Here is a 56501-nt window from a genome sequence, read left to right on the forward strand (position 1 = left end):
GAGGAGGTCGTCTTCCAGGGCGCGAACCTCGAGCGCCACCGCGCCGACGCCGAGCGCCTGCTCGCCGACGGGAAGGCGTACCGCTGCTTCTGCACCGCCGACGAGCTCGCCACGCGCCGCGCGGCGGCCGAGGCGGCGGGGGGCGCCTTCGCCTACGACCGCCGCTGCGACGCCCTCCCCAAGGCCGAGATCGAGCGGCGCCTCGCCGCGGGCGCGCCGTTCGTCGTCCGCTTCCGCGTCCCCGCCGGCGACACCTCGTGGGACGACCTCGTCCACGAGCGCATCAGCTTCCCGAACAAGGACATCGACGACTTCGTCATCCTGCGCTCGGACGGCACGCCGATCTATAACCTCGCGGTGGTCTCGGACGACATCGCGATGCGCGTCACGCTCGTGATGCGCGGCGACGACCACATCTCCAACACGCCGAAGCAGATCATGCTGTACGAGGCGCTGGGCGCCGCGCTCCCGCGCTTCGCCCACCTCCCGATGATCCACGGCACCGACGGGAAGAAGCTCTCCAAGCGGCACGGCGCCACCGCCGTGGGCGACTACCAGCACCTCGGCATCCTCGCCCCCGCGATGGTCAACTTCCTCGCGCTCCTCGGCTGGTCGCCGGGCGGCGACTTCGAGGAGGTGATGACGCTCGACCAGCTCATCCATGCGTTCAAGGAGGAGGGGCTGCTCCGCAAGGCGAGCGTCTTCGACACGAAGAAGCTCGAGTGGATGAACGGGCAGCACCTCGCGAAGATGCCGATCGCCGAGGTGGAGTCGCTCGTCGCGCCGCTGTTCGAGAAGGCGGGGCTCGCGACGGTCGCCGACCTCGCCGCGCGGCGCGACTGGTTCCATCACCTGCTGGAGCTCCTGCGCGTGCGCGCGCGCCTCATCGACGAGATCGTCGCGCAGGCCGGTCCGTACTTCGCCGAGACGGTCACGTACGACGCCGAGGCGGTCGCGAAGCAGTGGAAGGATCCGGTGGCCACGCTCGCGCTCATGACGGCGATGCGCGAGACCCTCGAGGCGCACGCGGGCTGGGACCCGGTCGCGCTCGAGGAGGCGATGCGGACGCTCGCCGAGGCGAAGGGCGTGGGCGCGGGGAAGCTGCTGCAGCCGCTGCGCATCGCGCTCGTGGGCGTCGCGGCCTCGCCGGGCATCTTCGACGTGATGCTCGTGCTGGGCCGCGAGCGGACCATCGCGCGCATCGCCCGCGCCGAGGCGACGCTGCGGGAGATGGCGCCGAGCGCGTGACGTGACCGCGCCGCGCGAAGCCCTCACGCCGGTCGAGCGGAAGGTCTACCACTTCCTCATCGACTACCTGGCGGAACACACGTTCCAGCCGAGCGTGCGCGAGGTGGCGCGGCAGTTCCGGATCCCGTCGACGAAGACGGTGACCGACCTCTTCGCGTCGCTGGAGCGGAAGGGCTACGTGCGCCGCGCCCCCGGCCGTTCGCGCGGGCTCGTCATCGAGGGCTTCGCGGGCGGCTCGCTCACGCAGCCGGTGCCGGTGGTGCGGCTCGACGTGGGCACCGCGCTCGTCACCGAGATGCATGTGACCATCGACCGCGCCCTGCTCCCGGCCGACGACTGCTTCCTCGTGCGGGCGGTGATCGAGGACGCGCCGGTGCATGCGGTGAAGCAGGGCGACCTGCTCCTGGTGCACCCGGGAGCGCGGGCGGCCGAGCAGGCGGCGGTGGTCGCGCGCGTGGGGGGCGCAGTGCTCGCCCGGACGCTCGAGCGGCGCGGGGCGCAGCTGGTGCTGCGCGCGCCACGTCCCGGCGCCGATGACATCGAGCTCGGCGCGACGGACGACTTCGAGATATTGGGGCCGCTCGTCGGCGTGCTGCGCCTGCCGACGGTCCAGCGCGACTAGTTCGCGGGCGGCGGTGTGGTGGACTTCTGCTGCGCCTGCTGCGCCTCGCGACGTTCCTTCTCCTTGCGCTCGCGCAGGGCGCGCACCGCGGCGTAGAAATCATCGTCGCGCGCGCGGCGCTCGGCCTGCTCGAGGATCTCGTTGCGCATGGAGCTCAGCCGCCGCGCGCGGTCCATCGCGGTCGGGTTCCCCTGCACGTTGTTCATCGGCAGGAGGGCGAGCACGGCGGTGGGGATGGAGAAGTCGCCGAGCCGGATGAACTTGGGATCGACGCCGTACTTCTTGCCGCTGCGCGAGGTGTAGGTCCAGTCGCCCGGCGCGCGGCCCGGGGCCGGCGCGGCGCGGTTGGCCGAGTCCATGAACGCGATCGTCGCGGCGCGGAGCAGCAGCTCGAGCGAGTCGGCGCGGGTGAGCGGGATCATGGGGGCCTCGACCTCGCCCGACGGCGAGACCCAGAGGCGTGGATCGTTGAACGAGGGGCGAACGCCGGCGGTGGGGCCACCGCCCCCGACGAGCGGGCCGACACCGCCGCTCGGACGCGGCGGCGCGGCGGACGGTTCGGCGATGCCCGTGGGAACGCTGGTCGGCGCCGACGGCATCGGCTGGACGTTCGGCACGGCCGGCTCGCTGCTCGGGGCGCGCCCATCGCCGCCGGCGCGCGGCCGCTCGCGGCTCGGACTCGTCCGCTCCGGCACCGCCGTGATGAACGTGATCCGCTCCGGCATGACCGCGTTGCCGCGGTCGTCGCGGAGATAGTCCATCGCCACCGGAACGATGAACGACGGCACGATGATGAAGAGCAGGACGATCTGCAGGGCGAACGCCGCCACCGACGCGCGCGGATCACCGCGACGCGCCGGGAGGAGCTTGATCGCCCGCTTCTTGCTCATGCCTCGGCCGTCACCGGGTTCGTCACCGTGCTCCACCCCACGATCTCGACCTCCACGACGTCGCCTGCCACCAGGGGACCCACGCCTTCCGGCGTCCCCGTGATCACCACATCGCCCGGTTCGAGCGTCACCGATGCCGAGATGAACGCGATGAGATCGGGGATGGGGAAGACCATATCACTACTGAGTCCCCGCTGACGCACCTGACCGTTTACTCGCGTGATCATCTCGAGCGCGCCGAAATCCGGCGTTCCCTCCTTCAACGGCCCGATGGGACAGAACGTGTCCTGCCCCTTGGCCCGCCACCACTGCGGGTCGCTCTTCTGCAGGTCGCGCGCGCTCACGTCGTTCACCGCCACCACGCCCTTCACCGCCGCCGCGCACTCGGCCGGCGTCGCGCGCTTGAGCCGACGGCCGATCACGAGCCCGATCTCGCCCTCGAAGTCCACACGCCCGATACCTGCCGGGAGCACGATGGCGTCACCCGAGGCGACGACCGAGCTCGCCGGCTTGATGAACACCAGCGGCGTGGTCGGGACCTCGTTGCCCATCTCCTTCGCGTGTTCGCGGTAGTTCCGCCCCACGCACATGATCTTGCCGGGTCTCTGCATCCTCGGAATCTACCCCTTTCCGCCCGTTTCGGACTGCCGGTAGAAGGCCGCCAGCTCCTCGCGGAGCATCGCCCAGGGGCCCTGGATGCGGGTCGCCGGGGGGAGTCCCTCGATGAGACGCCGCCCGTAGCCCTTCGTTACCACCCGCGGGTCGCAGATGACCACCGCCCCGCGGTCGGTCCCGGTGCGGATGAGCCGCCCGAACCCCTGCTTGAGCCGCAGCGCGGCGTGGGGGATCATGTACTCGTCGAACGAGCTGCGCCCCTCGGCCTCGATCGCCTCGCACTGCGCCGCGGTGATGGGCTCGGTGGGGACGCGGAACGGGATCTTCCCGAGCACGAGTCCCCGCAGCGCCCGGCCCGGGACGTCCACGCCCTCCCAGAAGCTGGCCGTCCCCACGAGGACGGCGTCGCCGTGGTCGCGGAAGCGGCGCAGCAGGTCATCGCGCGGCGCCTCGCCGTGCACGAGGAGCGCGTGCCGGCCGGCCACGCCACGCTCGCGGAAGATGCGCGCCGCCTCCTTCACGTCGCGGTGGCTCGTAAAGAGCACGAAGACGCCGCCCCCCGAGAACCCGATGAGGTCGATCGCGGCGTCGATGGCGCGCTGGAGATGCTTGGGCCCGTCGGTGTTGGGGGCCGGGAAGTCGCTCGGGATGGCGAGCATCGACTGCCGCGGGTAGTCGAACGGAGACGCGAGCTGCGCCGTCATCGGCTCGAGCTCCTCGTCGTCGAGCCCCAACCGCTTGGTGATGAACGCGAAGCCATCCCCCACCGCGAGCGTGGCGCTCGTGATGATCGCGGTCTCGACGCGCCGGAAGAGGTCCTCGCGGAGCAGCGGCGCGAGGTCGAGCGGCACCGCCGTCGCGCCGATGTTCCGCTCGCTGCCGCGCAGTTCGAGCCAGCGCACGCGCGGCGTCCCCTCGCGATCGGGCTTGAGCGCGACGCGGAGCGCGTCACCGGAGGTCTGGAGCCGGCGCGCGACGCCGCGCACCTCGTTGAGCAACGGCGCGAGTTCGTCGGCGCGCTTCTCGTCGGTCTCCAAGCGCTCGCGCACCATGCGCAGGCCGTCGCCGAGGAGCTCGATCTCGCCGAGCAGGTCGTCGAGCGCGGCGGTGAGCCCGGCGCGCCAGATGGGATCGTCGTCGAAGCTGTCGGTGAGCCGCACCTGCGACTCGCGCCGGTCGCCCATCCAGGTGCCGAGGAGGTCGCAGAGCGCGGTGCTCTTGGCGCGCGCCGCGTCGAGCGACGGCACGAGGCGCGCGCGCACGAGGTCGAGGCTCGCGACGCTGAGCAGGTCGCTCCCCTTGGAGAGGGCGCGCTCGAGCGCGGGGAGGAGGCCCTTCCCGCGCCGTTCGAGGCGCGCGAAGAGCCGCTCGAGCCCGCGCCGCGAGACCGACTGTCCGAGGTGATCGGCCGCGGCATCCTCGAGGTGATGCCCCTCGTCGATGATCAGCCGCTTGTAGGCCGGCAGCACGGCCGCGTCGTCCCAGCGCTGCGAGGCGCGGCGCACCGCGAGGTCGGCCATGAGCAGGTGATGGTTCACGACGATGACGTCGGCCTGCGCGGCGGCGCGGCGCGCCTTGAAGGCGAAGCACTTCTCGAAGTGCGCGCACCGCAGCCGCGTGCAGAGGTCGCCCTCGGCGGCGACCTCGTCCCACACCTCGGCCTTGGGCGGCGTCGGCAGGTCGGCGAGCGAGCCGTCCTGCGTCTTCTCCGCCCACGCCTCGATGGTCGCGAGCTCGGCCTGCGCGCCCTCGTCGAAGAGCGATGCGCCCTGCAGCCGCGCCTGCTCGAGGCGCAGGAGGCAGAGATAGTTGCGCCAGCCCTTGAGCAGCGCGAAGCGCACCTTCTGGTCGGTGAGCGTCTCCTCGAGGAACGGCAGGTCCTTCCCCGTGAGCTGCTCCTGCAGCGTGATGGTGTTGGTGCTCACGACGGTGCGCTCGCCGCTCTCGGCGGCCCATCGCAGCGCGGGCACGAGATAGCCGAGCGACTTGCCCACGCCGGTGCCGGCCTCGATCAGGCCGACGCCGCCACGGGAGAAGAGCTGCGCGATGAGGCGCGCCATCTCGCGCTGGCTGGGACGGTCCTCGTAGCGGCCGAGCTTGTGGGCGATCGGTCCGTCGGGCCCGAGGATCCCCGCGACATCGCCCGGCGCGAGCTCGACGCGCTTGGGCGCCCGCGGCACCTCGACGACGACGTAGAGCCGGCCGGCGTCGTTGTCGACGATGGCGAAGCCGATCCCGTCGTCGTGCATCCGCGCGGCGACCTCGAGGTCGGCGCCGCTCGGCTCCAGCCACCCCGAGGGATGGTTGTGCACGAGGAGCTCGCCGCGATTGGCGAAGCCGGGGAGCGCGAGCACGCTCCGCACATCACCGCGCGCGACGACGCGCGCCGTCTGGACGATGCCGTCGTCGTTGATGGTGCAGACGAAGCAGACCTCGCGCTGGCCGGCGAGGCGGATCGCGGAGCGGATGGCGTTGGCGGCGCCGGGGGCGAGCCGATCGGTCTCGCCGTGGAACCCCGGCGCGTCCGCCTCCTCGAGCACCACCGTGTCGTCCGCTTCCCCCTTCTTCCTTCTGCCTTCCGCCTTCTTCGCGCTCACGTCTTGAGCGGCTTCTTCTTGGCAGCCGGAAAAAGGACGTTGTTGAGGATCAGCCGGTACCCCGGCGAGTTGGGATGCAGCGCGAGGTCGGTCGGCGGCGCGCCGATGTTGTGCTGCGGATCCTCGGGATCGTGGCCGCCGAGGTAGGTCCACGAGCCCTGGCCGTAGGTGCCGTGGATGTACTTCACCCAGGGCGCCCCTTCCTCGTGCGCGAGCACGGTGACGCCGGGCTTGAGCACCTTCCGCATGAACGACGTGGTCACGCCGTAGTAGTCGCCGATCACCGTGCGGTGGTCCTGCACGAGCATCGTCGCGACGGGATCGAACTTGGCGGAGAAGCCGAAGAGCGAGAAGGTGCCGAGCGGCTGGCGGCGCGACGGCACGTTCACCTGGTGGCCGTCGATGTCGCTCATGGCGTTCACGCCGGCGGCGAACTCGAGGTGCGCCCCCTGCACGGCGAAGGTGCGATCCCACTGGATCTTCGCGTCGGCGTCCGGGTCCATCGGCGTGCCGTCGCTGAACGGCCCGGCGATGTCCACGCCCTTGGCGCCGACGGCGAGCTCGAGCGTCTCGGTGGCGCCGCACATCGCGAAGAGGAAGCCGCCGCGCTCGACGAAGGCGCGCAGCCGGTCGGCGACCGCCTTCTTGAGCGCCGGCACGTCCGCGAGGCCGTGCTTGCGCCCCGTCGCGAGGTCGCGATCGCGCGCCTGGATGAACCAGGGCGCATCGCGGAAGCCGAGGAAGAGCTTGTTCTGCTGGCCGGTGAAGTCCTCGTGATGCAGATGGATCCAGTCGAACTGCGACAGGTCCGTGTCGAGGACGTCGTCGTCCCAGATCTTCTTGTACTCGATCCCGGCGTACGCGAGGGCGAGCGTGACCGCGTCGTCCCAGGGTGGCGCGTCGGGCGGCGTGTAGACGGCGATGCGCGGCGCCTTCTCGAGCGGCACCGCATCCATGTTCCCCTCGGCGATCTCCTTCCGGATGGTCGCCACCGCGCCGCCGTCGGCGGGCTCGAAGGTGACGCCGGCGAGCGCCGCACCGCGCCGGATGCTCGGCAGGTCGGGGATGAGGAATGCGCCGCCGCGGTAGTTGAGCAGCCACTCGCTGCGGATGTTGTCCGCGAGCGCGCTGAAGACGATCCCGTAGGCCTTGAGGTGATTGGCCTGCGCGTCATCCATCGGCACGAGGAGATGCTGGGCGCGCGCGGGCCGCGCCGCACCGGCGACGAGGGCGGCGAGGACGAGGGCGCGCAGGAACCGGCGGCGGATGGGCATGACTGGAATCAAACTCAGGAGACGGCGCCGCGCAGGGCGTCGAGCTCGCGGCGGGCCTGCGGGACGAGGGCGCTCCGGGGGTAGTCGAGGATGAGCGTCTCGAGATGTTCGCGCGCGCCGCGCAGGTCGCCGCGCCGGCGCAGCGACCGCGCCCACTCCAGCTGCGCTTCCGGCGCCTCGCCCGACGCCTTGTGCTCGGTGGCGACGCGCGTCCAGAGCGCGACGGCGCGCTCCTCGGCGCGTCGCGCCGTCTCGATCCGGGCGGCGATGGTGAGGAGGAGGGACGCGCCCTCGGGGACCTCGACGGCCGCGGCCTCGAAGCGCCGCGAGGCCTGCGTGGAGTCACCGCGCGCGAGCGCGAGGAAGGCGAGGCCGATCGTCTCCGACGTCGCCAGCCGCGTGCGGTTGAGCAGCGAGAGCGCGCTCACCACGTCCTGTCCCGGCACCTCGGTGTTGCGCAGCGCCGTGCGCGCGGTGGCGAGGTCCCCGTCGAACAGCGCGAGCCACCCGGCCACGGCGTCCTCGGCCGCGAGCGGGGCGTCCTTGAGCGCGAGGCGCGCCTTGCCGATGTCGCCGGCGCGGATCCAGGCCCACGCGATCGTGCGCGCCTGCGCGCGCGCGCCCTCCTCGCCGAGCACCGGGCGGGCGCGCGCGAGCACGCCTTCGGCCTCGCGCGCCTGCCCCAGCCGTGCGAGCGCCTCGAGCTCCACCGGGAGCGTCTCCATGGTGCGCCGCGGCTCGGGGAGCATCGCCGCCGCGCCGCGCGCCAGGCGGAGCGCCGCGGGGGCGTCATCGGCGCGCATCGCCGCCTGCGCGCCGCGCAGCGCAATGTCGGCATCGGGGCGCGCGGCGTGGATGGCCGAGAGCGCGTCGCGCGTGGTGGGCCAGGCGCGCGCGCGCTCCACCTCGTCGGCGAACTGCCGCCAGATGGCGACCACGGTGTCGGACGGCTGCAGGGTGGCGAGCGCGGTCCACCCGTCGCGCGGCGCGTTCCAGGCCACCTCGAGCATCGCGATGGATTGCAGGGCGCCGAGCGAGGCGGGGGCGCGGGTGAGCACGGCGCGGATCCCGTCGCGCGCCGCGGCCGGCGCCGGCTGCAGCGAGAAGATCGTCGCCTGCTCGTAGTAGGGTTCCTCGCCCATCACGTCGCGCCACGCCTCGGCCGACTCCTTCCAGAGCCCGAGCGCGGCGCGCATCTGCGCCACCTCGAGCACGAGCGCGCGCGTGGTGCCGAGGGCGTCGGACGCCTGGCGGAGCACGGTGTCGGCGGCGGCGGCGCGGCCGTTGAAGAGCAGGACGCGCGCGTACTCGCGGTACGGCGTGACGTCGGTGGGGTTCTGGTCGCGCCACTCGGCGAAGGCGCGCGCGGCGCGCGTGTCGAGGCCGATGATCGAGTAGATGCGCAACTGCACGGCGCGCAGCTGCCAGTCGCGCGGATGCGCCGGGATGATCGTGTCGAGGAGCGGGAGGAGCGAATCCTCCTGCGCGAGCACGGAGAAGACGCGCTCGAGGCCGAGGACGGCCGCCGTGACCGCGCCGGAGTTGAGGGCGGCGCGCCAGGCGGCGATGGCCTCGCGGTTCTTCCCGGCGGACTCGGCCTCGAGGGCGCGGGAGACGTGCGGCGCGGCGGGTTCCTGCGCGGCGAGGGACGCGCCGAGCGGCGCGAAGGGGCTCGCGGCGAGGAGACCGGCGAGAAGCAGCCCCGCGCGCCGCAGCCCGCGCGCCGGAGCGCCGGGCCGCGCGGTCACGGCTGCTTCTCCGCGTTGAGGCGCCGGAAGTACTCGATCACGAGCCGGCGCTCCTCGGCGGAGAGCCCGCGCAGCTCCTCCCAGGTGGGGACGGTGTAGCGGTCGGCCGCCTTGTCCCGCGCCGGGCCGCCCGGCGGCGTGAAGCGCGCGGTGCCGCGCGCCGCGCGCGACTCGCGCCGCTGGCTCTCGTCCTTCTGCTCCTGCTCGAGCGCGCGCCCGGCGTCGAGCATCCGCCGGAAGAGCCGCTCCTGCCGCGCCTGCGTCGCCGCGTCGACGACGCCCTGGTCGAGCGCCTGCGCGAGCATCCGCGCCTCGCGCGCCATCTCGGTCGCGCGGCCGGTCGGATCGGCGTCCGCGACCTCGTCGAGCGCACGCGCCACCTCGCGCTGCGACCGCGCGAGCTCGCGCGCGCGCGTGCGATTGGCCGCGTCGATCTGGTCCTGCGAGGGGCGCGACTGCGCGCCCGGGAAGAGGCTCTGCATCTGGCCGTTGAGCGCGCCCTGCTGCTGCGCGAGCTGTTGCATCTGCTGCATCATCTCGGGGAGCCCCGAGGCGCTCTGGGCGTTGTTGGAGCGCTCGCGGTCGCGCGTGAGCTGGGCGGCGGCCTGCCGCATGGCGTTGGCCGCCTCCTGCATCGACTGCGACGCCTGCCCGCGCTGGCTCTGCGCCGCCTCGCGCGTGGCCTGCTGCGCGCGCTGCTGCGCCTGTTCCATCATCTGCTGCGTGCGCGGGGAGACGAGGGCCGACTTCTTCGCCTCGTCGCTCAGCCGCTGCTGCGCCTGCTCCATGCCCTGTTGCAGCGCGGCCTGCTGCGAGCGCAGGTTGGCGTCGTTGGGGTCGCGCTGGGCCTGCTGGGCGAGCTGTTCCTGCTCGCGCGCGAGCTGGAGCATCTCCTGCACCGACTGGTCGATCGCGTCGTTGAGCTCCCCCTTCCATTCCCCGACCTGCCCCTCGCGGGCGCGCTGCATCGACTGCGCCGCCTGCTGCATGGACTGCGCGGCCTGCTGCGCCGCGTCGCGCGCGCCCTGCTGGGCCTGCTCGCGCTGCGCACCCTGCGGCGCCTGCTGCGCGTCGCGCGCCTGGCGCATCGCCTCCTGCAGCGCGGCCTCGGAGCGGCGCGCCTCCTCGGTGGCGCGTTCGCTCTGCGCCGCGCCCGTCTGCGCCCGCTCGCGCGCGAGGCGCTCCTGCAGCGCCTCCATCTGCTGCGAGAGGTCGCGCGTCTGGCGCGCGAGCTGGTCGGCCTGGCGCGCATCGGGCGGCCCCGCCTGCGTGCTGTCGGCGAACTGCTGCTGCGCCCGCGCGAGGTCGCGCGCCTGGTCGGCGACCGACTGCATCTGCCCTTCGAGCGCGGCGCGCTTGAGCATCTCCGCGCTCTTCTCGAGCTGTTCGCGCATCCGCTGCTGCTGCTCGGCGAGGTCGCGCAGCGACTGCCGCGTGCGATCGCCGTCGAGCTGCTGCGAGGAACTCTCCAGGCGCTGCAACGCCTCCTGCATCTCCGGCGTCATCGCCTCGCGCAGCAGCTTCTGCGCATCCTGCAGCTGGCGCGCGAGGGCGGTGTCGAGCGCGCCGGCGGCGCGGAGGCGGTCCTCCATCTCCCGCGCCGCCTCCTCGAGCGACGAGACCCGTTCCTGCAGGTCGCGCTGCTGCTCGGCGATCTCCTTCGCCTGCTGCGCGCCCTCGAAGTTCATCGGGCGGCCGGTCGGGGACTGCTGGCCGGGGGCGTTCTGATTGGGCGTCCCAGGCTGCGGCGCGTTGGGCGCGTTGGGCGCGGCGCGATCGGCGCGGCTCTGCGCGGCGGTCTCGGTCCGTTCGGCGAGCTTCGCCTGCGCCTGCGCCGCCGCGTTGGCCGCCGCGACGACGGCATCGCTCGCGGCCTGCGCGGCGCGACGTTCCTCGTCGGTGCTCGGGACGCGCAGCACGAGCGGACGGCTCACGCTCTCGCGGTCGCCCGGCGCCGCATCGCGCGCCACCGCCACGTACTCCACGCGCATGCCCGGCTGCAGCGAGAGGTTCGCCATGTCCTGCACCGCCCCGCCCACCCACTCCGCCTCGCGCGCCTGGCTCAGCTGGTACGACGCCGAGTCGAGCACCGCCCCGTTGGCGCCGAGCACGCGACGGCGCAGCCAGACGCCGGTGAGCGCGTGATCGTCCTGCGCGAGCATCTCGATCCCCACGCGATCCGTCTCGCCCACGAGCGTCTCGCCGGTGGGCTCGAGGATCTCGATCCGCGGGAGCGAATCGTCGAGCACCTCGACCGAGAGCGGCGCGGGGAGATCCTCGATGGGCGTGCGCTCGCCCTTCGCTTCCCACGTGAAGGTCGCGCTCCGCGTGGGGGACCAGGCGCCGGTGAAGGTCGTGCCCTCGGCGCGGAAGTTCACGCGCGCCTCGTCGGCCACGAGCGACACCGAGGCGAGCGCCTCCGACGAATGCCCTTCGAACGCGAGGCGCGTCCCGGCGGGGAGCCGGAGCGGCAGGTCGGCGTCGAGCCGCTCGTTCGCGCGGTTGAGGTAGGCGGGATAGGTCGCGCGGATGGTGACGTCGCCGAGGAACGGCCGGTCGACGACGCGCACGAGCGCGGTGTCGCTCTCGGCGCGTCCGTCGCTCGCGAGGAGCGCGAGGTCGGCGTCGATGGGGCCGAGCGTCACGACGGCGATGCCGTCCGCGCCGACGGTGAGCGTCGTGTCGCGCCAGCCAGCGCCGGTCACGCGCCAGATCACATGGACCTCGCGCCGACCGGTGGCCTGCACCGTGAAGGCGGCCGACGTGCCGCGCTGGAGGCGACGCGGCGCCTCGGGGAGCGAGAGCGCCGGCAACAGCGTGCCGCGCCAGGCGGCGACCGGATTGAGCAGGGCGCGCCAGCCGTCCTCGCGCTTGCCGTAGCTGCCGGTGGCGAGGGCGACGACGTTCGCGAAGGCGATGCCGGAGAGCGCGGCGGCCCGCACGATCCGCTTCCGATGCCGAGGAGCGGGGCGTCCCGCGACGCCGCTCAGCGCGGTGCCGAGCGAGTCGGCGGCGCGATCGACGAAGGCCCCGCCCTGGTCCGCCACCTCGAGGAGCCCGGTGAGCGCGCCACGGCGCAACCGCTGCTCCTCCTCGATCGCCCGCGCGATGGCCTTGGGGGCGGTCCGCGCGGCCGCACGCTTGCCGACGAGGCGCGCGAGGACAGCGGCGCCGACGAGCGCCGCGACCCAGACGAGGAACGGCACGGCGGCGGGGAGGTCGAGCCAGCGCCCACGCGCGAGCCACATCGCGCCGGCGGTGAGCAGCGCGGCGCCGGCACCGAGCGGCACGAACAGCATCGGCAGCCGCGCCGAGCGCGAGAGCCGGCGGGTCTCGTCGGCGACGAGTTCGAGGACGCTCATCGGCCGGGCCCGCTGGTGACGGCGTAGACGAAGAGGTTCACGCCCATCCGGATCGCGGCCTCGTGCGCCGCGGGCGGGTCATCGGCATAGGTCCCGATGTCCTCCCAGCCGTTGCCGAGGTCGCTCTCGTGCGAATAGAACACCGCGAGCCGGTCGCCGATGAAGATCCCGTAGCCGCGCGCCGGCTTGGCGTCGTGCTCGTGGATCTTCGGCAGGCCTTCCGGGAACGGGTAGACGATGCGGTAGATCGGATGGTCGAGCGGCACGTCGACGAGCTTGCGGTCGGGGAAGACCTTGGCGATCTCGCGACGGAAGTGCTCGTCGAGGCCGTAGTTGTCGTCGGCGTGGAGGAAGCCGCCGCGCAGCAGGTACTCGCGGAGGCGCGCGGCGTCGGCGTCGCTGAACTTGATGTTGCCGTGGCCGGTGAGGTGGAGGAACGGGTAGTCCCAGAGCCGCTCATCGGCCAGAGTGGTGCGGATCTCGCGCGGCTCGACGGCGAGCGTGGTGCGCTCACGGATGGCCGCGATGAGGTTCGGGAGGCTCGACGGGTTGGCGTACCAGTCGTCGCCCTCGTACTGGAGGCGCGCGACGGCGAGGCGCGGACCGCGCGCGGTGGCGCCCGACGGCACGGCGGCGCCCGCGAGCAACGCCGCGGCGACGAGGCCGGCAGCGGGCAGCAGGAGGCGGGCGGGGCGCATCACTCGTGGGCGATCCGGTAAGCGAGGTTCCGTGGGGCGTGCGCGGTCTCCATCAATACGCGCACGACATCGCGTGCGCTCAACCCCTCGGCCCGCAGCGTCGCCGCCTGGGCGCGCAACGCCGCCTCGTCGAGGGCCACGGGTGGTGCCCCGGCGACGAGCAGCACCACCTCGCCCCGCGGCTCCGTCCGCGAATAGTACTGCGCCAGCTCCTCTACCGTTCCTCGGCGGAACTCCTCGTACTGTTTGGTCAGTTCCCGCGCCACAACGGTTTGCCGGCCACCGGCGCCGGCGGCGGCGAGATCGGCCAGCGTCTCCGCCACGCGACCGGGCGCCTCGTAGAGCGCCGCGGTGTGCGGGAGCGCGACGATCTCGGCGAGGGTGCGGGTCCGCTCCCCGCCCTTCCGCGGGAGGAACCCGTAGAAGGTGAAGCGATCGGTGGGCAGTCCGCCGGCGGCGAGCGCCGCGAGCAGCGCCGACGCCCCCGGGACCGGCGAGACCGTCACGCCGGCCGCGATGGCCGCGACGACGAGCCGATGGCCGGGATCGGACACCATGGGCGTGCCCGCGTCGGTGATCAGCGCGAACGACTCGCCGGCGAGGAGCCGCTCGACGAACCGCGGCGTCGCCTCGGACTCGTTGTGCTCGTGGTAGGCGAGCAGCGGCGTGCGGATGGCGTGCCGTTCGCAGAGGACGCGCGAGTGGCGCGTGTCCTCGGCAAGGATGGCATTCGCCTGCTGGAGCACCTCGATCGCGCGGAGCGTGAGGTCGCCGAGGTTCCCGATGGGGGTGCTGACGATGTGGAGCGTCCCGGGCGTCGCCGCGCCGGGATCGGTCACCACTGCGGCTTCCACGGCAGCGCGTCGAAGAGCCCGGCGGCGGCGAACATGTGGCGCCGCTGCGTGGTGAGCTCCTTGAGCGCCGGTTCGGGCTCGAGGCCGTCGGTCGCCAGCGCGGGGAGCGCCTCGGCGAACCAGGCGGCGATCGCGCTGGTGAGCATCGCCGTGTCGGTCACCGGGTCACGCACCGTCGGCATGCTCGGCGAGAACCGCTCGAGGAGCGCGAACTTGGCGACGGCGTGGCGCCGCGCCCCCTCGACGACCTCGGCAGCGTCGGTGCGGCCGGCCTTCTCGAAGCGCGCGATGAGGGCGGCGACGAGGTCGCGGTAGGCCTGGATGAGCGCGGGGGCGGCCTGCGCCGGCAGCGCCTCCGCCCGCGGCCAGAGGCGCACGACCGGCTTCGATGCGGGGCCGTGGGGATCGACGAGCGCCTTCACATGCGCCTTCACGTCGCCCTGGCGGGTGTCGGAGAAGAAGCCGCGCGCCGGCGACCCGGCCGCGATCATGACGTAGTGCACCTGCCCGTCCACGCGGATCTCGAGCGCGCCGTCGTGCATGGTGGCGTAGAGGAAGGCGAGCAGGGCGTCGCCGTCCTCGAGCTTGAGCTCGCGCGGCCAGGGGAGCGGCGCGCCCGTCTGCGTCGCCCACATCGTGTCGAGCTGCTCGTCCGTCGCCTCGTGGAAGCAGACGCTCCCGTACTCGGCCGCGGTGGGTACGCGCGTGATGGCGTCACTGATGGCGATGGGCGTGAACTTCTCGCCATCGGCGGTGGTGGTCGCGTTGACCACCTCGCCCTCCTCGAGGAAGAGCGTGATGAGCTCCTCGGGGAGCCAGACGGCGACGTAGCCGTAGACGCGTGCCGACCGGTCGCGCTTGGCGTCGGTGAGCAGGTTGCGCAGATGCACGTACGCCAAGCGGGTCCGTTGGAGCAGGACCCGCTTGGCGGGATACCGCAGTGCGTCGCGCGGGATGCCCATCAGGGATGGGACAGGGTCACGCGGCGTGCTGCTCGAACTTCGCGGCGAGCGCCTGCTTCGGCACCGCGCCGATCACCTGGTCGACGAGCTTCCCGTCCTTGAAGAACAGGAGCGTCGGGATCGACCGCACCTGGAAGCGCATCGAGGTCTTCTGGTTCGCGTCCACGTCGAGCTTGGTGACCTTCACCCGCCCGGCGAACTCCTCGCTGAGCTGCTCGAGGATGGGCGCGATCATGCGGCAGGGGCCGCACCAGGTCGCCCAGAAATCGACGACCGCGAGCCCGCTGTGCTGCTCGACTTCCGCCTGGAAGTTCTCGTCCGTCACCGTCACCGTCTTCGACATCGTTCTCACTCCCTCGTTCAGGCCGCTGGTGCCATGCACCGGACGGCCCCGCTAACGTTACGGCGATCCCTGCGAGGACCCGAACGGCCACTCCGCCCACCAGGACCGCCACCGATCATGACCGCACCACTCCGTGGGACCCGCATCGCGCATATCGGCATCGCCGTCGAGTCGCTCGAGGCGATCCTCCCGCTGTACCGCGACCTCCTCGGCATGCCCGAGGTCCCGCTCGACGACGCCGATGGCGCGCGCATCGCCGGCCTCGCGGCCGGGGAGTCGCTCGTCGAGCTCCTCCAACCGGAGGAATCCGACTCGCCCATCGGGAAGTTCCTGTCCAAGCGCGGTCCCGGCATCCATCACATCTGCTTCGCGGTGGACGACCTCGACGGCACCCTCGCGCGCTGCCGTGCGGCCGGCCTCCGCCTCATCGACCAGGTCCCGCGGATCGGGGCGGAGGGCAAGCGCATCGCCTTCCTCCACCCGGCCTCCACCCACGGCGTCCTGGTCGAACTGTCCGAATACTAATGGGCCAGCGTGAGGGACTGCGACTCGTCGGGGGTGCCCGGCGCCGTGCAGAAATCCCGCACGGCCGGCAGGTCGAACTCCTCGACGAACCAGCGCCCGGTCCGCGCGTTCCGGATGGTCGTGAACTGCGGTGACGCCGACTTGGTCCCCTGCGTCAACTCCACGCGGTGCGTCGTCCGTCCGTTCTGGCCGGGCTGCGCCGCGCCGATCCTCGCCGTGTCGTGCTTCAGGTGGCACGCCATGATGAGCATCCGGCGTTCCACCTCCTCGCGGCCCGCGCGTTCCCGCAACGGGGAGACCTCGTTCCCGAACATCGCGGACATCGCCTGGATGTCGCCGCCCTTGGCGGCATTCAGGAAGTTCTGGATCGCCACCTGCGAGGCTGCCGCGCCGGGCTCGGGACCGCCGACCGCACGTCGGCACCCCGCGACCGCGAGCAGCATCAGCACGAACGTCAGGGTGCGCTTCACCGGCAGACTCCTCATTAGGATGGGGAACACCAAGCAAAGATGAAGATGCAACGCCTCTATATCAACATCGATCACGTGGCGACGCTGCGACAGGCGCGTCGCGCGCGCTACCCCGACCCGGTCGCCGCGGCCCGCCTCTGCGAGGACGCGGGGGCCGACGGCATCACCGCGCACCTGCGCGAGGATCGCCGCCACATCCAGGACGCCGACGTCGAGGCCCTCGCGGCCGGCGCGCGCACGCCGTTCAACCTCGAGATGGCGGCGACGGCCGAGATGACGGCGATCGCCACGCGCCTGCGCCCGCACCAGGTCACCCTCGTGCCGGAGAAGCGCGAGGAGGTCACCACGGAAGGCGGCCTCGACCTCTTCCATGACCGGGACCGGCTGCAGTCCTGCCTCGACGCGCTCGCGGCGGCGGGGATCCGGACGTCGCTGTTCATCGATCCCGACCGGCGGCAGATCGACCGTGCGGCCGAGCTCCGCGTCGCGGCGATCGAGCTGCACACCGGGACCTATTGTCATCATCCCGAGGTGCCGGCCCACCTCGCCGCGCTGCAGGACGCCTCGCGTCATGCCCGCGCGGCCGGTCTCGCCGTCCACGCCGGACATGGCCTCACGCTCGAGAACGTCGGCCCCGTGGCCGCGATCCCCGAGTGCGAGGAGCTCAACATCGGACACAGCATCGTCGGCCATGCGGTCTTCGTCGGCCTCGCGGAGGCGGTCCGGGCGATGCGACAGGCCATGGACCGGGCGCGCGCCCGTTGACCCACGCTCCCCACGACGGCACACTTCCCCGACGGGTTCCTACCATGCACCAGCCACGCGCGGAGACGCGATGACGGGCGGCCTGCTCGATTTCTTCACGCTCGAAGCCAACGAGTACGTCGACCAGCTCGACGACCTCGTCTCGCGCGCGACGGCCACCCCGCCCCTGCCCGACCCGTTCGCGCGCGCGGCCCGCGGCCTGCGCGGCGCGGCGACCATGGCGAAGCTCAAGGGGATCGCCGACGTCGCCGCCGGACTCGAGCGCCTCGCGCGCCAGGTCCGCGACGGGAAGCTCTCCTGGGACACCGCCTCGCGCGGCGTCGCCATCGCGGCCGTCGATGACCTGAAGTTCCTCGTGCGGGGCGCCCGCACCTGGGGCGAGTCCGAGGACCGCCGCGCGGCCAACCGCGTCGCCGAGCTCGATCATGTCGCGCCGCGGACCCTCGTCCAGCACCAGCGCGGCAAGGGCGCGGCGTTCCTCGCGCACGCGGCCGCCGAGGCGGCGACCGGGCTGCTCTCATACGCGGACCACCCGACTTCGCTCGACGATTTCGCGGAGACGATGCGGCGCGTTCGCGCGCTGCGCGGCGTGGCAGCGCTCAAGGACCTCCCGCCGCTGGCCGAGGTCGTCGACGCCGTCGATGCCGCGGCCAAGCCGATCGAGATCGGGCAGGAGGATGCGACGGCCGAGCGCCGCCGCCTCTTCCGCGCCGCCGCGCGCGTCCTCGTCGAGGGCGGCGAGGCGATCCGCATCGGAGGCCTCCCCCCGACCGACACCACCGCGGTCCGCGACTTCGCCCACGCCGCCGACACGCTCCGCGCCGGCGAGCGCGAGACGGATCAGGTCGTGCCCATCTCGACCCTGCTCCCCGAAGGCCCGATGGGCGCGTACATCACGGCCTCGCAGAATCCGCCGACGACCGCCGCGCAGCGCTTCCGGCTGGAGGTCGTGAGCCAGGCCGAGCATCTCCGTCGCCTCGTCGCCGACGGGCGCGCCGCGATCGACGCGGCGACGCGCGACCGTGTGGGGCGCGAGCTCCGTGGTGCGGTGCGCTCGCTCGCGCGCGCGGCCCAGAGCTTCGCCGCGACCGAGATCGCGAACCTCTTCCTCGCCGCCGAGCGGGGCGCGGCGGGGCTCGACCAGCGCGCGCTCTGGGTGCTCGACGAGGCGGGGAGCGAACTGAGCCGTCCGATCGGGATCGCGCCCGAGGAACTCGCGCAGCGCTTCCGTGCGCTCGTGGACCGGCTCACCGGGACGCCACCGGCCCCGGTGACCGCCATCCCGGCGCGCCAGCGACGGACCTCGTCGCCGACGCCGGTCTCGGCCACGCCCATCTCGGGCACGCCGGTATCCGGCACGCCCGTGCGCGGCACGCCGGTCCGCGGGACGCCCGCCCTCGGCGTCGCGTCGCAGGGGGGTGCGGGGAACAGCGGCGTGCGCGGCGCCGAGCTCTCGGCGCTCCTCTCCACCGGCATCGCCGGGCTCGAGCCGCTCGCGACGACCCACCTCGCGAGCCCGCTCGCCGGCCCCGACGACGACGTCGTCTCGATCGACGAGCTGCTCTATCGCGGCAAGGAGGCGCTCGCGCGCGCGCTGAGCATCGGCGACGACCTGCGCGGCTCCACCGAGCCGCCCGACCCCGCCCGCCTCCACGAGCTGTACGACCTGCTGCAGCTCGCGTCGGCGGACTGACCATGCGCATCGACTGGCGCGGCGCGCTCGGGATCGCCCTGAGCGCGCTGTTGCTCTGGTACGTGCTCCACGGACAGGTCGGTGAGGTCGCCAAGGTGCTCGGCGGCTCGAACCTCTGGCTCTGGGCCGCCTGCACGGTCGTCGCCACCGCGATCTTCCCGCTGCGGGCGCGCCGCTGGCAGGCGATCCTCAAGCCGCTCGCCGGCCGCATCCCGGTGACGCCGCTCTGGCACGCCACCGCGATCGGGATGATGGTGAACAACGTCCTGCCGATGCGCGCCGGGGAGTTCGCGCGGGCGTTCGCGATCTCGCGCGAGCGCCGCGACGTCCCCTTCACCGCGGCCTTCGCCTCGCTCGCCGTGGACCGGATCTTCGACGGCGTCGTCGTCCTCGGGCTCATGCTCGCGGCGACGCTCGACCCGCGGTTCCCGTCCGATGCGCGCATCGTCGGCGACCTCGGGGCCGGCGACATCGCGCTCGGTGCCGCCGCGGTGCTCGGCGCCGTGCTGGCCGGGCTCTACGCGTTCCTGCTCTTCCCCGCCGCGATGCTGGGTCTCGCCGAGCGGGCCGGCGCGATCGTCTCGCCGACGTTCGGGACGAAGCTGCGCGGCCTCGCCGAAGGCTTCACGAGCGGACTCGGGGTCCTCCGCGACCCGCGCCTGGTGCTCGAGGTCACGTGGTGGACCGTGCTGCACTGGCTCACCAACGCCGCCGCGTTCTATCTCGGATTCCTCGCGCTCGGCATCGACGCGCCGTTCTCGACCGCCTGCTTCGTGCAGGGGCTCATCGCGTTCAGCGTCGCCGTACCGTCGTCCCCGGGCTTCTTCGGCATCTTCGAGGCCGCGGCGTCGGTCGGACTCAAGCTGTACGGCGTGGACGACGCCTTCGCGGTGTCGTGGGGCATCGGCTTCCACATCCTCTCGTTCATCCCGATCACGATCATCGGCGCGTGGTACTTCACGCGACTCGACCTGCACTTCAGCGACCTCAACACCCCGGCGAAGGCGCCGCCCACGCCGTGACGACCACGACCGCCTCGCTCGAAGCGCAGGCCAAGCTCAACCTCCTCCTGCGCGTCCTCGCGCGCGAGGAGAGCGGGTATCACCAGCTCGAGACGCTCTTCACGCGGATCGACCTCGCCGACAGCGTGCGCGTCGCGACCGACACCACGGTGCGCGAGGTCGTGTGCGACGGCGCCGACGTGGGGCCGATGGAGCGGAACCTCGCCTGGCGCGCGGCGATGGCGTACCTCGAGGAGACGGGCTGGCCGACCGGCTTCGCGATCCACATCGAGAAGCGGATCCCGCTGGGCGGCGGACTCGGCGGCGGCAGCGCCGACGCGGGTGCGGTGCTGCGCATCCTGAACGCGATCGCCCCCAAGCCGGTCTCCGACGCCGCGCTCGCCACGCTCGCCTTCCGCCTCGGCGCCGACGTGCCGTTCCTCACCGCGGAGGCGCCGCTGGCGCTCGCGTGGGGCCGCGGGGAGCGGCTGCTGGCGCTGCAACCGCTCCCCCGCCGCGAGGTGCTGCTCTGCCTCCCGCCGTTCGGGGTGGAGACGGCGGCGGCGTTCGGCTGGATCGCGGCGCAGCGCCGCGAGGAGCCGTTGCGCGCCCCCGCGCCCATGCGGCAGGAGGACCTCGACCGTTGGGATGGGGTCGCGAAGCTCGCGGAGAACGACTTCGAGTCCGCCGTGATCCACCGGCATCCGGGGATCGCCGCCTGCCTGGAGGCGCTGGTCGCCGCCGGGGCGCGGATCGCGCGGATGAGCGGCTCGGGGTCCACCGTGTTCGGGGTCTTCGACCGGCGCCCGCCGGCGACCATCCCGGGGCTGCCGGACGGGACCCGGCTGGTCAGTTCGCGGACCCTGACGAGCGTCGCGCAGGTGCGCCCGCTGGACTGAGGCGCGTTGTCCCCTGAGGGGGGCCGTGGCTAGCTTCGGGGGAGGTATCTGCTGCCCCTTCGTTCAATGGCAGGACAGCCGCCTTTGGAGCGGCGAATGGTGGTTCGAATCCACCAGGGGCAATGTCGGAAGCATGGGCCGCGGGGGTGCGCGCGGGCCCGGCTGACGGGGGGGCTCGAGGGACGGCCCGCCCCCTGCCGTTCGGTGCCGATCCGGGCTAGCTTTGGAGGCTCTCCGGTTCGGGCCCTGTCAGGGGCCCAACCCCTGACCTGACGGCCCCTTACGACTCCCCCCATGGACGGCTTGGCGGTCCCCATCCACGGTTTCCGGATCCTCACCGGCACGGCCAATCGGCCGCTCGCCGAGGAGATCGCGAAGGCCCTCGGGACGGAGCTCTGCAAGACGACGGTCACGCGCTTCGCCGACGGCGAGGTGTTCGTGCGACTCGACGAGAACGTTCGCGGCGCGGACATCTTCATCGTGCAGCCGACGAACCCGCCGGCGGAGAACATGCTGGAGCTGCTGCTGCTGATCGACGCGGCGCGGCGCGCGTCGGCGGCGCGCATCACCTGCGTGCTCCCGTACTACGGCTATGCGCGCCAGGACCGCAAGGACCAGCCCCGCGTGGCGATCGGCGCGAAGCTCATGGCGAACATGATCATGCGCGCCGGTGCCGACCGCGTCCTCGGCGTCGATTTCCATGCGCACCAGCTGCAGGGGTTCTTCGACATCCCGGTGGACCACCTCTATGCGGCGCCGGTGTTCACGGCGCACTATCGCAAGAAGAAGCTGCAGGACCTCGTGGTCGTGGCCCCTGACGTGGGGTCGGCCAAGATGGCCCGCGGCTTCGCCAAGCGCCTGAACGCCTCACTCGCGATCATCGACAAGCGCCGCCCGCAGGCGAACGTGGCCGAGGTGGTGAACGTGGTCGGTGAGGTGGAGGGGAAGGATTGTCTCCTCGCCGACGACATGATCGACACGGCGGGGACGATCTCGGAGGCGGCGCGGGCGCTGAAGAAGCTGGGCGCGAAGGACATCTACGTCTGCGCGACGCATGCGCTGCTGAGCGGTCCGGCGGTTGAGCGGCTGTCGAACGCGCCGATCACCGAGGTCGCGGTGACGGACACGATCCACATCCCGGAGTCGCGGCGGTTCCCGACGCTGACGGTGCTGAGCACGGGGGAGCTGCTGGCGAAGGCGATCCGGTTCACGCATTCGGATCAGTCGGTGAGCTCGTTGTTCGAGTGAGTTGCGATGAAGGCTGAAGGTTGAAGGATGAAAGTGTGTTGATGCGGGATGCTGGATGCGGGGTGTTGGATGCTGGATGCGGGGTGTTGGATGCGGGATGCAGGTGCGGTACCGATGGAGGTCGATAGAAGAAGGCGGCACTTTCCCCCTTCCTCCTTCAGCCTTCATCCTCAAGTTGGCGCTCCGCCGGGCCGGACCTACCGGGCACCCACGTTGCGCGCCACACACATGATTCGAGGTGGTTCCGATGGCTTCCGTTCCGTTCAAGGCGTCGACGCGCAGCACGACCGGCAAGGGCGTCGCCCGCAAGCTCCGCGCGGCCGGCAAGGTCCCGGCCGTGATCTACGGCCATGCCCGTGAGGCGCAGTCGCTCGAGCTCGAGCACCATGCGCTGCAGCTGCTGCTCGAGAAGCACCCGTACCAGAGCACCGTGATCGCGCTGGACGTCGATGGCAAGACGAGCAACACGCTCATCCGCGAGATCCAGCGCCATCCGTTCAAGAAGCAGATCGTGCACGTCGACTTCCAGGAGCTCGTGGCCGGCGAGAAGGTCACCGTGCCGGTGCCGCTCCAGTTCACCGGGACCCCTGACGGCGTCCGCCATGGCGGCGGTCTCCTCGACCAGATCCTGCACGAGCTCGAGGTCTCTTGCGACCCGTCGAACATCCCGCACCACATCATCGTGGATGTCACGCCGCTCACGATCGGCCACTCGATCCATGCCGGCGAGATCGCGCTCCCCGCGGGCGTGACGCTCGAGACGGAAGCCGACGCGACGGTCTGCGTCTGCGCCGCGCCGAAGGTCGAGGTGGAGGCCGCGCCGGCCGAGGGCGCTGCGCCGTCGGAGCCGGAGCTCATCCGCAAGGCCAAGGCTGAGGAAGAGGCTGCCGAGAAGAAGTAACCCGCCCTCCCTCCGGGTCCGCCCAGGCGTTCGATGAAGGTCATCCTCGGTCTGGGCAACCCCGGCAAGGAGTACGCGGAGACGCGCCACAACGTCGGCTGGTGGATGCTCGACCACCTCGCCGACGCGTGGCGCACCGATGGCTGGCGGAAGGACGGCGAGGCGCTGACCTCGTCGGGCACCATCGGGGGCGTGAAGGTGCGCCTCGTGAAGCCGCAGACGTTCATGAACCTCTCGGGGGCGGTCCTCAAGCCCTGGCTCCGGCGCCCGTTCTGGGCGGCCGCCAACGACCTGCTGGTCGTCTCCGACGAGGTGCAGTTGCCGGTGGGGGCGTACCGATTCCGCGCCAAGGGCTCGGCGGGCGGCCACAACGGACTCAAGAGCATCGAAGCGGCACTGAAGTCCCAGGACTACCCGCGCCTGCGCATCGGCGTGGGGCCGAACGACCCGCAACGGCGCATCGGCGACCTCGCGGACTACGTGCTGGGTGATTTCGGGAAGGGAGAGGCCGCGGACACGCGCGCGCTCTTCGCGACCCTGGAGGAGGCCCTGCGGTGCTGGACGGCCGAGGGCATCGAGACGGTGATGAATCGGTTCAACCGCTGACGGACCTGGATCAACCCTTACCCACTCCCCCATGCTCGACAACCTGACGATGTACGCCCTCGTGATCGGTGTGGTCGGCCTCGTGGCCTGCTACCTGACCTACCTGGGCATCGTCCGTCACGCCCCCGGCTCGCAGGCCATGCAGGACCTGGCCGAGCAGATCCATCAGGGCGCGATGGCCTTCCTCAAGCGCGAGTACACGGTGCTGCTGCCGTTCCTGCTCGTCGTCGCCGGCCTCCTCGCCTGGGCGATCAACGTGCCGACCGGCATCGCCTACGTCGTGGGCGGCATCTGCTCCGTGGCCGCGGGCTACGCGGGCATGACGGCGGCGACCAAGGCGAACGTGCGCACGGCCGAAGCGGCCCGCGCGACCGGCCAGGCCACCGCCCTCCGCATCGCCTTCGGTGGCGGCTCGGTGATGGGCCTCGCGGTGGCCGCGCTCGGCCTCATCGGCATCGCCGGGATCTTCGTGTGGCAGAAGGAGCTCCTCGGCACGACCGGCTTCAAGTCGTTCGGCGAGATCATCTCGGGCTTCGCGATGGGGGCGAGCTCGATCGCGCTCTTCGCGCGCGTGGGTGGCGGCATCTACACCAAGGCCGCCGACGTCGGCGCGGACCTGGTGGGCAAGGTCGAGGCCGGCATCCCCGAGGATGACCCGCGCAACCCGGCCACGATCGCCGACAACGTCGGTGACAACGTCGGCGACGTCGCCGGCCTCGGCGCCGACATCTTCGAGTCGTACGTCGGCGCGATCATCGCGACGATCGCGCTCGCGACGACCTCGCTCCGGATCCCGGATGTCTCGCGCCTCGACGCGATGCTCCTCCCCGTCGCGTACACCGCGGTCGGCCTCGTTGCCTCGCTGATCGGCATCTTCGTCATGCGCATCCTCGCGAGGGGGAACCCGGCGAGCGCGCTCCGCGCCGTGACGTTCATCGCGGCGGGGCTCTTCCTCGTCTTCGCCTGGTGGATCACGAAGTCGGTCCCGCTCAACATGGTGGACAACGAGACGGGGCGCGTCTATCCGCTGCTCGGCCCTTGGTTCGCGGTGATCGCGGGGACGGTGTCGGGCGTGCTCATCGGCCTCGTGACCGAGTACTACACGGCGCAGGGCCCGGTGCTGCGCATCGCCGAAGCCTCGAAGACCGGCCCGGCGACGAACATCATCGCCGGCCTCGCGGTCGGCATGGAGTCGACGATCGTCCCCGTGCTGCTCATCTGCGGCGCGATGTACGTCGCCGTCTGGGCGGCCGGTCTCTACGGCGTCGCGATCGCCGCGGTGGGCATGCTCGCCACGGTCGGCGTGACGATGTCGGTGGACGCGTACGGCCCGATCGCCGACAACGCCGGCGGCATCGCCGAGATGAGCCACCTCGGCAAGGACGTCCGCAAGATCACCGACGGCCTCGACGCGCTCGGCAACACGACGGCCGCGATCGGCAAGGGCTTCGCGATCGGCTCGGCGGCGCTCACGGCGCTCGCCATGTTCTCCGCGTACGCGTCGGCCGTCGGGCTCAACACGGTCGGCCTCAACCTCGTCGACCCGATGGTCGTCATCGGCCTCTTCATCGGCGGCGTGATGCCGTTCTTCGTCGGCGCGCAGACGATGACCGCGGTCGGTCGCGCGGCGCAGGGCATGGTCGAGGAAGTGCGTCGCCAGTTCCGCGAGATCCCGGGCCTCCTCGAGGGGAAGCCGGGCGTGAAGCCGGACTCGGCGCGCTGCGTCGACATCTCCACCGCTGCGGCACTGCGGGAGATGATCCTTCCCGGCGTCGCGTCGATCCTCCTCCCCGTGATCGTCGGCAAGTTCTTCGGCGTGAAGGCGCTCGGCGGCCTCCTCGCCGGCGCGACGGTGACCGGCGTGATGATGGCGCTCTTCATGGCCAACGCCGGCGGCGCGTGGGACAACGCGAAGAAGGCGATCGAGGGCGGGATCATGGGCGGCAAGGGCTCTGATCCGCACAAGGCGGCCGTCGTCGGTGACACCGTCGGCGATCCGTTCAAGGATACGTCGGGGCCGGCCATGAACATCCTGATCAAGCTCATGTCGGTGGTGTCGCTCGTGCTGGCGCCGTGGTTCATCGCTTAACTGCCAGGGCGCTCTGAGTCGTGAGTGGTGAGAGGGGAGGCCTTTCGGCCTCCCCTTCTTGCTTTGCCGGCTTCGCGGGGGTCGAGGACGCCCTCCTTGCGCATGCTCTCGAGGACGCGCTTGCGGAGGCCGACGAGCATGGCCTGCACCTCGGCCAGCCGGGCTTCGAGGTGCGCGTACTCCTTGGCGGGTAGCAGGCCGAGGTCCTTTGCCAGGAGGATCTGGTAGTCCGCTTCCCTCGCCGACGCGAGCGCGATCTCGAGGAATCGGTTGAACTGCGCCTGGGAGTGATGTCCGGCCCCCTCGGCGATGTTCGTGGGGATGGCGGAGATCGAGCGCCGCAGCTGCGCGCTCAGGCCGGGGTAGCGGTGCAGCGCACCGCCCTCGGTGACCGTGAAGACGCGCAGCGTGAGCTGGTGTGCGCGTTCCCAGACGGCGAGTCGACGGAAGGAGATCATGGCGCGAAGGTGCGCCGGACGGCCTCGAACTCCGACACCCGAATCCCTCAGGTCGTTACCTTACAGCTCACAACTCACCACTCACATCGCCGTTCAATGCTGTCACTCGGAATCGTCGGCCTCCCCAACGTCGGCAAGAGCTCGCTCTTCAACGCCCTCACCGCCGCCAAGGCCGAGGCCGCGAACTACCCCTTCTGCACCATCGACCCGAACATCGGCGTCGTCACGGTGCCGGACCCCCGCCTCGACGCGCTGGCGAAGATCGTCATCCCCGAGCGCACCGTCCCCGCGGCGGTGCAGTTCGTCGACATCGCCGGCCTCGTGAAGGGCGCCAGCAAGGGCGAGGGCCGCGGCAACGCCTTCCTCTCCAACATCCGCGAGACCGACGCGATCGTCCACGTCGTCCGCTGCTTCGACGATCCCGACGTCATCCACGTGGACGGCTCGGTGAACCCGGCGCGCGATCGCGAGACGATCGAGTTCGAGCTCGCCCTCGCCGACCTCGGCGTGGTGGAGAAGCGGCTCGACAAGGCCAAGCGCGCCGCGAAGACGGGCGACAAGGCGGCGGCCACCGAGGCGGCGGCGCTCGAGAAGGCCTTCGCGCCGCTCTCCGAGGGGAAGGCGCTCTGGCACGTCGCGCTCACCGATGACGAGCGCAACCTCCTCAAGGGCCTGCAGCTGCTCACGATGAAGCCGATCCTCTACGCGGCGAACGTGACGGACGCGGAGCTCACGGGCGCCGAAGGGCCGCACGTCACCGCGCTGCGCGCGGCGATCGCCGCCGACCATGAGCCGGCCGAGGTGGTCACCTTCTCCGCCAAGATCGAGATGGAGCTCGCCGACCTCGCGCCCGAGGACCGCAACGAGTTCCTCGCGTCGCTGGGCATCGAGTCGGCCGGGCTCGATCGCCTCATCCGCGGCGGCTACCACCTGCTCGGCCTGCAGACCTACTTCACGGCGGGCGAGAAGGAGGTCCGCGCCTGGACCATCCATCACGGCGACACCGCGCCCAAGGCCGCGGCGGTCATCCACACCGACTTCGAGCGCGGGTTCATCCGCGCCGAGACGGTGAGCTACGAGGACTTCATCTCGCTCGGCGGCTGGAAGGGCGCGAAGGAGAAGGGGGCGGTCCGGAGCGAAGGCAAGGAGTACGTCGTGAGGGACGGCGACGTGCTGCTCTTCCGCTTCAACGTGTGACGGTGGCGCCGGGGCGCGCGCGCCTCGGCGCGACGGCGCTCCACAGGCGCCGCACCGGTCGCAGGGCCGGATAGAGGCCGACGAGCGCGTCGGGGAGGCGCATCGCCTCCCATTCCTGCAGTGTCGGGTCGAAGGTCGCGCGGGCCAGCAGGCGCAGTCGGTCCGGCGCCCCCTCGGTCCAGCGCAGGTCCCATCGGAGCGGCGGACGGAACTCGGTCTCGCCGCGCGCCCAGCGGGCGAGGACCTCCTCGGCGAGTCGGATCACCTGCGTGTCCATGCGCGTGGCTGCGTCGAGTTCCTCCGGGCGCGGGACGGAGAGCACGCGCCTGGCGAGCTCCACGCCGAGCAGGACGGCCCGTCCGCCTCCCACTGCCGCGGCGCGCGCATGCGCCGTGACGACGGCATCGTCATCGCGGCGCGCGAGCGCGGCGAAGACCGCGACATCCTCGAGGCGGCCCCACGCGTGCTTGGCCCCGTGCTGCGCGAGCAGGGCGAGGGTGTCCGCTCGATCCGGCGTGAGCAGGTGCACGCCCCCGAGCGAGAGCCGCACGGCCCGCTCCATCACCGCCGGAACGGGCAGGCGCCCCGCATAGCGCAGCGCACTGAACTCCCAGTGCAACTCGAGGAGCCGCGGCTCGTGCGGACCGACGAACTCCCAGGCCCCGAGGCCGCGGAAGATCGCCCCCTCCTGCGCGTCGCTCATCGCATGACGCCGCGCCCACCCCGTCGCGAGAAGGACGTCGCGCGCGCGGCCACGGTCCGCCGGATGCACGACGAGGTCGAGATCGTCGAACTCGCGCGAGCCCACCTCTCCCCAGGCCAGCTGTGCGATGGCCGGGCCCTTCCAGGCGAGCGAGCGGATGCCCGCGGTCGTGAAGGCCGACTGCACGCGGCGCAGCGTCTCGACCGCGAGCAGCCCGCGCATCGCGATGTGGCGGGCGGCCTGCTGCAACTCGGGCTCGGCCGCCGCACCCGCGGCGCGGGCCAGCAGCGGGACGACCCGATGCGCGGCCGCGAGCTCGCGCAAGGCCGGGCGGTCGAACGGCCGCGTCTCCGCATGATCGTACGGATGGGCCGGATCCGGCAGGAGTGCGCGGACGGCCGCGCAGAGTTGGTCCAGCGCGCCGGGGGGCGTCGCGCTCACGGGGTCACCCCGTGCGACGCCACCAGTAGGGCCCGTCCTGACGACCCGGCCCGAAGAAGTTGCGCTGCGTCATCTCGGCGACGGTCCCATGCACCGTGAGCTCGGGCGCGCGATACGGCGCTCGGGCTGGTCGAACGGGTTCGTCGGCAGGCGTCTGGTTCATCGGCGGAGATCCGGCTCCCGGGGTGGGACGAGGCGAGGACGGGCGTCATCCTTGGAGTATCGACGCTCGGGCCCCTTCCAACATAACGCCCGCGTCAAAATGTCCCCACCAGGCTCGTCACGATGTGCGCGATGCGCCCGACGGTCTCCGGCAGACGCCCGGCGTCGGCGTGCGGGACGAGCCGACGGACGGGGACCCGCGCCGCCAGGCGCCCCACCGCTCGCAGTTCCGCTGCCCGCTCGTCCGCGTCGAGCAGATAGTTCGCGTACGAATGGACGACCATCGAGAGCAGGGCCTCTCCGCCCGCCACCGGCTCGACGCGCGGGGCATCGTCCGCTTCCCGCGCCTCCAAGAGCAGGACGAGTCCGAGCGGGACCGCGCCGGTCTCCACCGGCAGGCCAGCCGCTGCTGCGCCCAGCCCGCGCTTGGGCCAGTTGGGCGTGAGGGCCGGCAGCGCGGTGCCCCCGAAGAGCATCCGCTCGCTGTCCTCCCAGAGCCGGACCTGATCGGGCGCGGGCGTCGTCCACCAGCGCCCGTCCACCTCGCGCACGACGAGGATGTCGTCGGTGATGATCGCGTGTCCCGCCTGCGCGCAGGCCGTCACCAGCGTGGACTTCCCCGCCCCGCCCGGTCCGACGAACGCCACGGCCACGTCGCCGAAGCGGGCGCAACTCGCATGCAGCGCGAGGAGCCCGCGCCGACGGAGCGCGTAGCCGAGGACCGGCCCGATGAGGAAGGTCATCGCATCGGCGACGGTGAGCGGCGCATCCCAGTCCGACCAGACCTGCCTGCCATCGGTCGTGACGTGGAAGCGGATGCCCTCGGCATAGTCGAGTGCGAGCGCCGCGGCCGACGGGAGCGACCACACCACCACGGCCGGCACGTCGCCGAGTTCCGCCTCGGACGAGTACTGATGCGTGCGAGGGGCATCGGCCCACGCGGGCCGCTCTCCGAGTGCGATCTCGACGTCGGCGTCGCCGGTGGAAGCCACCTCGGGGATCCCGGGGAGCGGTGTCGCCGTGCGCAGGCGGAGTCCGAAGACGAGATGGTCAGCCATCCGCCGGCTCCGGTTGCGCGAGCCATCGGGCGACCTCGAAGACGCGCCAGGCGGCCATCACGGCGTCGGGAGCGGACGATTCGCGGAGCGTGCGTCGCCAGGCATCGATCTCGACGAGGTCGTCCATCGGATGCGGCAGCGCGCGTTCGGCGCCCCCCGCGGCGCGCCAGACGGCGATGCTCGCCTCGTGCGCCCCATGCACCGGCGTCTTCGGCCGCGCGAGGACGTCGGCCGGCAACCGCCCCTCCATCGCGCGGCGCAGCAGGGCCTTCTCCTGGCACCAGGGGATGGGCGCGACGGAGAAGACGAACGCGAAGAGCCGCGCGTCGAGCAGCGGCAGGACCACGGTGAGCGGCACGCCGGTGACCGACGGGTCGTCGATCGCGAAGAGCGTCTCCCAGACCGGCTGCTGGTGCGACCAGGACGCGCGCGGCCGCAGCGGATGAGGCGGCGGCTCATCCGGCACGGCCTCGCCGTGCTGCACGCGCACATCCGTACGAAGCCACGCCGGCGCGGCCCACCCTCGCGCGAGGCGACGCGCACGGAACGGTGACCATTCGCGCAGGCCGAGCCATGGCCTGCGGCCCGACTCGGCGCGATGGCGTCGATACGCGGCCGCGGTCTCGCCGAGCGGACGTGTGCGCAGGAGCGTGATGAGGTCGGGCGGCGCGAGGAGCGAGTCGCCGTCCTCGCCGTCGATCGTCACCGGCGCCTGGGCCGCGAGCCGTCGGGCACGCGTGCGCCACTCGGCGAGTTCGGGATCCGCCACCGGTTCCGCCGTGCGCAGCCCCGGCTCGTCGAGGTGCGCGAGGATCCCGTGCCCCTCGATGTACGAGACCTCCTGCGGCAGTTGGAGATGTCGCGCGACGCGTTCGGCGAATTCGCGCTCGTCCGACGCGACGAGGCGTTCGTGCGAGACCGTGTGGGCGGCGAGCGCCACCTCCGGCGCGACCGCACGCGCCATCGCGGCGATCGCCGGCGAGTCGAGGCCGCCACTCAACTGGATCGTGACCGCGGGCGTGCGGAGCCGGTCGCGCACCGCCGCGCCGAGCACCTCGCGGAATCCCTCGAGTACCTCCTCGTCGCGCAGCCCGACGCGCGCCGTCGGCACGGGGAAACGCCAGTGGCGCTCGACGGCGTGCGCGCGATCCGTCTCCCAGCGACGCTGATGCGAGGGCGGCATGCGCGTGACACCGCGCCGCGCGGTGCGATCCGGCGCGACGATCGAACCGGCGCGCAGGAAGTCGACGAGGGCCCGTTCGTCGGGGGATCCGTCCACGCCCGGCAGCGCGAGCAGCGCGTCGATCTCGTTGCTCACCGCCACGAAGGCCGCCGTCTCGGCGACGAAGAGCGGCTTCACGCCGAACGTCCCGCGCGCGGCGACGAGCGCGCCGCGACGGAGATCGAGCGCCGCGAAGGCGAAGTCGCCGATGAGGCGGGACGCCGCATCGGCGCCCCACGCGCGCAACGCCGCGTGGAGGAGCCACGCATCGCCGCGCTCGGCCGGCGGCTCCACGCCGGCATCGCGCAGTCGCGCGCGGAGCTGGATGCGATCGTCGAGTCGCAGGTCGCCGGCGACGAGCCACTCGTCGGCGAGGATCGGCAATCCGTCCGCGGCGCCGACGGCGTCGGTGAACGCCGCATGCACCGCGACGGCGCGCGGCGCCTCGACGGTGCGCTCCCCCTCGGGGCCGCGGGCGCGGAGTCGCGCGCGGACGCGCGCGAGCACCGCGGGGTCGAGCGCCCCGCCGGCGCGATGCCAGCAGAGCAGGAACCCGCTCACGCGCCGCCCTCGACGAGCCGCGCGAGTTCGCGCGAGGCCCAGGCGAGCGCTTCGGCCTCGGTCGGCCAGCGTGAGGGGAAGTGCCGTCGCAACGCCTCGGCGATCTCCGCGAGCGGGCGCGCGCCGTCGACGAGCGAGGTGAGGGCCGCGAGCTCCTCCACCGCCGCATCGCGCGCCGGCACGTGGCCGGCGGCGCGACGCGCTCGGCGACTCGCCCCGATCATGCGCGCGGCCAGGTCGGTCCCCTGCACCACTTCGGCGGGCCCGCCGGACGCGGGCTCACGGACGACCTCCCAGCGCCAGACGAACTCCTGCCCGTCGGAGACGGCGCGCAGCCGGATCTCGAGCCGATCGCCGGCCACGACGTCGAGCGGACGCGGCAGCGGGAACCAGGCGCAATCGTAGACCGTGGTGCCGGTGGACGGGCCACTCGTGAACCGGGCGCCCCCGGCGAGTTCCGCCTCGAACCAGACGCCGAGCCCGGCGCAGGTGCCGGGCGTCTCGACCTCGCATCGCGCGGCGCCGTGCACGGCGCGTTCGTCGGGGCGCGCGAGCTCGAGGGTCGTCCATCGGCGCGCCGGCGCGAGGGGGCGCAGATCACGCGCGCGCACGCGGGAGGTGGCGCTCGCGGCGCGCGCGCGGATCTCGTCCACCGCGATCCCGTCGATCGGGTGCGGCGACGGCGCGATGGCATCGGCCCGCTCGGCGCAGGGCGCGACCATCAGGTGATCGCGCTCGGCGATGCACCGCGCATCGGGCGCGAGGAGTCGCGTGTGCGCATCGCGCAGGATCGCGAGGCGACCGCCACTCAGGGGCAGCACGCCGCGCAGGTCCTCGAGCAGGACGGTCGCGGGCTGCGGCAGCGTGACGCGCTCGAGCGGCGCCTGCAGGAACGTGATCCGGTCCGCGACGCCATGGTGTGCGGCGAGGCGTGGTCCGAGGTCGATCGCGTCGTTGGGTTCGACGGCCCAGACGTGCTCCGCACCGCATCGCGCGGCGGCGACGGCGAAGAACCCGAACCCGGTGCCGATCTCGAGGACGAGATCAGTGGGGCGGACGGTGGCGCGAAGGGCGGCGAGGTAGGCGGACGTCCGGCGCGGGTCGTCGACCATCGCCAGGTAGTCCGGGAGCTCGTACACTCAGCCCGTCCGGCGACCCATCCAGCCGTCCATCATGCCGGTCATGGAGACGGTGGACGTGAGGAGCGCGAGCGTCCCGAACCGTTCGAGCCGCGGGGGCGCGTACGGGGCACGGACCTTCGGTGCGACGGGAGTGTCGTCCTGCGGACGTTCGGCCACGCGGCTCCTTGAGGTCCCGACGTGCGACCGCGCGGATGCGCGCGCGCGCAGGGACTCCTGCATGATACCAAATTGACGGCCGAGCGGTTCACAGGTCAACGACGGACGGGATGGCGCACCGGGGCGCGATCCGCCGCGTGGATCAGGGGTCGATGACGACGAGCCCGTGATGTGTGAGGTCGGTCACCAGGCGCACCAGGTCGGCGAAGGCGGTCGGCTCGTCGACCTCGAACTCCTCGGTGATCGCGCGGGAGACGCTCCCGAGCGTGGTGGGCGCCTGGATCGCGGTCCAGATGCGCGACCCGACGCGATCGAGTCCGAAGTAGAGGCCATCGCGCATGGAGAGGATGACCGTCTCTCCCTCGAGCGCCGCGGACACCTGTTCGTCGGTGGCGCGGATGCGGGTGTCGCGCGTGAGCGGCGTAGCGGTCACGGTGCGGCCCGGCGGCGGCGATCGCTCAAGCGGTTGGCGCGCGTCATCGCGAGGAGTCTACATTCCGGCCGCCCCCTCTCGCAAACGGAGCCTCGATGCGCCGGTCCCCGAAGCTCGCACTCCTCTCGATCGCGCTCGTCGGTGCCGCGCTCACCTCGGCGCTGGCCGCGCCGCTGACCGCACCGCTCGCTGCGCAGGCGCCGCCGCCGAACGCCGCACTCGACGCCGCGCGCGCGGCATGGGAGCGGCACCCCGAGAACGTGGACTCGATCATCTGGTACGGCCGCCGGGTGGGATACACCGGCGCCTTCCAGGAGGCGGTGGACATCTACACCAACGGGCTGCGCCTCCATCCTGACGAACCGCATCTGCTGCGGCACCGCGGCCACCGGTTCATCTCGCTGCGCCGCTTCGAGTGGGCGATCGCGGATCTCGAGCGCGCGCGCGCCGTGGTGGATGGCGCGGAGGACGAGGTCGAGCCGGACGGCCAGCCCAACGCCCGCGGGATCCCGACGAGCACGCTGCACTCGAACATCCGGTATCATCTCGCGCTCGCCTACTTCCTCACCGGCCAGTACCGCCGCGCCCTTCCCATCTGGGAGGAGGATGCGACGCGGGCGACGAACGTGGACCAGCGGGTGGCGGCGACGTACTGGTGGGTGCTCACGCTCGCGCACCTGAAGCGCGGGGCCGAGGCGAAGGCGATCCTCGGAGCGGTGCGTCCGGAGTGGGACGTGATCGAGAACGGCTCCTACCATCGGGCGCTGCTCTGGATGCGGGGGGACCTGACGGACGCGCAGGTCCTGCCGGCGGGGCCGTCGGTGCTGGAGCGGCAGACGGTGGGGAACGGGATGGGGCAGTGGTTCGCGGCGAACGGCCGGGTCGCCGAGGCGCGGGTGGCGTGGGAGGCGGTCCTGGCCACCGGCCCGTCGGCGAGCTTCGGCGTGCTGGCGGCGGAAGCGGGCATGGCGCGGTTGACTAACCCCTGAGCCTACGGTAGGTTACGGGGCTTTCCACATATGGCGGTCTTCCGGCCCGGCACCGAGGCCTGACCGAGACACCGCCCTCTCCGCCTGCGTCGGCAACCCGCAGGTGGCGAACTGACCAAAGGGAGGATTGCCGCATTGTCTCGTGAATACGAGGCGGTGTACATCTTCGACTCTGCGCTCGAAGACACCGCCATCGCCGAGAAGCTTGAGAAGCATCATGCTCTCCTCGGCGCCAAGGACCCCATCACGCTGGACCATTGGGGCCGCCGCCAGCTCGCGTACAAGATCGGCTCGAAGGAGACCGGCTACTACGTCGTGGCCCGTTTCACCGCCGAGGGCAAGGTGCTGCCCGAGTTCGAGCGCGCGCTCAAGCTCGACGACACCGTGATCCGCTATCTCATCTCGGTGCACGAGCATGAGCTCGGCGCGCCGCCGATGACCGAAGAACAGCTCGCCGCCCGCCGCGCGCGTGACGGTGACGACGACGACGACGAGGAGTAGCCCATGCGCCGCCAGAAGAAGACCTGCCCGGTGACCGAGGCCGGCATCCGTTTCATCGATTACAAGGACGAGCGCTTCCTGAGCCGCTTCATCACGGACACGGGCAAGATCCTCCCGAGCCGTCTCAGCGGCGTCGATGCGCGTCACCAGCGCCAGCTGGCGAAGGCGATCAAGAAGGCGCGGTATCTCGCGCTGCTGCCGTACGTGCGCACGCAGTCGGCACAGTAAGGAGCGGTGACCGCGGACGAGGGCACGACACCCGCGCGTGAGCGGGGGTGGTTGGGTCCGCTGGCCGCACTGTTCGTGCTGGTGATGGTCTCCACGCTCGCCGCACCGGCGGTCGTGGTCCCGGTGGGGGATGTCCTGCTGTTGCTCGCGCCGGTCACGGCCGCGTGCGCGGTGGCGGGATGGCGGGTCGGGGCTCGACTCCCGCTCGCGGTCCTCTGGACGGCCTTCGCGGTCTGGGCGCTGTGGCGGACCCCTGCACCACCGGGGCTGCATACGGATCTCCTCCGCGGCTGGGCGGTGCTGCTGGCCCTCGCCTTCGGCGTGGCGGCCAGCGCGGGAGCGGGATTGGGAGTGGGCGAGACGTTCCTGCCCAAGGCGCTGCTGTCGTTGGTGTCGGCGGCGGCGGTCGGGATGCTGGCCCTGCTGCTGGTGCCGGGCGGGTTCACCGGTGCGGCGGAGTTGGTGACGGGCGAGATCGGTCGGCGCGCGACGGTGGCGACCCGCGAGTGGCAGACGCTCACGGGCACGCCGGAGTGGGCCGAGCTGGTGCAGAAGTCGGAGGGATGGGCGAAGTACGGGGAGAACGCGGAGGCGCAGTTGGCGCTCCTTCCCGGCATCGCGCTCAAGTACTTCCCGGCCCTGCTGGCCCTGCAGTCGCTCGCCGTGCTGGCGTTGGGTTGGGCGGTCTACCACCGCGTCGGACGGGTCCGTTTGGGGCCGCCCCTCGCGGACCTCAAGGACCTGCGCTTCCACGAGGCGCTCGTCTGGGGTGTGGTGGCCGGGTTGGCGCTGCTCGCGCTGCCATCCTCCGGGATCTGGCGCGCGGCGGGTGCGAACCTCCTGCTGTTCTTCGGAGTCCTCCACGCGTTGCGTGGGATGGGTGTGGTCATATGGTTCCTTTCGCCTGGCCGGGCGATGAAGGTGGTGCTGTTCGTCATCACCCTGCGCTGGCCGCAAGTCTTGTTGGTGTGCGCCGTTGTGGGACTCGGCGACACCTGGTTCGATTGGCGCCGCGCGTCGCGGCTCCGATCCCAACGTTCGGAGTGAACAATGGAAGTGATCCTTCGGCAGGCCGTGGACAACCTCGGGCATCCCGGCGACATCGTGGACGTCTCGTCAGGCTACGCCCGCAACTTCCTGCTCCCGCGCGGCATCGCTTATGAGGCGACCGCGGGGAACAAGAAGCGCATCGCGCAGGAGAAGGAGCGTCTCGAGGCCGCGGAGAACGCGCGCCGTGACGCGGCCGCCTCGATCGCCAAGCGCCTCGAGGAGGTCTCGCTGACCTTCTCGGCCAAGGTCGGCGAGGAAGGCAAGCTGTTCGGCTCGGTGACGGCGGCGGACATCGCCCACCAGCTCGAGGCCCAGGGCTTCACCGAGGTCGAGAAGCGCATGATCGACCTCCACGAGCCGATCAAGGCGCTCGGCGTCTACAAGGTCCCGATCCGCCTGCACGCGGACGTGAAGCCCGAGATCAAGGTGTGGGTCATCAAGGGCTGAGCGGAGGCTGAAGGGAGAAGGGGAAAGGGAGAAGGCATCACGCGATGCCTTCGAGCGAAGGGGCGGCTCCCGGCGACGGGGGCCGCCCCTGACGCTTGCGCGCGCCGCCCCGCCCCGGAACCTTTCGCCATCCTGCGGGTTCGCTTCTGAAACGGTCCTCCCTCCCCACGCGATGCTCACCGCTGCTCCCGACGTGTTGCGCTCCGCCCGCCAGGCCGCCCAGGTCCTGCTCGACAGCAAGGCCAACGATGTCGTCCTGCTCGATCTCCGCGAGGTGACCGACATGGCCGATTATTTCCTCGTGGCGAGCGGCACCTCCGACACGCACGTGCGCTCGACCGCGCACCACGTGATGGACGCGCTCAAGCGGGAGGGGGCGACGGTCCATTCCGTGGAAGGGCTCGAACAGGGGCGCTGGGTGCTCCTCGATTACGTCGACTTCGTCGTGCACGTGTTCCATCCCGCGCTGCGCTCGTTCTACCAGCTGGAACGGCTCTGGGGCGACGCCCCGGCCGTGCCGGTCACCGCCTAGGATCCCTCACATGCTCCGTTCCGGCCGCCTGCTGGTCCTCCTCGCGCTCGCCACGGTGCCGGCGACCGTCGCCGCCCAGAGCTCGTCGTACTTCGGACAGAACCATGTCCAGTTCCGCGAGTTCGACTGGCAGATCCTCAAGACCGAGCACTTCGACGTCCATTACTACCCGGAGCTCGAGGAGGTCGCGAAGTACACCGGGCAGATGGCCGAGCGCACCTACGCGCGGCTCCGCCGCGTGCTCGGGCACGAGTTCAAGGAGCGCAAGCCGATCCTCATCTACGGGTCGCGCACCGAGTTCGCGCAGAACAACGTCACCGGTGACCTCGGCGAGGGGACCGGCGGCGTCACCGACGCGCTCCGGCAGCGCAACATGTTCTTCTTCGCCGGCGACCTGGGCGAGGCGGAGCACGTGCTCGCGCACGAGATGGTGCACGTCTTCCAGTACGACGTGTTCGCGCGCGGCCGGGCGGGCGGAGGGATGCAGCAGTTCGCCGCCGCCGCGCCGCCGCTCTGGTTCATGGAAGGCATGGCCGAGTACCTCTCGGTCGGCCCCGAGCACCGCTACACCGACGCGATCATGCGCGATGCCGCCCTCAACGGCGACATCCCGACGATCGAGCAGATGACCGACCGCCCCGACCTCTTCTTCCCGTACCGGTTCGGCGAATCGGTGTGGCAGTACGTCGGCCGGCGCTGGGGGGACGAGATCATCGGTGAGGTGATGCAGGCGACCCCGAGCCTCGGCGTGGAGCGCGCCTTCCGCCGCTACACCGGGCTCGACCTCGAGGACCTGAGCGAGGAGTGGAAGGAGGACGTGCAGACGCGCTTCCTCCCGCAGGTGGCGACGCTCGAGCGTCCGCGCCGCGTCGCGAGCCCGATGCTCAACTCGCGCCGCACCGGCGGCGTGATCCCGCTCTACATCGCGCCGGCGATCTCGCCGGACGGCAAGCAGATCGCGTACATCTCCACCGGCTCGCTCTTCCGCGCCGAGGTGTTCCCCGACCTGTACCTGGCCGACGCGACGACCGGCAAGCGGCTCGCGCGCCTCACGAAGAGCACGCTCGACGCCGACTTCGAGGAGCTGCGCTACGCGTATTCGCAGAGCGCCTTCTCGCCCGACGGCCGCTATCTCGCCTTCACCGCGCAGCGGCGCGGGAAGGATGTGCTCTACATCTACGACCTCCGTCGCAAGCGCGTGACGCGGCGCCTCGACACGCCGCTCCAGGCGATGATCGGACCGAGCTGGTCGCCGGACGGCCGCAAGATCGTGTTCAGCGGTGCGCAGGGCGGCATCTCCGACCTCTACATCATCGACGCGGACGGACGGAACCTCACGAAGCTGACGAACGACTCGTACAGCGACCTCATGCCGCAGTGGTCGCCGGACGGACGGCAGATCGCGTTCGTGAGCGACCGCGGGCCGCAGACCGACCTGGCGACGCTCCGCATCGGGCCGTGGCGGATCAACGTCTACGACCTCGAGAAGGGCGAGGCGACGACCATCCCGGGACAGGAGGGGAAGAACCTCAACCCGATGTGGTCGCCCGACGGGCAGTCGGTGGCGTTCATCTCGGATCGCACCGGGATCTCGCAGGTCTTCCTCTACGACTTCGCCGCCCAGGACCACTTCCAGCTCACGAAGTTCGTCGGCGGCGTGCTCTCGGTGACCGAGGACAGCCCGGCGATGAGCTGGGCACGCGAGGCGGACAAGCTCGCCTTCACCTACCATGACGACGGCAACTTCACCATCTGGAGCGTGGTGAATCCGCGCCAGTTGAAGAAGGAACCGTTCCGCGCCGCGCAGACCCCCGTGGTCGCCGCGGCCGACGTTGCCGCGCCGGCGGACCAGGCCGCGCGCGCCGGGCAGGCCATCGGCGCGCTCGCCCGGCAGATGTCGGACAGCATCGCGGCCGCGAAGGCGCTCGCCTCCGCGGCCGCCAACCCGCGCCGGCGATCCGTCTATCGGGCGGGCGACGGGCTCCGCTACACCGCGGTGCTCCCGTCGGGTGAAGCGCAGGGCGTGTCGATGGGCGCGCTGCTCGACAGCGCGACCCTCGCGCTCCCCGACCCCGCGTCGTTCCGCCGCGACAAGTACAAGGGCGCGCTCCGCCCCGAGTACGTGATGCGGCCGTCGGTGGGCTACGCGCAGGACAACTTCGGCCGCGGCGTCTACGGCGGCACGGCGATCGTCCTCGCCGACATGGTCGGCAACGAGCGCCTCGCGCTCATGGGCGGCATCAACGGCCGCATCTCCGAGGCGCAGGTGTACGCCGAGTACACCAACCTCGGCGGCCGCTTCCAGTACCAGGCCGGGCTCGCCCAGCAGCCGTACTTCTTCTACGCGGGCGGCTTCGAGACGGGCGGGGGCAGCCAGGTGCTGCAGACGCAGATCCTCGCCCGCTACATCGCCCGCAGCGGGTTCGTCAACGGGATCTATCCCCTCAACCGCTTCGCGCGCTTCGAGTACGGCGCCTCGTTCAACAACATCGACCGCGCCCTGATGTACATCAGCCAGGGCGTGGACTACGCGCAGGGGTTCGCGACGGGCTTCTATCTCGACTCGATCGTCGGCATCGGGTCGCTGAACTACACGGCGCCGTTCGTCGCCTACGTGAAGGACAACGCCCTCTTCGGCGCGACCGGCGGCATCTACGGCCAGCGGTACCGCTTCGGCATCGAGCGCAACATGGGAGGCGTCGCGTGGACGACCTACTCCATGGACTACCGTCGCTATGACGCGATCCTGTTCAACTTCCTCACGCTCGCGTCGCGCCTCACGGCGAACGTCTCGGCCGGACCGGACGAACTCGAGTTCCCCAAGTACATCGGCCGCCCCGACTTCATCCGCGGCTACGATCGCGAGTATTACGCCGGCGACTGCCAGACGGCGTCGACGGATCCGAGCGCGTGCGGCGCGAGCCAGCTCCTCGGGAGCCGAGTGGCGTTCGCGAACGTCGAGCTGCGCTTCCCGCTCGTGCGCCGCTTCGACCTGGGTCTCCTGCCGGTCTCGCTGCCCCCGGTCGATGGCCTCGTCTTCTACGATTGGGGCATGGCCTGGAGCAAGGAACAGACCGTGTACGGGAGCCGTCCGGCCAACTACGACCTCGCGGTGCAGCGGTATCCGCTCCGCAGCTACGGCTTCGGCATCCGGCTGAACCTCTTCAACATCGCGCTCATCCGGTGGGACTACGCGGTGCCGCTCGACGGTTCGCTCAAGCGCGGCTACTGGTTCTGGACGCTCGGGCAGTCGTTCTGAGCGACGTGAGCCGCTAAGTTCCGCGGGTGCGCGCCACCCGACTCCTGCTGCTCCTTCTCGCCGTCGCGGCCTGCGGCGAGAAGCGCCTGACGACGACGTCGGTCCCCACCGGCGTCGGCCCGGACGCGATCCTGCTGCGCGTGCCCCGCGACGGCGGTCCCATGCGGGCCTATCGCGCCGGCCGCGACAGTGTGCTCTGGACCTCGAACGGCCGCGCCACCTCGGTGGGCGCGCTCGTCGGGTTCGACGACTTCCAGAGCGTGGTCGTCGGGCGCGACACGCTGGGGATCGCCTTCAGCGTGGACCTAAGGCTCGGAGCGATCGAGAAGCTCGGTGGCCCCGCCCTCGGCGCGCTCCGCGGACCGGTCCGCTCCGAGGGCGGAGCCCTCTTCGGCGTAGACGACCGCGGTCAGATCGTGCGCGTCAACGCCGTCACCACCTGGAGCTGGAAGCCGGGGCTCGCGGCGGAGGACCTGGTCCCCACGCCGGACGGCGCGCTCATCATCGCCGGGAGCGTGGGCGGGCGCACGGTGGTCCAGCGCCTCATCCCGCCGGAGTCGCGCCTCACCGATTCGACGACCCTTCCCGCGACCGACGCGATCCTCCGCACGCCGATCGGTGACCGGATCTGGTTCGTCACCGACAGCGGGCTCATCGCGCTCCGCAGCCGCGACCTCACCCGCGCCCTGCAGGTGAAGGTGACCGACGTGACGGCGCTCGAGTCGACGCCGAGCGGCGACCGGCTCTTCGTCGCCTCCTCGCGCGCGGCGCTCCGCGTGATCGACCGGTTCGCCGAACGCGAGACCGACCGGATCCCGTTGCCGGCGCCGGCGCTCGCGATGCGCATGGACCCCGACGGGCACTACCTGCTCGTCCGGACCGCACAGTCGGACTCCATCCACGTGGTGTCGATCGGCACGTCGCGGGTGATCACGAGCATCGCCGGGAGCTGGCGCGATGACCTCCCCCTCGTGACGCCCGATGGCCGCGTGCTGATCGCGCAGGGCGCCGACGTGGTCCACGTCGATGCCGAGACGGGACGCGAACGGCTGCGCTATCGCGGCGGCGCGGCGGACCTCTGGCTGCAGGTGCGCTGGAACGGATTCCGCCCGCGCGCGGCGGGGCTCGACCGGCCGGTGGAGTTCGAGGAGTTCGCCGCGGATTCCGCGGCCGCCGACAGTGCCCTCGCCGCGATGATGGCCGCGCGCTATGGCGCGATGACGAGCATGCCGGCCGAACCGCCGCCGGTGGAGCAGAAGACGCAGGAGCCGAGCGCGCCGACGAGCGGGAAGTCCGGCGGACGGGAGATCTGGACCGTGTCGTTCGCCACGCTCCTCGCCGAGGATCGAGCCCGCGAGATGGCGGACCGGATACGCGTCGACGGGCGCAGCGCCCGGGTCATCGCCGGCAACCGCGACGGCATCCCCATCTGGCGCGTCGTGATGGGGCCGTACGACACGCGTGACGCGGCCGAGCGAGCCGGGATGGGCTCGCGTCTCCCCTACTGGGTGTTCGAGGGCGCGCCATGATCCACGCCCCCGTGCCGCCCGAGGACTGGGCGGCCGAGGGCGCGCGGGCCGCACCGGCGCTGGCGGAGGTCGCCGCGGCCCTCGTCATCGGGAGCGACCCCCAGGTGGCGGCGCTGGTCGCCCGCGCCATGGCGGGCGCCCAACCGCGCGACCGGCGCGTCGCGATCGGCGACCTCGTCGGCGACTTGCGTGCGCTCGTCCCACCGACCGACCTCGTCATCCGCATCGCCGACGCCGAACCGCCCCCGGCGCCGGAGGACGGCCCGCGCCCCGGACTCCTCCAGTGCTTCCGGGACGGTCTCTCCGTCACCTCCATCGCGCGCCCGCTCACCGAGGATGGCCGGATCTTCGTGCTGCCCGCGGGCGGAGCGCTCGCGCAGGACCGCCTGCTCATGGAGAGTCCGCGGTGGCCGCGGCTCATCTCGGGCTTCCGGGAGGTCGACGCGCTGCTGCTCCTCGTGGCGGATGCGCGCACGCCGGGGCTCGAGTCGCTGATGTCGGCCGTCGACGGCGTCGTGGCGGTGGACCTGCCGCCGGTGCAGCTGCGGCGCTGGCCGCTCCTCGCGACGGTCGATCGTCCCGAGCCCGAACTGCTCCCGGTGGCCCCCATCCCCGACCGCGCCCCCCGCCCCTCGTCGGCAGGCCGCCGCGGTCGTCTCGCGGCCGTGCTCGGACTCGCGACGGTGGCGGGGATCGCCGGGTGGGCCTTCGCGACCGGTCGGTTCGACGCCATGCGTCGGTCCGGCGCTCCCGCCGCGATCACCGACACCGCGGCCGTCGCGAGCGCGATCGCCGCACCCCCCGAATCGCTCGGGGTGGCGGGCACGCCGGACACCATCACCCTCGGGAGCATTGTCAACCCCGACGACTCGGCGACGGCCACGGCCTACAGCGTTGAACTCGTAGCGGCGAATACCCTCGCGGGTGCAAATTCCGGACTGGCGATGCGTGGGGCGACCCTGCCCGCGCCGACCCTGGCCCCTGTCCTGCTCGGCGCGGATGGACGGCCGTGGTACCGCGCCCTCACCGGTGCGTGGCACGCTCGTGCGGAGGCCGAGGCCTTCCTCACGACGCTGCGCGACCGGGGGCTCGTACGAGACGATGTGGGGCGAGTGCTGCGCGCGCCGTACGCGCTGCTGCTCGCCGAGGGGGTGCCGCCCGACCAGGCCGACGCTGCGCGCGCGCAGTGGGAGTCCCGGGGCATCCCCGCGTATGCGTTGCTGCAGGCTGATGGGCGCGCCCGCCTCTTCGCGGGCGCCTTCGAGACCCCTGGCCAGTCGGTGCTCGTCGCACTGTCGCTCCGCGACATCGGCGTCGAGCCCGTGCTGGCCTTCCGAACCGGGAGAATGTTCTAAGTGCGGTTGACCAAGCTCGAGTTGCACGGCTTCAAGTCGTTCGCGGACCAGACCTACCTCACGTTCGAGCCGGGCGTGACGGCCATCGTCGGGCCCAACGGCTGCGGCAAGTCCAACGTGTCGGATGCCGTGCGCTGGGTGCTCGGCGAGCAGCGCGCGCGCCTGCTCCGCGGCGCGAAGATGGAGGAAGTGATCTTCCAGGGGTCGTCGGCGCGCCGCGCGGTGAACATCGCCGAGGTCTCGCTGCACTTCGAGAACGAGGACGGATCGCTCCCGGTGCCGTTCAAGGAGGTCGTGATCACGCGGCGGCTGTCGCGCGCGGGGGAGTCCGAGTACTTCCTCAATCGCGCCCCCTGCCGGCTCCGCGACATCCACGACCTCGTGCGCGGCACGGGCCTCGGTGCCGACTCGGGCGTGGTGATCGAGAGCAAGATGATCGACGCGCTCCTCTCGGACCGCCCCGACGACCGGCGCGAGCTCTTCGAGGAGGCCGCGGGCGTGGGGCTCTATCGCGACCGCCGCCGCTCCACCGAGCGGCAGCTCGAGGCGACGAGCGCCGACCTGCTCCGCATCGACGACCTCACGAGCGAGGTGCAGACGCAGGTGCGGTCGCTGCTCCGGCAGCGTCGGCGCGCGGAACGGCACGCGGAGATCACCACGCGCCGCTTCGCGGTGGAGCTGACGCTCGCCGCGAAGGAGATGGCGGCGTGGCACGAGGAGCTGACGGGCCTGGAGGAGAAGCTCGGCACGTCGCGTGAGGCGCTCCCGGCCGCGCAGCAGGCCGTGCGCGACGCCGAGTCGGCGCGCGACGCGGCCCATGCGGCGCGCGCGGGCGCGGAATCGGCGCGCCAGGAGCGCGCGATCGTCGCCGGCAGCGCACGCCAGGCGGTGCTCGAGCTCCAGCAGCAGCTCGCGGTCGCGGAGGAGCGGCATCGCAACGCGATGTCGCGCCGGGACCGTGCCGCGCAGGAACGCGCCGAGGGCGCGGCGTTCGGCGATCGGGTGCGCGGCGAGTTCGAGGCGGCGCAGCAGGACGAGCAGCAGTGCGCGCTCGCCCTCGAGGCCGCCGCGGTCGCGTTGCGCGACAAGGTCGAGTCCGAGGAGCAGGCGCGCGCCGCCGTCGGCGCCGCGCGCACCGCCGCCGACGATGCCGATCGCACGGTGCGCGAGCACCGCGACCGCGTGCGGAGGCTCGAGCTCGAGCGCGAGAACGCGGAGCGCGAACTCGCCGAGGTCGCGCAGCGGACGGAGTACCTCCTGCGCGAGCACGAGGCCCTCGCCGGGGTGCTCGCGCTCGCCGAACGCGAGCTCGCGACCGCCGACGAGCAGTTGGCGATGGCGCGCGAACAGGCGGCGGCGGCGGAGAACGCGCTCGATGCGGCCCGTGCCGCGGCGCGCGCGGCGCGCGATGCCGAGGCCGTCGCACGCGCCGACGTACGGCGCGTGGAGGAGGAGCACACGGCGGTCCAGGCCAAGCTCGCCGCCCTCGAGGGGCTCGAGCGCGAGCGCGTGGGGCTCGCCCCCGCCGCCGCCCGCCTGCTGCGCGAGAAGGAGCGCTTCGGCGGCGACGCCGTCCTCGGCCCCCTCTCGGACTTCATCGGCGCCGACGCCTCCATCGCGGGACAGGTGGAGCGCTTCCTCGGCGCCACCGTGCACGCCGTGGTGGTGCGTGATCGCGCGGCGGCGGACGCCGTGCGTGCCTGGCACGCCGAGGTGAACCCCGGGGCCCTGCTGCTCCTGCCGCTCGACGCGGTGAGCGCCAACGGCCTCTCGGGCGATCCGGAGGAGCTCGGGGCGCGCGTGCGCGCCGAGGGTCAGGCGGGGAACTGGGTGCGCGCGCTGCTGGGCAAGGTGCGCGCGACGAACGACGGCAACGGCTTCATCGACGCGCGCGGTGCCATGTGGCTCCCCGCGCGCGAGTCCGGGGCCGGCCCGCTGCGGCGTCGCGCCGAGCTCGAGGAGCTGCGCGTGTCGCTGAGCACCATCGAGGTGCGCCGCGCGGCGGTGCAGGCCACGGCACAGCAGGTGCACGACACCGTCGTCCGCGCCGAGACCGACGCGTCGCACGCGGCCGACGCCGCGGCGGCGGCCCAGCAGGGCGCGGCGCAGGCCGCGCAGGTGCGCAACGAGCGCGACCGCGTGCGCGAGCGCCAGGCTCGCGAGCTCGCCGATGCGGTGGCGCTGCGCGAGAAGCTCGCCGGACGCCACACCGAGCTCGGCGAGCGCGTCACCGCGAGCATCGCCGCCCAGGAGGAGACGACGCGCCAGCTCGCCGACGCCGAGGATGCGGCGAACGGCAAGCGTGCGCTGCTCGTCGCCGCGGACCGGATGCAGGACGAGGCCCGCGAGGCCCGCGCCGCGCACCAGGTGGCGCACGCGCAGGCCGAGGCGCGCCGGCAGGTCGCGACGGAGCGCCGGGAACGGCTCGACCGCGAGCGCGAGAGCGCCGTCACCCGCCTCGCGGCGCTCGAGCGCGAGCTCGAGACGCTGGCGATGGAGGACGGGCAGCTCGAGGAACAGATGACGGTCTGGCAGCAGGAGATCGCATCGCGTCGCGCGACGCAGGCCGATGCCGACCAGGCGCTCGCGCTCGCCGAGGAAGGCGTGCGCGCCGCCGACGCGGCGCTCACCGATTCGGATCATGCGCTGGACGCCGCGCGCCGCGCCGCCGACGAGGGGGCGCAGTCGCTCCACCTCGCCGAGCTGCGCTTCGCCGAGCTGTCGGGCAAGCGCGCCGCGATCAAGGAGCGGCTCGAGGCCGAGTGGCGCCGTCCGCTCGAGGAGCTGATGATCGGCTACACCGTCGTCGAGGCCGAGGACGAGGCGTTGCGCACCGAGGCCGAGGAGCTGCGCAAGCAGATCGAGCAGCTCGGGCCGGTGAATCCGCTCGCCATCGAGGAGCACGAGGAGGAGACCAAGCGCCTCGAGTTCCTCACCACGCAGCGCGCCGACCTGGCCGAGGCGCAGGTGAAGCTCCACGCCGCGATCAAGGAGATCGACGTCACGGCGCGCGAGCTATTCCTCACGACCTTCGCGACCGTCCGCGCGCACTTCCGGGAGATCTTCATGTCGCTCTTCGGCGGCGGCGAGTGCGACCTGCGCCTCGAGGACCCGGAACGGCCGCTCGACTGCGACATCGAGATCCACGCGAGCCCGCGCGGCAAGAAGACGCAGCGCATCCACCTGCTCTCGTCCGGCGAGCGCGCGCTCGTCGCGCTCTCGCTGCTCTTCGGCATCTTCCTCACCAAGCCCAGCCCGTTCTGCCTGCTGGACGAAGTGGACGCGCCGCTCGACGACCAGAACGTCGGCCGCTTCGTGAAGATGCTGAACAAGTTCAAGCAGAGCACGCAGTTCATCGTGATCACGCACAACCCGCGCACGACCACCGAAGCCGCGGACGCGGTGTACGGCGTGACGATGCAGGAGCCCGGCGTCTCGTCGCTCGTGAGCGTGCGGATGAACGGCCCCGCCGTCGACGACACGCCCACCGCCGCCTGAGGAGACGACGATGCTGGTGGTGATGAAGCAGTCCGCGACCGCGGCCGACATCGACCGCGTCTGCACCTGGATCAAGGAGAAGGGCTACACCGCCCAGCCGATGCCGGGCGCGCAGCGCACGGCGATCGGCCTCGTCGGCAACGACGGGCGCGTCGACGGGTCGGCCCTCGAGGATCTCCCCGGCGTGGCCGAGGTGATCTACGTCTCCAATCCGTACAAGCAGGTCTCGCGCGAGTGGAAGCAGGAGAACTCGCTCGTCACCATCGCGCCCGGCGTCGTCTTCGGCGGCACCGCGGTGCCGGTCATCGCCGGCCCCTGCTCGGTGGAGAACGAGGCGCAGATCGTCGCGTCGGCCAAGGCCGTGAAGGCGGCCGGCGCGGTGGCGCTGCGCGGCGGTGCCTTCAAGCCGCGTTCGTCCCCCTACTCGTTCCAGGGGCTCGGGAAGCAGGGACTCGAGCTCCTCGCGCTCGCCAAGCGCGAGACCGGCCTCGCCATCGTGACCGAGGCGATGGACGACGAGGGGGCGCACCTCGTCGCCGAGTACGCCGACTGCATCCAGATCGGCGCGCGCAACATGCAGAACTACTCGCTGCTCAAGACCGTCGGCCGGATCGGCAAGCCGGTGCTGCTCAAGCGCGGCATGGCGGCGACCATCGCCGACCTCCTCCTCTCGGCCGAGTACCTGCTCGCCGAGGGGAACGGCCAGGTGATCCTCTGCGAGCGCGGGCTCCGCAGCTTCGACACCACCTCGCGCAACCTCTTCGACCTCACGGCGATCCCGGTGGTGCAGCAGCTCTCGCACCTCCCGATCGTCGCCGACCCGAGCCATGGGACCGGCCGGCGCGACAAGGTCCTCCCGATGGCCCGCGCGGCCGTCGCGGCGGGGGCGGACGGCCTCATCATCGAGGTGCATCCGCAGCCCGAGAAGGCGATGTCGGACGGGGCGCAGTCGCAGACGCCGGAACTGTTCACGTCGACGATGGCGCAGCTGCGCCGCGTCGCCGAAGCGGTCGGACGTTCCATCGCCGGTCCCCTCGCGTGATCGCGCGCGCGCGGGCGCTCGTGGCGCTCGTGGCGCTCGCCGCCGTCGTCCTGGCGGGCACCGGCGTCGATGCACAGCAGGCGCAGCCCCAGGCGCCGACGCCGGCCGCCGCCCCCACCCGCGCCGACACCGCGGCACTCCGGCTGCTCGAGCGGTCGGCGGCGGCCTATCAGGGCGCCCGCACGCTGCGCGCCGAGTTCACCCAGCGCATCTCCAATCCGCGCACCCGCACCGCGTTCGAATCGGTCGGCGAGTTCTTCCAGCGCGGGGCGACGCACTTCGCCTTCAAGTTCAGCAAGCCGCCGGAGGACCGGATCGTCTCCGACGGCGAGGTGCTCTGGCTCTACTCGCCGAGCACGGCGCGCGGCCAGGTCTACAAGCTGCCGCGCGGCGCGGGCGCCGGGATGGACCTCGCCTCGTCGGTGCTCAAGGACCCCGCGCGACGCTACACCGTGACGGCCGGCGCCGACACCGTGATCGACGGCCGCGCGGTCCGCGCGGTGGTGCTCGTGCCCAAGGCGCAGGGGATGGCGTTCATGCGAGCCGTGCTCTGGCTCGACGTGCAGAACGCCCTCGTGCGCCGCGCCGAGTTCGCCGAGGCGACGGGCGCGACGCGCACGCTCGAGTTCCGGAACATCCGCACCGGCGCGTCGCTGCCTCGTGATGCGTTCGTCTTCGTGCCGCCCGCCGGCGTGCGCGTGATCGACCAGGCGGCGATGATGGGCGGTTCGACCCGCCCCTGACCGCTCAGTTCGCGGTCAGCGCGTCCTTCGCGGTGCGCGCGCGCCGCAGCACCTCGGCCGCCCGCTGCACCGTGGGATCGTTCCGGGCCGCGCGACGCGCGAGATACGGCAGGCCGAACGCCAATCGGAGCGCCTCGCCGGCCATGATGCGGTCCACGGCGACATGCGCCTCACCGAAGGTCAGCGAGCTCACGACGATCCCCTGGCGCTCCATCTCGCCGTAGAGACGCGCGCGCCATTCCGCGGGAACGGCGAAGAGCGAGTCGCGCACCGCGCCCTCGCGCACGTATGAGGCCGCGAGCGAGCGCGCGAGCGACTGCCAGGCCGAGACCTTCCCGCCGAGCTCGATGTTCAGGCGACGCGACGCGGCCTCGGCGGTGGAATCGAAGGAGATGACGTCCGGCACGATCCCGCCCCCGCCGAGCACCGTGCGCCCCATCGGCGTGCGGAATTTCGGCCGCGAGGTGTCCGCATCCGCGAGCGGCTGCTCGTCGGGGAGCGGATACTCGATGCTCCGGCCGAGCGGCGTGACCCACCGCGCGTTGGTGAGCGAGACGGCCGCGCCGTTGTCGAGCCGGTAGATCGCCTGCGCGCTCCCCTTGCCGTAGGTGGCGCGCCCGACGACGAGCGCCCGGTCGTGGTCCTGCAGGGCACCGGCCACGATCTCCGCCGCGCTCGCCGTGAGATGATCGACGAGCACGGCGACCGGCATCTCCGCCCACCGCTCGGCGGTGGAGTCGACGTAGATGGTGTTCGCCTGCGCGACGCGGCCCTTGGTGCTCACGATGCGCTTGCCCGCATCGAGGAAGAGGTCCGCGACCTGCACGCCCTGCGCGAGGAGCCCGCCCGGATTGCCGCGGAGGTCGAGGATCATCGACCGCGCCCCGGCCGCGCGGAGCGAGTCGATCACCGCGACGAGCTCCGCCTCGGTGGAATCGCTGAAGGTGGAGATCGCGAGGAACCCGACGCCGCCGTCGAGGACCGTCGCGCGCGCGACCGAGCGGTTCACGATCGCGGTGCGCTCGAGCGTGTACGCGTGCCGCGAGCCGTCGCCGGACCCGCGCTGCACCGTGAGCTTGAGGGTCGAGCCCGGCGGGCCGCGGAAGGCCTCGCGCGCCTCGCCGACGGTCCAGTCCTGCATCGACCGTCCGTCGACCTCCACGAGCCGATCGCCGGCGAGGATCCCGGCGCGCTCGGCCGGAGACCCGGCGCGCGGTTGCGTGACGGTGATCCAGCCGTCGCGCGCGTCCACCGCGAGGCCGACGCCGACATAGGAGTTGGACGCGGTGCGCTCGAGGAGCTCGAGGCGCTCCGGCGTGAGATAGGCGGTGTTGGGATCGCCGAGTTCGTCGAGCATGCCGACGGCCGCGAGCTCCCAGAGGCGTTCCGTGTCGACGGTGTCGACGTACGACGTGCGGACGCGGAGCATCACCGCGTCGAGGAGGCGCGCCCCATCAAGTGCCGGCCGGTCCGTCCGCACCGCGCGCTGGACGAGCCAGACGCCGGACCACGCAGCCGCGGCGACGAGGAGGATGGAGCCGGCAGTCCGGAGCCGCATCAGGCGCTGTTCCTTGAAGGACGGAGGAGGGACGGCAGGTGGTGGTCCAGCTGGGCGAGCACACGCGCCTCGACCTCGTCCTCCGCGCCGCTGGCATCGACTGCGATGATGGGCCCGCACTCCGGATGCGCCGCCTGCCAGGCCCCCGTGGCGAAGCGGGCGAAGGCGGCGGCGACCCGCTCGTGGAACTCCGTGGCGGCGCGTTCGATCCGGTCGTGCGATCCCCGCGAGCCGGCCCGCGCGAGCCCGTCCTCGGGCGCGAGGGTGAGCAGGATCGTGAGGTCGGGGACGAGTCCCGCGGTCGCGAGGCGGTTCGCCGAGCGCACCGTCTCCTCGTCGAGGCCGCGGCCGTGGATCTGGTAGGCGTACGTGGAGAGCATGAACCGGTCGAGCAGCACCTGCTCGCCGCGCGCGAGCGCGGGGCCGATCTCCTGCGCGACGAGCTGGGCACGCGATGCGATGAACAGCGCCGCCTCGGTCGTGGCCGCGAGCGGGGCGTCGGCGTGCAACAGCAGCTCGCGGATGCGGTCGCCGGCGGCGGTGCCCCCCGGCTCGCGGAAGACCCGGTGCGCGACGCCCGCGGTGGTGAGGCGTGCGGCGAGCCGCCGGAGCTGGGTCGACTTCCCCACTCCCTCGCCGCCCTCGAGGACCACGAGCCGCCCGCGCATCCGGCGGATCAGCCGAGCGTGATGATCGAGCTGGTCGCGCCCTTCTTGATCCCCTCGAGGATCCACTGGTTCACCTGCATCATGACCTTGTCGAAGTTCTCGTTCGACGCGATCACGCGCTGGTAGATCGTGCTCCCCTGGACCTTGGTGAGCAGCTGGTCGAGCTCCTGTTCCATCTCGGGCGTCGGCTGCTGGCCCTGCTCGATCATCGCCTGCGCCTCGTGGCGGAGCGTCTCCATCCGCTGGAGGGCGGCGACGACGTCGCGATCCCCGTTGAGCGCCTCGTTGGCGCGCTTCACCGCCTGGTACTCCGCGCTCTGGCCGATCAGCCGGCCGAGCTCCACCGCCTTGTCGTTCAGCATCACCGCTCCTGTCGTCGGGCCACCACGAATCGCGGGCGGCCGGTCAAGTCGAGTCGTGTCTCGATGTCCGTGAACCGGCCATCGTCGCGCACCGCGGCCGCCGCGAGGTCGGCGCGCCGGGCATCCACCTCCATCGCCAGCAACCCTCCGGCGACCAGCACGTCGGCCGCCTGCGGCACGAGCGCACGGATCGCCCACATCCCGCCGTCGCCCGAGAAGAGCGCCATCGACGGTTCCCACTCGCGCACGAGCGCCGGCAGCTCCGCGCGTTCACTCATCGAAATATACGGGGGGTTGGACACCACGGTGTCGAAGCGGGTGCCCTGCACCGGCTTGAGCAGCGAGCCCTCGTGGAAGTGCACGCGCGCGCGTCGCTCCTCCGGGATCGCCGCGATGTTGGCGCGCGCGACGGAGAGCGCATCCGGGGAGAGATCGACCGCGTGGACCTCGTCGAACCCGCTCTCGGCGGCGAGCGCGAGCGCGATGGCGCCCGAGCCGGTGCCGACGTCCACGACCCGTCCGACGCCGCCGCGCTGCGCGGCGAGCACGAGGTCGACCAGCATCTCGGTCTCGGGCCGCGGGATGAGCACGCGCGGATCGACCTGGAGCACGAGGTGCCGGAAGGCCGCGCGTCCGAGCGCGTACTGCATGGGCATCCCCTGGGCGCGCTTCTCGGCGGCGGCGCGCACGAGGCCTTCCTCGTGCTCGCCGATCTCGTCGTCGCGGTGGGCGGTGGGCCAGAAGCGGGGCTGGTCGAGCACGCCGGCGATGAGGTCGCGCGCCTCGGCGCGCGCCGGCGGCACCCCCGGGCCGGCCAGCGCCGCCGCGAGTTCGTCGAGCAGCTCCCCGATCGTCATCGCGTCGGTCGCCTCAGCCGGCGTCGCCCGAGAGCTTCTCCTCGATGTCGGCGAGGCGGAGCGCGTCCATGAGGTCGTCGAGCTTCCCGTCCATCACGCCGGCGAGGTCGTGCGTGGTGTAGCCGATGCGATGGTCGGTGACGCGGCTCTGCGGGTAGTTGTACGTCCGGATCTTCGCCGACCGGTCGCCGGTGGAGACCTGGCTCTTCCGCATGCGCGAGCGCTCCGCCTCGGCCTCGGCGACCTTGAGGTCGAGGAGTCGCGACCGGAGCACGTCCATCGCCTTGATCTTGTTCTGCAGCTGCGACTTCTGGTCCTGCTGCGAGACGACGAGACCCGACGGGAGGTGCGTGATGCGCACGGCCGAGTCGGTGGTGTTCACGCTCTGGCCACCGGGGCCGGACGAGCGGAAGACGTCGATGCGGAGGTCCTTGTCCTCGATCTTGAGGTCGATCTCCTCGGCCTCGGGGAGGACGGCCACCGTCGCGGCGGAGGTGTGGATGCGTCCCGCGGCCTCGGTGGCGGGCACGCGCTGCACGCGATGCACGCCGGACTCGAAGCGGAGCTGGCCGAAGGCCTCATGGCCCGAGACCTTGAAGATCGCTTCCTTGATGCCGCCGAGCGTGCCGTCGCCCATCGAGATGACCTCGATGCGCCAGCCGCCGTGCCGCTCGATGTATCGCGTGTACATGCGATAGAGGTCCGCGGCGAAGAGCGCGGCCTCGTCGCCGCCGGTGCCGGCGCGGATCTCGACGATCGCGTTGCGGTCGTGGAGCGGATCGGGGGGGAGGAGGAGCGGCTTGAGGGCAGCCTCCGCCAAGGGGATCGCGGCCTCGAATCGCGCGACCTCCTGCTTCGCCTCCGCCGCCAGCTCGGGGTCATCGAACGACAAGAGCTCGCGCGCCTGCGCGAGCTCCGTGTCCATCCTCTCGAGGGCCTTGGCGGCTTCGACCACCTGGCCGAGCCGCTGATGCTCCCGGCCGAGGGACGCCATCAACTTGGCGTCCTTGACCGTCTTGGGATCGAGAAGGTCGCGCTCGACCTCGGCGGCGCGCCGGAGCGCGTCGGCGAGCCGGTCGCGGATGCTCAGGCGTTGGCCTTGGCGTACTTCTGGCGGAAGCGCTCGACGCGACCAGCGGTGTCGATGAGCTTCTGCTTGCCGGTGAAGAACGGATGGCAAGCGGCGCAGATGTCCGTGTGGAGCTCGGCGTGCGTGCTGCGCGTCTGGAACGTGTTGCCGCAGGCGCAGGAGACGGTCGCCGTGGCGTACGTCGGGTGGATCTCGGGCTTCATGGGTGCCTCAGGAGCGGGGTCTGGTCGAGCCATGAATCGTAACGGCTCTGGGAGGGCGAGACAAGGGGAGGCGACCATCCCCACCGACGGTCAAGGTGTTGCGGTGCTTGGGGTTCTGGCCATCAATCCGGACGGGTGCGGGTCGGTTCCCCGGCGACCGGCTGATCCCAGGCGACCCGGAGTTCCGCCATCGACGTCCCCTCACGCAGGTCACGTGTCCGCACCACGACGGCCCAATCCAACGGCACGCCCCCCCGGTCCATGAGGACGTACCGACGCCGTCGGTCCACGGTCGTCGGACCGCCGGCGAAGGTCCGGGGGGGTGTCGTGTCGATCGCCGTGAGGAAGTAGGTGCTCTCCTGCAGGCTCCAGAGTCCCGCGGGCGCCGAGACGCGGTAGGCGACCTCGATGGTATCCCCTGCCTGCGCGCCCGCGCCGCCCCCGACCACCTCCACGAGCGAGACCTCCGGGGTCCCGCCCTCGGACGGGATCGGCGGCCCGCACCGCCCGCTCACCAGGCGCGAGACCTCCCCGCGGCGACCATCCGCCTTGAAGAACACCTCGAGGTCCCAGTCGAAGGGCCTGGGTCCGGCGAGGCCGAGGCGCGCGGTGTCGGTGCCGGCCGCCGGGAGCCGCCGCTCGAACCAGCGCGTGAGCGCGGGCCCCTCCAACCACTCGAGTTCCGCCCGCTCCGCCCCGTCCACGCGCTGCCGCGTCTCGAGCCGGAGTCGCGTGAGCGTGATGCCGGCGGTGGACGTGACCAGGCGCACCGCGATCGGGCAGGCGATGAGATCATCGGCCTCGGACCCGACCGGTTGCGGTTCGATGAACGCGGTCCCCTGCGTCGCCGTGGCATCGAGCAGTCCGGCTTCGGTGAACGGATCCGAGATGCTGCCCGCGCACGCGACCACGCCGAGGGCGAGGAAGCACGAAGCGGCAGCGGCGAGACCGCGCGGGGCGGCGATGTGACGGGCCATGGAGGGAGGTCGTGATGGCAAGGGACGGGGCGGTCGAGCCACACGCACGATACCAGCGCGGACGCATCGGCGTCACCGCCCTAAACGACCATGCCGTCAGGATTTGGACAGTTTGACAGTCCCCATCCCGCGCCCTAACTTCGCCCGGATAGCCCCCCTCGCACCACTCGAGCATGCAAGCCACCACCGCCGACTTCCTCGCGACCGTCCCGCTCTTCCGGTCCCTCGCCCCGACGGAGGTGATCGCCTTCTCGCAGATGGCGCGTGAGAAGAGCTATCCCAAGGGGAGCGTCATCCTCTTCGAGGACGACCCGGGCGACTCCCTGTTCGTCGTCCGCGCCGGCCGCGTGAAGGTCGTCCTCGTGGCCGAGGACGGCCGCGAGGTGATCCTCGGGATCCTCGGCGTCGGGGAGCACTTCGGCGAGCTGTCGCTGATCGACGACCAGCCGCGCTCGGCGCACGTGGTCGCGATGGAGGAGTCGACGCTGCTCGTGCTGCGCCGCGAGGATTTCCGGCGCCGCGTGGAGCAGAGCCCCGCGGTCGCGTGGGCCCTGCTGCTGGAGCTCTCGCGCCGGCTCCGGCGCGCCGACGAGAAGATCGGCTCGCTGGTCCTGCTCGACGTCCCGGGCCGCATCGCCCGGATGATCCTCGACGCGGCCACCGAAGGCGGGAGCGAGACCATCGAGAAGCCGCTCACGCACCAGACCATCGCGCACGTGATCGGTGCGAGCCGCGAGACCGTCTCGCGCGCCATGCGCGAGTTCGTCGAGGCCGGGTGGATCAGCACCGAGCGGCGCCGCATCAAGATCACCGACCGCGCCGCGCTCGAGAAGCGCTCGCAGCAGCGGCTCTGACCCCTGGGGACCGTCTTGACGCATTGTGACCATCATCACGCCGCCGCGGTGACCGCTCTCGTTGGTGTCGTGGCGCTCGACGCGCGATCTTCCATCGTGCCCCGGGGGAATGCATGAGCCTGCGTGTCCGATTCTGGGGAACACGTGGGTCCATCCCGACCCCTGGGGCACAGACGGTACGGTACGGGGGCAACACGCCCTGCACCGAGATCCGGACCGACGACGGATGGTTGATCATCCTCGACGCCGGGACGGGGATCCGTGAGCTGGGACGGGAACTGCTGCAGGGGGCCAATGGCTCGGCGATCAAGGGCGACATCTTCCTGACGCACGCGCATTGGGACCACATCCAGGGGATCCCGTTCTTCGCGCCGATCTTCGGGCGCGGGAACCACTTCACGATCTGGGGTTCGCAGTCGCTGGAGAAGTCGGTGGACAAGGTGGTGCGGGACCAGATGTCGCCGGTGGTGTTCCCCGTGACGTTCGAGGAGCTCGATGCCTCGATCGACTTCCGGGACCTCGCCGAGGGCACCCGCACGCAAGGGACGGGGTATGAGGTGACGTCGTTCGCGGTGCAGCACCCCGGTGGGGCGCTGGGCTACCGGTTCTCCGAACCGGGCGGGAACGGCGGCGCGCTGGTCTATGTGTCCGACAACGAACTGGCGGAGCACCCGCGGTATGGGTCGCCGCCGGACTGGAAGCGACGGATGGTGGAGTTCGTGCGCGGGGCGAAGGTGCTCATCCACGACTCGACGTACACCACCGAGGAATACGAACACCATCGGGGCTGGGGGCACTCGACCTTCCAGGATTCGGTGGAGCTGGCGCTGGAAGCGGGCGTGGGGACGCTGGTGTTGTTCCATCACGAGCCGCGCCGGACCGATGATCAGCTGGATGTTTGCCTGGCGGAGTGCCGGGCGATGGTGCAGGGCCGTGGCGGATCGCTCCAGGTGGTCGCCGCCGCGGAAGGCCTCACGCTGACTCTCTGACCCCTCCTAGGAGGAATTGATGTTCAAGCAGATCGCTCGGACCGCCACCCTGATGGCCCTCGTCGCCGCGCCTGCCATCGCGCAGACGCCCGACACGCGGCCGACCGTGGCCGTGCTGCCGTTCACGAACAGCGCGATCGGTGCGAGCAATGCCGAGCTCGCCCCGCTCTCGCAGGGCATCGCCGACCTCCTCCTCGTGGAGATGTCCCACAACACGGGCATCCGCGTGGTCGAGCGCGCGAACATCATGAACCTGCTCAACGAGCAGAACCTCGCCCGCGACGGTCGCGTGGACGAGGCGACCGCGGCGCGCGTGGGCAAGCTGCTCGGCGCGAAGCACATGGTGACCGGCACGTTCATCACGAACGGGCGCGGCACGATGGTACTCACGCTCAAGTCGATCGACACCGAGACGGGCATCGTCGAGTGGAGCACCACGCAGACGGGCAAGACGGAGGAGTTCCTCGACCTCGTCACCAAGACGGCGGCCGCGGCCAACTCCGGCCTCAAGCTGCCGGCGCTCACCCCGCAGGTCCGCCAGACGAGCGAGGCGCGCACCGAGGAGCGGAAGAAGGTGCCGTTCCAGGCCGTGATGCTCTACTCGCGCGCCATCAGCGCGCAGGACGCGGGCAAGCGCGACGAGGCGATCCAGCTCTTCAACCAGACCATCCAGCGCTTCCCGGACTTCGAGGACGCGAAGACCGCGCTCGCCCGCCTGAACGGCGGCTCGAACTGACGACGTACTGGCGGCCCACCGCCGCCACGCTGTAACCTTGGACCGCCGGGACCCGCATGGGTCCCGGCGGTCCGGTCTTTCGCCCCCTCCC

53 protein-coding genes and 1 tRNA gene (1 of these 54 only partly in view) are annotated in these 56501 nt (G+C 72.0%); 28 read left to right on the plus strand and 26 right to left on the minus strand.

From position 1 onward, the window contains the following. Positions 1-1248: the 3' portion of a glutamate--tRNA ligase gene (locus tag IPJ78_06575; protein ID MBK7906210.1), read on the plus strand. Its footprint begins 216 nt before the window's first position; the window shows 1248 of its 1464 coding nt (coding positions 217-1464); its start codon lies beyond the left edge, outside the window; it ends in the stop codon at positions 1246-1248. A gap of 1 nt (position 1249) precedes the next feature. After that, on the plus strand, positions 1250-1870 hold the full coding sequence (locus tag IPJ78_06580) for a hypothetical protein (protein MBK7906211.1): 621 nt from the start codon (positions 1250-1252) through the stop codon (positions 1868-1870). On the opposite strand, the gene IPJ78_06585 is transcribed toward IPJ78_06580, so the two are convergent. Genes IPJ78_06585 through trxA form a run of 10 tightly spaced genes read right to left on the minus strand, consistent with a single transcriptional unit; the run spans position 1867 to position 15213 of the window. After that, a complete protein-coding gene (locus IPJ78_06585; protein MBK7906212.1) occupies positions 1867-2760 on the minus strand; it encodes a hypothetical protein in 894 nt (297 codons plus the stop codon). The genes IPJ78_06580 and IPJ78_06585 overlap by 4 nt on opposite strands. Next, positions 2757-3371 (minus strand): fumarylacetoacetate hydrolase family protein, encoded by a 615-nt coding sequence (locus IPJ78_06590; GenBank protein ID MBK7906213.1) that lies wholly within the window; start codon positions 3369-3371, stop codon positions 2757-2759. The genes IPJ78_06585 and IPJ78_06590 overlap by 4 nt, the downstream gene beginning before the upstream one ends. A 9-nt stretch (positions 3372-3380) precedes the next feature. Then, complete coding sequence (locus tag IPJ78_06595) at positions 3381-5972, minus strand: helicase (GenBank protein ID MBK7906214.1); 2592 nt, start codon at positions 5970-5972, stop codon at positions 3381-3383. Then, positions 5969-7240: an asparagine synthetase B gene (locus IPJ78_06600; protein ID MBK7906215.1), complete on the minus strand. Its 1272-nt coding sequence runs from the start codon at positions 7238-7240 to the stop codon at positions 5969-5971. The genes IPJ78_06595 and IPJ78_06600 overlap by 4 nt, the downstream gene beginning before the upstream one ends. Before the next feature lie 20 nt (positions 7241-7260). Continuing rightward, entirely contained in the window at positions 7261-8994 is a 1734-nt protein-coding gene (locus IPJ78_06605; protein MBK7906216.1) for a hypothetical protein, read from the minus strand. Next, the gene (locus IPJ78_06610) at positions 8991-12356 is read right to left on the minus strand and encodes a hypothetical protein (protein MBK7906217.1); all 3366 of its coding nucleotides are present in this window, start codon (positions 12354-12356) and stop codon (positions 8991-8993) included. Before IPJ78_06610 ends, IPJ78_06605 begins: the two co-directional genes overlap by 4 nt. Continuing rightward, the gene (locus tag IPJ78_06615; protein MBK7906218.1) at positions 12353-13054 is read right to left on the minus strand and encodes a DUF4159 domain-containing protein; all 702 of its coding nucleotides are present in this window, start codon (positions 13052-13054) and stop codon (positions 12353-12355) included. Before IPJ78_06615 ends, IPJ78_06610 begins: the two co-directional genes overlap by 4 nt. Continuing rightward, positions 13054-13893 (minus strand): 16S rRNA (cytidine(1402)-2'-O)-methyltransferase, encoded by an 840-nt coding sequence (gene rsmI / locus IPJ78_06620; GenBank protein MBK7906219.1) that lies wholly within the window; start codon positions 13891-13893, stop codon positions 13054-13056. Before rsmI ends, IPJ78_06615 begins: the two co-directional genes overlap by 1 nt. Next, complete coding sequence (locus tag IPJ78_06625) at positions 13890-14870, minus strand: hypothetical protein (GenBank protein ID MBK7906220.1); 981 nt, start codon at positions 14868-14870, stop codon at positions 13890-13892. The genes rsmI and IPJ78_06625 overlap by 4 nt, the downstream gene beginning before the upstream one ends. Positions 14871-14886: 16 nt before the next feature. After that, positions 14887-15213: a thioredoxin gene (trxA, locus tag IPJ78_06630; GenBank protein MBK7906221.1), complete on the minus strand. Its 327-nt coding sequence runs from the start codon at positions 15211-15213 to the stop codon at positions 14887-14889. 117 nt (positions 15214-15330) lie between these two features. Between trxA and mce the strand changes: the two genes are divergently transcribed. Further along, a complete protein-coding gene (gene mce, locus IPJ78_06635; GenBank protein MBK7906222.1) occupies positions 15331-15738 on the plus strand; it encodes a methylmalonyl-CoA epimerase in 408 nt (135 codons plus the stop codon). On the opposite strand, the gene IPJ78_06640 is transcribed toward mce, so the two are convergent. Further along, on the minus strand, positions 15735-16208 hold the full coding sequence (locus IPJ78_06640; GenBank protein MBK7906223.1) for a hypothetical protein: 474 nt from the start codon (positions 16206-16208) through the stop codon (positions 15735-15737). The two genes, mce and IPJ78_06640, sit on opposite strands and share 4 nt — an antisense overlap. A gap of 39 nt (positions 16209-16247) precedes the next feature. On the opposite strand from IPJ78_06640, the gene IPJ78_06645 reads away from it, so the two are divergent. The 9 genes from IPJ78_06645 to IPJ78_06685 all read left to right on the plus strand — a co-directional run bounded on the left by IPJ78_06645 (position 16248) and on the right by IPJ78_06685 (position 25410). Continuing rightward, positions 16248-16973 (plus strand): pyridoxine 5'-phosphate synthase, encoded by a 726-nt coding sequence (locus IPJ78_06645; protein MBK7906224.1) that lies wholly within the window; start codon positions 16248-16250, stop codon positions 16971-16973. A gap of 70 nt (positions 16974-17043) precedes the next feature. Continuing rightward, on the plus strand, positions 17044-18666 hold the full coding sequence (locus IPJ78_06650) for a hypothetical protein (GenBank protein ID MBK7906225.1): 1623 nt from the start codon (positions 17044-17046) through the stop codon (positions 18664-18666). A 2-nt stretch (positions 18667-18668) separates the two neighbouring features. After that, positions 18669-19688 carry a flippase-like domain-containing protein gene (locus IPJ78_06655; protein ID MBK7906226.1) on the plus strand — a complete coding sequence of 340 codons (1020 nt, stop codon included), beginning with the start codon at positions 18669-18671 and terminating at the stop codon, positions 19686-19688. Then, positions 19685-20566, plus strand: a complete 882-nt coding sequence (ispE, locus tag IPJ78_06660; protein ID MBK7906227.1) for a 4-(cytidine 5'-diphospho)-2-C-methyl-D-erythritol kinase — start codon at positions 19685-19687, stop codon at positions 20564-20566. Before IPJ78_06655 ends, ispE begins: the two co-directional genes overlap by 4 nt. A gap of 52 nt (positions 20567-20618) precedes the next feature. Next, positions 20619-20689: transfer RNA gene (locus tag IPJ78_06665), tRNA-Gln, on the plus strand. 171 nt (positions 20690-20860) lie between these two features. Beyond that, positions 20861-21814, plus strand: coding sequence for a ribose-phosphate pyrophosphokinase (locus tag IPJ78_06670; GenBank protein MBK7906228.1), 954 nt, complete (start codon positions 20861-20863; stop codon positions 21812-21814). Positions 21815-22061: 247 nt separating this feature from the next. Next, on the plus strand, positions 22062-22715 hold the full coding sequence (locus IPJ78_06675; protein ID MBK7906229.1) for a 50S ribosomal protein L25/general stress protein Ctc: 654 nt from the start codon (positions 22062-22064) through the stop codon (positions 22713-22715). Between the two features lie 33 nt (positions 22716-22748). Continuing rightward, the gene (locus IPJ78_06680) at positions 22749-23321 is read left to right on the plus strand and encodes an aminoacyl-tRNA hydrolase (protein MBK7906230.1); all 573 of its coding nucleotides are present in this window, start codon (positions 22749-22751) and stop codon (positions 23319-23321) included. Positions 23322-23370: 49 nt separating this feature from the next. Then, positions 23371-25410, plus strand: a complete 2040-nt coding sequence (locus tag IPJ78_06685; GenBank protein ID MBK7906231.1) for a sodium-translocating pyrophosphatase — start codon at positions 23371-23373, stop codon at positions 25408-25410. Here the strand turns inward: IPJ78_06685 and IPJ78_06690 are convergent. Next, a complete protein-coding gene (locus IPJ78_06690; protein ID MBK7906232.1) occupies positions 25407-25868 on the minus strand; it encodes a four helix bundle protein in 462 nt (153 codons plus the stop codon). The genes IPJ78_06685 and IPJ78_06690 overlap by 4 nt on opposite strands. A 96-nt stretch (positions 25869-25964) precedes the next feature. Between IPJ78_06690 and ychF the strand changes: the two genes are divergently transcribed. Continuing rightward, positions 25965-27065, plus strand: coding sequence for a redox-regulated ATPase YchF (gene ychF, locus IPJ78_06695; GenBank protein MBK7906233.1), 1101 nt, complete (start codon positions 25965-25967; stop codon positions 27063-27065). Here ychF and IPJ78_06700 read toward each other — a convergent pair. From IPJ78_06700 to IPJ78_06730, 7 genes are all read right to left on the minus strand, one after another. Further along, a complete protein-coding gene (locus IPJ78_06700; GenBank protein MBK7906234.1) occupies positions 27055-28209 on the minus strand; it encodes a nucleotidyltransferase family protein in 1155 nt (384 codons plus the stop codon). The two genes, ychF and IPJ78_06700, sit on opposite strands and share 11 nt — an antisense overlap. A gap of 4 nt (positions 28210-28213) precedes the next feature. Continuing rightward, entirely contained in the window at positions 28214-28372 is a 159-nt protein-coding gene (locus tag IPJ78_06705; protein ID MBK7906235.1) for a hypothetical protein, read from the minus strand. Positions 28373-28466: 94 nt separating this feature from the next. Next, positions 28467-29429: a hypothetical protein gene (locus IPJ78_06710; GenBank protein ID MBK7906236.1), complete on the minus strand. Its 963-nt coding sequence runs from the start codon at positions 29427-29429 to the stop codon at positions 28467-28469. Further along, positions 29422-31212, minus strand: coding sequence for a hypothetical protein (locus IPJ78_06715; GenBank protein MBK7906237.1), 1791 nt, complete (start codon positions 31210-31212; stop codon positions 29422-29424). The genes IPJ78_06710 and IPJ78_06715 overlap by 8 nt, the downstream gene beginning before the upstream one ends. Continuing rightward, positions 31209-32351 (minus strand): class I SAM-dependent methyltransferase, encoded by a 1143-nt coding sequence (locus IPJ78_06720; GenBank protein MBK7906238.1) that lies wholly within the window; start codon positions 32349-32351, stop codon positions 31209-31211. The genes IPJ78_06715 and IPJ78_06720 overlap by 4 nt, the downstream gene beginning before the upstream one ends. Beyond that, the gene (locus tag IPJ78_06725) at positions 32352-32510 is read right to left on the minus strand and encodes a hypothetical protein (protein MBK7906239.1); all 159 of its coding nucleotides are present in this window, start codon (positions 32508-32510) and stop codon (positions 32352-32354) included. Positions 32511-32652: 142 nt separating this feature from the next. After that, complete coding sequence (locus IPJ78_06730; protein ID MBK7906240.1) at positions 32653-32943, minus strand: PqqD family protein; 291 nt, start codon at positions 32941-32943, stop codon at positions 32653-32655. Between the two features lie 95 nt (positions 32944-33038). On the opposite strand from IPJ78_06730, the gene IPJ78_06735 reads away from it, so the two are divergent. The 12 genes from IPJ78_06735 to IPJ78_06790 all read left to right on the plus strand — a co-directional run bounded on the left by IPJ78_06735 (position 33039) and on the right by IPJ78_06790 (position 48116). After that, positions 33039-33932 carry a hypothetical protein gene (locus tag IPJ78_06735; protein ID MBK7906241.1) on the plus strand — a complete coding sequence of 298 codons (894 nt, stop codon included), beginning with the start codon at positions 33039-33041 and terminating at the stop codon, positions 33930-33932. Between the two features lie 135 nt (positions 33933-34067). Beyond that, complete coding sequence (rpsF, locus tag IPJ78_06740) at positions 34068-34433, plus strand: 30S ribosomal protein S6 (GenBank protein ID MBK7906242.1); 366 nt, start codon at positions 34068-34070, stop codon at positions 34431-34433. A gap of 3 nt (positions 34434-34436) precedes the next feature. Beyond that, positions 34437-34661, plus strand: coding sequence for a 30S ribosomal protein S18 (locus tag IPJ78_06745; GenBank protein MBK7906243.1), 225 nt, complete (start codon positions 34437-34439; stop codon positions 34659-34661). Between the two features lie 6 nt (positions 34662-34667). Further along, positions 34668-35708, plus strand: a complete 1041-nt coding sequence (locus IPJ78_06750) for a hypothetical protein (protein MBK7906244.1) — start codon at positions 34668-34670, stop codon at positions 35706-35708. A gap of 3 nt (positions 35709-35711) precedes the next feature. Next, positions 35712-36158 (plus strand): 50S ribosomal protein L9, encoded by a 447-nt coding sequence (locus IPJ78_06755; GenBank protein ID MBK7906245.1) that lies wholly within the window; start codon positions 35712-35714, stop codon positions 36156-36158. A 172-nt stretch (positions 36159-36330) separates the two neighbouring features. After that, positions 36331-36690: a ribosome silencing factor gene (gene rsfS, locus IPJ78_06760; protein ID MBK7906246.1), complete on the plus strand. Its 360-nt coding sequence runs from the start codon at positions 36331-36333 to the stop codon at positions 36688-36690. 10 nt (positions 36691-36700) lie between these two features. After that, positions 36701-39949 (plus strand): PD40 domain-containing protein, encoded by a 3249-nt coding sequence (locus tag IPJ78_06765; protein MBK7906247.1) that lies wholly within the window; start codon positions 36701-36703, stop codon positions 39947-39949. Positions 39950-39975: 26 nt separating this feature from the next. Next, on the plus strand, positions 39976-41478 hold the full coding sequence (locus tag IPJ78_06770) for an SPOR domain-containing protein (GenBank protein MBK7906248.1): 1503 nt from the start codon (positions 39976-39978) through the stop codon (positions 41476-41478). Next, a complete protein-coding gene (locus IPJ78_06775; protein ID MBK7906249.1) occupies positions 41475-42833 on the plus strand; it encodes a hypothetical protein in 1359 nt (452 codons plus the stop codon). The genes IPJ78_06770 and IPJ78_06775 overlap by 4 nt, the downstream gene beginning before the upstream one ends. Continuing rightward, positions 42834-46331 (plus strand): chromosome segregation protein SMC, encoded by a 3498-nt coding sequence (smc, locus tag IPJ78_06780; protein MBK7906250.1) that lies wholly within the window; start codon positions 42834-42836, stop codon positions 46329-46331. A 10-nt stretch (positions 46332-46341) separates the two neighbouring features. Next, complete coding sequence (aroF, locus tag IPJ78_06785; GenBank protein MBK7906251.1) at positions 46342-47373, plus strand: 3-deoxy-7-phosphoheptulonate synthase; 1032 nt, start codon at positions 46342-46344, stop codon at positions 47371-47373. Then, positions 47370-48116, plus strand: coding sequence for an outer membrane lipoprotein carrier protein LolA (locus tag IPJ78_06790; protein MBK7906252.1), 747 nt, complete (start codon positions 47370-47372; stop codon positions 48114-48116). Before aroF ends, IPJ78_06790 begins: the two co-directional genes overlap by 4 nt. 4 nt (positions 48117-48120) lie before the next feature. On the opposite strand, the gene IPJ78_06795 is transcribed toward IPJ78_06790, so the two are convergent. The 7 genes from IPJ78_06795 to IPJ78_06825 all read right to left on the minus strand — a co-directional run bounded on the left by IPJ78_06795 (position 48121) and on the right by IPJ78_06825 (position 53831). Further along, complete coding sequence (locus tag IPJ78_06795) at positions 48121-49674, minus strand: S41 family peptidase (protein ID MBK7906253.1); 1554 nt, start codon at positions 49672-49674, stop codon at positions 48121-48123. Continuing rightward, entirely contained in the window at positions 49674-50342 is a 669-nt protein-coding gene (gene tmk / locus IPJ78_06800; GenBank protein ID MBK7906254.1) for a dTMP kinase, read from the minus strand. Before tmk ends, IPJ78_06795 begins: the two co-directional genes overlap by 1 nt. Before the next feature lie 8 nt (positions 50343-50350). Beyond that, entirely contained in the window at positions 50351-50704 is a 354-nt protein-coding gene (locus tag IPJ78_06805) for a YlbF family regulator (protein ID MBK7906255.1), read from the minus strand. Beyond that, complete coding sequence (prmC, locus tag IPJ78_06810; GenBank protein ID MBK7906256.1) at positions 50704-51561, minus strand: peptide chain release factor N(5)-glutamine methyltransferase; 858 nt, start codon at positions 51559-51561, stop codon at positions 50704-50706. Before prmC ends, IPJ78_06805 begins: the two co-directional genes overlap by 1 nt. A 13-nt stretch (positions 51562-51574) precedes the next feature. Continuing rightward, the gene (prfA, locus tag IPJ78_06815; protein MBK7906257.1) at positions 51575-52645 is read right to left on the minus strand and encodes a peptide chain release factor 1; all 1071 of its coding nucleotides are present in this window, start codon (positions 52643-52645) and stop codon (positions 51575-51577) included. Between the two features lie 2 nt (positions 52646-52647). Next, positions 52648-52854, minus strand: a complete 207-nt coding sequence (gene rpmE / locus IPJ78_06820) for a 50S ribosomal protein L31 (protein ID MBK7906258.1) — start codon at positions 52852-52854, stop codon at positions 52648-52650. A 122-nt stretch (positions 52855-52976) separates the two neighbouring features. Continuing rightward, entirely contained in the window at positions 52977-53831 is an 855-nt protein-coding gene (locus tag IPJ78_06825) for a hypothetical protein (GenBank protein ID MBK7906259.1), read from the minus strand. A 173-nt stretch (positions 53832-54004) separates the two neighbouring features. Here IPJ78_06825 and IPJ78_06830 point away from each other — a divergent pair, with 173 nt between their 5' ends. The 3 genes from IPJ78_06830 (at position 54005) to IPJ78_06840 (ending at position 56410) form a co-directional block, all read left to right on the plus strand. Next, a complete protein-coding gene (locus tag IPJ78_06830) occupies positions 54005-54685 on the plus strand; it encodes a Crp/Fnr family transcriptional regulator (protein ID MBK7906260.1) in 681 nt (226 codons plus the stop codon). 230 nt (positions 54686-54915) lie between these two features. Next, positions 54916-55674, plus strand: coding sequence for an MBL fold metallo-hydrolase (locus tag IPJ78_06835; protein ID MBK7906261.1), 759 nt, complete (start codon positions 54916-54918; stop codon positions 55672-55674). A gap of 19 nt (positions 55675-55693) precedes the next feature. Then, positions 55694-56410 (plus strand): hypothetical protein, encoded by a 717-nt coding sequence (locus tag IPJ78_06840; GenBank protein MBK7906262.1) that lies wholly within the window; start codon positions 55694-55696, stop codon positions 56408-56410. Positions 56411-56501: the final 91 nt, after the last annotated feature.

Source organism: Gemmatimonadota bacterium, from assembly GCA_016714015.1.
In the GTDB taxonomy this organism is placed as follows: Bacteria; Gemmatimonadota; Gemmatimonadetes; order Gemmatimonadales; family Gemmatimonadaceae; genus Pseudogemmatithrix.

What these genes read in the sequence shown, in the direction of transcription:
- IPJ78_06585 (MBK7906212.1), bottom strand. Translation starts at nt 2,760, where the DNA reads ATGAGCAAGAAGCGGGCGATCAAGCTCCTCCCGGCGCGTCGCGGTGAT.
- IPJ78_06590 (MBK7906213.1), bottom strand. Translation starts at nt 3,371, where the DNA reads ATGCAGAGACCCGGCAAGATCATGTGCGTGGGGCGGAACTACCGCGAA.
- IPJ78_06610 (MBK7906217.1), bottom strand. Translation starts at nt 12,356, where the DNA reads ATGAGCGTCCTCGAACTCGTCGCCGACGAGACCCGCCGGCTCTCGCGC.
- IPJ78_06615 (MBK7906218.1), bottom strand. Translation starts at nt 13,054, where the DNA reads ATGCGCCCCGCCCGCCTCCTGCTGCCCGCTGCCGGCCTCGTCGCCGCG.
- IPJ78_06625 (MBK7906220.1), bottom strand. Translation starts at nt 14,870, where the DNA reads ATGGGCATCCCGCGCGACGCACTGCGGTATCCCGCCAAGCGGGTCCTG.
- trxA (MBK7906221.1), bottom strand. Translation starts at nt 15,213, where the DNA reads ATGTCGAAGACGGTGACGGTGACGGACGAGAACTTCCAGGCGGAAGTC.
- mce (MBK7906222.1), top strand. Translation starts at nt 15,331, where the DNA reads ATGACCGCACCACTCCGTGGGACCCGCATCGCGCATATCGGCATCGCC.
- IPJ78_06645 (MBK7906224.1), top strand. Translation starts at nt 16,248, where the DNA reads ATGAAGATGCAACGCCTCTATATCAACATCGATCACGTGGCGACGCTG.
- IPJ78_06650 (MBK7906225.1), top strand. Translation starts at nt 17,044, where the DNA reads ATGACGGGCGGCCTGCTCGATTTCTTCACGCTCGAAGCCAACGAGTAC.
- IPJ78_06655 (MBK7906226.1), top strand. Translation starts at nt 18,669, where the DNA reads ATGCGCATCGACTGGCGCGGCGCGCTCGGGATCGCCCTGAGCGCGCTG.
- IPJ78_06670 (MBK7906228.1), top strand. Translation starts at nt 20,861, where the DNA reads ATGGACGGCTTGGCGGTCCCCATCCACGGTTTCCGGATCCTCACCGGC.
- IPJ78_06675 (MBK7906229.1), top strand. Translation starts at nt 22,062, where the DNA reads ATGGCTTCCGTTCCGTTCAAGGCGTCGACGCGCAGCACGACCGGCAAG.
- IPJ78_06680 (MBK7906230.1), top strand. Translation starts at nt 22,749, where the DNA reads ATGAAGGTCATCCTCGGTCTGGGCAACCCCGGCAAGGAGTACGCGGAG.
- IPJ78_06685 (MBK7906231.1), top strand. Translation starts at nt 23,371, where the DNA reads ATGTACGCCCTCGTGATCGGTGTGGTCGGCCTCGTGGCCTGCTACCTG.
- IPJ78_06690 (MBK7906232.1), bottom strand. Translation starts at nt 25,868, where the DNA reads ATGATCTCCTTCCGTCGACTCGCCGTCTGGGAACGCGCACACCAGCTC.
- ychF (MBK7906233.1), top strand. Translation starts at nt 25,965, where the DNA reads ATGCTGTCACTCGGAATCGTCGGCCTCCCCAACGTCGGCAAGAGCTCG.
- IPJ78_06705 (MBK7906235.1), bottom strand. Translation starts at nt 28,372, where the DNA reads ATGAACCAGACGCCTGCCGACGAACCCGTTCGACCAGCCCGAGCGCCG.
- IPJ78_06710 (MBK7906236.1), bottom strand. Translation starts at nt 29,429, where the DNA reads ATGGCTGACCATCTCGTCTTCGGACTCCGCCTGCGCACGGCGACACCG.
- IPJ78_06735 (MBK7906241.1), top strand. Translation starts at nt 33,039, where the DNA reads ATGCGCCGGTCCCCGAAGCTCGCACTCCTCTCGATCGCGCTCGTCGGT.
- IPJ78_06745 (MBK7906243.1), top strand. Translation starts at nt 34,437, where the DNA reads ATGCGCCGCCAGAAGAAGACCTGCCCGGTGACCGAGGCCGGCATCCGT.
- IPJ78_06755 (MBK7906245.1), top strand. Translation starts at nt 35,712, where the DNA reads ATGGAAGTGATCCTTCGGCAGGCCGTGGACAACCTCGGGCATCCCGGC.
- rsfS (MBK7906246.1), top strand. Translation starts at nt 36,331, where the DNA reads ATGCTCACCGCTGCTCCCGACGTGTTGCGCTCCGCCCGCCAGGCCGCC.
- IPJ78_06765 (MBK7906247.1), top strand. Translation starts at nt 36,701, where the DNA reads ATGCTCCGTTCCGGCCGCCTGCTGGTCCTCCTCGCGCTCGCCACGGTG.
- IPJ78_06775 (MBK7906249.1), top strand. Translation starts at nt 41,475, where the DNA reads ATGATCCACGCCCCCGTGCCGCCCGAGGACTGGGCGGCCGAGGGCGCG.
- aroF (MBK7906251.1), top strand. Translation starts at nt 46,342, where the DNA reads ATGCTGGTGGTGATGAAGCAGTCCGCGACCGCGGCCGACATCGACCGC.
- IPJ78_06795 (MBK7906253.1), bottom strand. Translation starts at nt 49,674, where the DNA reads ATGCGGCTCCGGACTGCCGGCTCCATCCTCCTCGTCGCCGCGGCTGCG.
- tmk (MBK7906254.1), bottom strand. Translation starts at nt 50,342, where the DNA reads ATGCGCGGGCGGCTCGTGGTCCTCGAGGGCGGCGAGGGAGTGGGGAAG.
- IPJ78_06805 (MBK7906255.1), bottom strand. Translation starts at nt 50,704, where the DNA reads ATGCTGAACGACAAGGCGGTGGAGCTCGGCCGGCTGATCGGCCAGAGC.
- prmC (MBK7906256.1), bottom strand. Translation starts at nt 51,561, where the DNA reads ATGACGATCGGGGAGCTGCTCGACGAACTCGCGGCGGCGCTGGCCGGC.
- rpmE (MBK7906258.1), bottom strand. Translation starts at nt 52,854, where the DNA reads ATGAAGCCCGAGATCCACCCGACGTACGCCACGGCGACCGTCTCCTGC.
- IPJ78_06825 (MBK7906259.1), bottom strand. Translation starts at nt 53,831, where the DNA reads ATGGCCCGTCACATCGCCGCCCCGCGCGGTCTCGCCGCTGCCGCTTCG.
- IPJ78_06830 (MBK7906260.1), top strand. Translation starts at nt 54,005, where the DNA reads ATGCAAGCCACCACCGCCGACTTCCTCGCGACCGTCCCGCTCTTCCGG.
- IPJ78_06840 (MBK7906262.1), top strand. Translation starts at nt 55,694, where the DNA reads ATGTTCAAGCAGATCGCTCGGACCGCCACCCTGATGGCCCTCGTCGCC.